The sequence below is a fragment of the Rhodococcus sp. 1R11 genome (assembly GCF_004563845.1).
Lineage (GTDB): Bacteria > Actinomycetota > Actinomycetes > Mycobacteriales > Mycobacteriaceae > Rhodococcoides.
Genome location: NZ_SPNG01000010.1, coordinates 1 through 56,411, shown reverse-complemented (window position 1 = coordinate 56,411; position 56,411 = coordinate 1). Strand labels below are relative to the sequence as shown.

Annotated in this window: 59 protein-coding genes, 1 tRNA gene and 1 pseudogene (1 of these 61 running past the window's edge); 40 read left to right on the top strand and 21 right to left on the bottom strand. The window is 64.3% G+C overall.

Annotated elements, in window-relative coordinates; all coding sequences use genetic code 11:
* On the top strand, positions 1-1,368 hold the 3' portion of the coding sequence (locus E4P29_RS17730) for a metallophosphoesterase (protein ID WP_135046512.1). Its footprint begins 351 nt before the window's first position; the window shows 1,368 of its 1,719 coding nt (coding positions 352-1,719); its start codon lies off the left edge, out of view; the stop codon is at positions 1,366-1,368.
* Between the two features lie 64 nt (positions 1,369-1,432).
* Here the strand turns inward: E4P29_RS17730 and corA are convergent, their stop codons facing one another.
* Positions 1,433-2,449, bottom strand: a complete 1,017-nt coding sequence (corA, locus tag E4P29_RS17725; RefSeq protein WP_135046511.1) for a magnesium/cobalt transporter CorA — start codon at positions 2,447-2,449, stop codon at positions 1,433-1,435.
* 79 nt (positions 2,450-2,528) lie between these two features.
* Here corA and E4P29_RS17720 point away from each other — a divergent pair, with 79 nt between their 5' ends.
* Positions 2,529-2,957 (top strand): VOC family protein, encoded by a 429-nt coding sequence (locus tag E4P29_RS17720; RefSeq protein ID WP_135046510.1) that lies wholly within the window; start codon positions 2,529-2,531, stop codon positions 2,955-2,957.
* Here E4P29_RS17720 and E4P29_RS17715 read toward each other — a convergent pair.
* Positions 2,954-3,235: a PASTA domain-containing protein gene (locus E4P29_RS17715; protein WP_167735524.1), complete on the bottom strand. Its 282-nt coding sequence runs from the start codon at positions 3,233-3,235 to the stop codon at positions 2,954-2,956. The genes E4P29_RS17720 and E4P29_RS17715 overlap by 4 nt on opposite strands.
* Before the next feature lie 115 nt (positions 3,236-3,350).
* Between E4P29_RS17715 and E4P29_RS17710 the strand changes: the two genes are divergently transcribed.
* The 7 genes from E4P29_RS17710 (at position 3,351) to E4P29_RS17675 (ending at position 10,519) form a co-directional block, all read left to right on the top strand.
* Positions 3,351-3,965: a trimeric intracellular cation channel family protein gene (locus E4P29_RS17710; RefSeq protein ID WP_135046508.1), complete on the top strand. Its 615-nt coding sequence runs from the start codon at positions 3,351-3,353 to the stop codon at positions 3,963-3,965.
* 76 nt (positions 3,966-4,041) lie between these two features.
* Positions 4,042-4,728, top strand: a complete 687-nt coding sequence (locus E4P29_RS17705; protein WP_027496041.1) for a response regulator transcription factor — start codon at positions 4,042-4,044, stop codon at positions 4,726-4,728.
* A 62-nt stretch (positions 4,729-4,790) separates the two neighbouring features.
* On the top strand, positions 4,791-6,185 hold the full coding sequence (locus E4P29_RS17700; protein WP_135046665.1) for a HAMP domain-containing sensor histidine kinase: 1,395 nt from the start codon (positions 4,791-4,793) through the stop codon (positions 6,183-6,185).
* 100 nt (positions 6,186-6,285) lie between these two features.
* Positions 6,286-7,806, top strand: coding sequence for a trypsin-like peptidase domain-containing protein (locus E4P29_RS17695; protein ID WP_135046507.1), 1,521 nt, complete (start codon positions 6,286-6,288; stop codon positions 7,804-7,806).
* A gap of 89 nt (positions 7,807-7,895) precedes the next feature.
* The gene (locus E4P29_RS17690) at positions 7,896-8,393 is read left to right on the top strand and encodes a MogA/MoaB family molybdenum cofactor biosynthesis protein (protein ID WP_197077495.1); all 498 of its coding nucleotides are present in this window, start codon (positions 7,896-7,898) and stop codon (positions 8,391-8,393) included.
* 764 nt (positions 8,394-9,157) lie between these two features.
* Entirely contained in the window at positions 9,158-9,949 is a 792-nt protein-coding gene (locus E4P29_RS17680; RefSeq protein WP_135046505.1) for an MspA family porin, read from the top strand.
* 120 nt (positions 9,950-10,069) lie between these two features.
* Positions 10,070-10,519 carry a hypothetical protein gene (locus E4P29_RS17675; protein WP_135046504.1) on the top strand — a complete coding sequence of 150 codons (450 nt, stop codon included), beginning with the start codon at positions 10,070-10,072 and terminating at the stop codon, positions 10,517-10,519.
* Positions 10,520-10,630: 111 nt separating this feature from the next.
* On the opposite strand, the gene mscL is transcribed toward E4P29_RS17675, so the two are convergent.
* The 4 genes from mscL to E4P29_RS17655 all read right to left on the bottom strand — a co-directional run bounded on the left by mscL (position 10,631) and on the right by E4P29_RS17655 (position 13,042).
* Positions 10,631-11,110: a large conductance mechanosensitive channel protein MscL gene (gene mscL, locus E4P29_RS17670; protein WP_135046503.1), complete on the bottom strand. Its 480-nt coding sequence runs from the start codon at positions 11,108-11,110 to the stop codon at positions 10,631-10,633.
* Positions 11,111-11,205: 95 nt separating this feature from the next.
* The gene (locus tag E4P29_RS17665; RefSeq protein ID WP_135046502.1) at positions 11,206-11,868 is read right to left on the bottom strand and encodes an RcpC/CpaB family pilus assembly protein; all 663 of its coding nucleotides are present in this window, start codon (positions 11,866-11,868) and stop codon (positions 11,206-11,208) included.
* A gap of 89 nt (positions 11,869-11,957) precedes the next feature.
* Positions 11,958-12,302 carry an FmdB family zinc ribbon protein gene (locus E4P29_RS17660; protein ID WP_094716708.1) on the bottom strand — a complete coding sequence of 115 codons (345 nt, stop codon included), beginning with the start codon at positions 12,300-12,302 and terminating at the stop codon, positions 11,958-11,960.
* 143 nt (positions 12,303-12,445) lie between these two features.
* The gene (locus E4P29_RS17655; protein WP_135046501.1) at positions 12,446-13,042 is read right to left on the bottom strand and encodes a 5-formyltetrahydrofolate cyclo-ligase; all 597 of its coding nucleotides are present in this window, start codon (positions 13,040-13,042) and stop codon (positions 12,446-12,448) included.
* A 106-nt stretch (positions 13,043-13,148) separates the two neighbouring features.
* Between E4P29_RS17655 and E4P29_RS17650 the strand changes: the two genes are divergently transcribed.
* The 14 genes from E4P29_RS17650 to E4P29_RS17585 all read left to right on the top strand — a co-directional run bounded on the left by E4P29_RS17650 (position 13,149) and on the right by E4P29_RS17585 (position 24,870).
* Positions 13,149-14,102, top strand: a complete 954-nt coding sequence (locus tag E4P29_RS17650; RefSeq protein WP_027496052.1) for a UTP--glucose-1-phosphate uridylyltransferase — start codon at positions 13,149-13,151, stop codon at positions 14,100-14,102.
* Between the two features lie 33 nt (positions 14,103-14,135).
* On the top strand, positions 14,136-15,395 hold the full coding sequence (gene glp / locus E4P29_RS17645; protein ID WP_027496053.1) for a gephyrin-like molybdotransferase Glp: 1,260 nt from the start codon (positions 14,136-14,138) through the stop codon (positions 15,393-15,395).
* 37 nt (positions 15,396-15,432) lie between these two features.
* The gene (locus tag E4P29_RS17640) at positions 15,433-16,080 is read left to right on the top strand and encodes a GNAT family protein (protein WP_032364078.1); all 648 of its coding nucleotides are present in this window, start codon (positions 15,433-15,435) and stop codon (positions 16,078-16,080) included.
* A gap of 149 nt (positions 16,081-16,229) precedes the next feature.
* On the top strand, positions 16,230-17,102 hold the full coding sequence (glpR, locus tag E4P29_RS17635; protein WP_135046500.1) for a gephyrin-like molybdotransferase receptor GlpR: 873 nt from the start codon (positions 16,230-16,232) through the stop codon (positions 17,100-17,102).
* A 56-nt stretch (positions 17,103-17,158) separates the two neighbouring features.
* Positions 17,159-17,231 (top strand) — tRNA-Ala (locus tag E4P29_RS17630).
* Positions 17,232-17,342: 111 nt separating this feature from the next.
* Positions 17,343-18,500 (top strand): hypothetical protein, encoded by a 1,158-nt coding sequence (locus E4P29_RS17625; protein ID WP_209205452.1) that lies wholly within the window; start codon positions 17,343-17,345, stop codon positions 18,498-18,500.
* Between the two features lie 210 nt (positions 18,501-18,710).
* Positions 18,711-19,553: a glycosyltransferase family 2 protein gene (locus E4P29_RS17620; protein WP_135046499.1), complete on the top strand. Its 843-nt coding sequence runs from the start codon at positions 18,711-18,713 to the stop codon at positions 19,551-19,553.
* Positions 19,550-20,170: a DapH/DapD/GlmU-related protein gene (locus E4P29_RS17615; RefSeq protein WP_245154387.1), complete on the top strand. Its 621-nt coding sequence runs from the start codon at positions 19,550-19,552 to the stop codon at positions 20,168-20,170. Before E4P29_RS17620 ends, E4P29_RS17615 begins: the two co-directional genes overlap by 4 nt.
* Positions 20,171-20,319: 149 nt before the next feature.
* The gene (locus tag E4P29_RS17610; RefSeq protein ID WP_348539773.1) at positions 20,320-21,231 is read left to right on the top strand and encodes a glycosyltransferase; all 912 of its coding nucleotides are present in this window, start codon (positions 20,320-20,322) and stop codon (positions 21,229-21,231) included.
* Positions 21,232-21,321: 90 nt separating this feature from the next.
* Positions 21,322-21,822 carry a hypothetical protein gene (locus E4P29_RS17605; RefSeq protein ID WP_135046497.1) on the top strand — a complete coding sequence of 167 codons (501 nt, stop codon included), beginning with the start codon at positions 21,322-21,324 and terminating at the stop codon, positions 21,820-21,822.
* A gap of 107 nt (positions 21,823-21,929) precedes the next feature.
* A complete protein-coding gene (locus E4P29_RS17600) occupies positions 21,930-22,382 on the top strand; it encodes a GyrI-like domain-containing protein (RefSeq protein WP_135046496.1) in 453 nt (150 codons plus the stop codon).
* Positions 22,383-22,393: 11 nt separating this feature from the next.
* Positions 22,394-22,816: an AraC family transcriptional regulator gene (locus E4P29_RS17595; protein WP_135046495.1), complete on the top strand. Its 423-nt coding sequence runs from the start codon at positions 22,394-22,396 to the stop codon at positions 22,814-22,816.
* Positions 22,817-23,004: 188 nt separating this feature from the next.
* Positions 23,005-23,679 carry a ScbR family autoregulator-binding transcription factor gene (locus E4P29_RS17590; RefSeq protein ID WP_209205450.1) on the top strand — a complete coding sequence of 225 codons (675 nt, stop codon included), beginning with the start codon at positions 23,005-23,007 and terminating at the stop codon, positions 23,677-23,679.
* Between the two features lie 288 nt (positions 23,680-23,967).
* A complete protein-coding gene (locus E4P29_RS17585; protein WP_135046494.1) occupies positions 23,968-24,870 on the top strand; it encodes an SDR family oxidoreductase in 903 nt (300 codons plus the stop codon).
* Here E4P29_RS17585 and soxR read toward each other — a convergent pair.
* The gene (gene soxR, locus E4P29_RS17580; protein WP_135046493.1) at positions 24,786-25,286 is read right to left on the bottom strand and encodes a redox-sensitive transcriptional activator SoxR; all 501 of its coding nucleotides are present in this window, start codon (positions 25,284-25,286) and stop codon (positions 24,786-24,788) included. The genes E4P29_RS17585 and soxR overlap by 85 nt on opposite strands.
* A gap of 64 nt (positions 25,287-25,350) precedes the next feature.
* Here soxR and E4P29_RS17575 point away from each other — a divergent pair, with 64 nt between their 5' ends.
* Entirely contained in the window at positions 25,351-26,589 is a 1,239-nt protein-coding gene (locus tag E4P29_RS17575) for an arginine deiminase (protein ID WP_135046492.1), read from the top strand.
* Between the two features lie 12 nt (positions 26,590-26,601).
* On the opposite strand, the gene arsC is transcribed toward E4P29_RS17575, so the two are convergent.
* Complete coding sequence (arsC, locus tag E4P29_RS17570) at positions 26,602-26,949, bottom strand: arsenate reductase (glutaredoxin) (RefSeq protein WP_135046491.1); 348 nt, start codon at positions 26,947-26,949, stop codon at positions 26,602-26,604.
* Between the two features lie 64 nt (positions 26,950-27,013).
* Here arsC and E4P29_RS17565 point away from each other — a divergent pair, with 64 nt between their 5' ends.
* From E4P29_RS17565 to E4P29_RS17555, 3 genes are all read left to right on the top strand, one after another.
* Positions 27,014-27,682, top strand: a complete 669-nt coding sequence (locus E4P29_RS17565; protein ID WP_135046490.1) for an SDR family oxidoreductase — start codon at positions 27,014-27,016, stop codon at positions 27,680-27,682.
* A gap of 7 nt (positions 27,683-27,689) precedes the next feature.
* Positions 27,690-28,058 (top strand): GntR family transcriptional regulator, encoded by a 369-nt coding sequence (locus E4P29_RS17560; RefSeq protein WP_135046489.1) that lies wholly within the window; start codon positions 27,690-27,692, stop codon positions 28,056-28,058.
* 69 nt (positions 28,059-28,127) lie between these two features.
* Positions 28,128-28,550 carry a DoxX family protein gene (locus E4P29_RS17555; RefSeq protein WP_135046488.1) on the top strand — a complete coding sequence of 141 codons (423 nt, stop codon included), beginning with the start codon at positions 28,128-28,130 and terminating at the stop codon, positions 28,548-28,550.
* 24 nt (positions 28,551-28,574) lie between these two features.
* Here E4P29_RS17555 and E4P29_RS17550 read toward each other — a convergent pair whose 3' ends face one another.
* Positions 28,575-30,086, bottom strand: coding sequence for a phospholipid carrier-dependent glycosyltransferase (locus E4P29_RS17550; RefSeq protein WP_135046662.1), 1,512 nt, complete (start codon positions 30,084-30,086; stop codon positions 28,575-28,577).
* A 107-nt stretch (positions 30,087-30,193) separates the two neighbouring features.
* Here E4P29_RS17550 and rsmI point away from each other — a divergent pair, with 107 nt between their 5' ends.
* Positions 30,194-31,018: a 16S rRNA (cytidine(1402)-2'-O)-methyltransferase gene (gene rsmI, locus E4P29_RS17545; RefSeq protein WP_245154386.1), complete on the top strand. Its 825-nt coding sequence runs from the start codon at positions 30,194-30,196 to the stop codon at positions 31,016-31,018.
* A gap of 3 nt (positions 31,019-31,021) precedes the next feature.
* Here rsmI and E4P29_RS17540 read toward each other — a convergent pair whose 3' ends face one another.
* Together E4P29_RS17540 and E4P29_RS17535 are read right to left on the bottom strand one after the other, a co-directional pair.
* Positions 31,022-31,450, bottom strand: a complete 429-nt coding sequence (locus E4P29_RS17540; protein WP_135046486.1) for an SRPBCC family protein — start codon at positions 31,448-31,450, stop codon at positions 31,022-31,024.
* 14 nt (positions 31,451-31,464) lie between these two features.
* The gene (locus E4P29_RS17535) at positions 31,465-32,469 is read right to left on the bottom strand and encodes an alpha/beta hydrolase (RefSeq protein ID WP_135046485.1); all 1,005 of its coding nucleotides are present in this window, start codon (positions 32,467-32,469) and stop codon (positions 31,465-31,467) included.
* Between the two features lie 186 nt (positions 32,470-32,655).
* On the opposite strand from E4P29_RS17535, the gene E4P29_RS17530 reads away from it, so the two are divergent.
* Positions 32,656-34,035 (top strand): wax ester/triacylglycerol synthase family O-acyltransferase, encoded by a 1,380-nt coding sequence (locus tag E4P29_RS17530; protein WP_135046484.1) that lies wholly within the window; start codon positions 32,656-32,658, stop codon positions 34,033-34,035.
* A gap of 62 nt (positions 34,036-34,097) precedes the next feature.
* Here the strand turns inward: E4P29_RS17530 and metG are convergent, their stop codons facing one another.
* Complete coding sequence (gene metG, locus E4P29_RS17525) at positions 34,098-35,648, bottom strand: methionine--tRNA ligase (RefSeq protein ID WP_135046483.1); 1,551 nt, start codon at positions 35,646-35,648, stop codon at positions 34,098-34,100.
* A gap of 21 nt (positions 35,649-35,669) precedes the next feature.
* Between metG and E4P29_RS17520 the strand changes: the two genes are divergently transcribed.
* The 3 genes from E4P29_RS17520 to rsmA all read left to right on the top strand — a co-directional run bounded on the left by E4P29_RS17520 (position 35,670) and on the right by rsmA (position 38,658).
* Positions 35,670-36,497, top strand: coding sequence for a TatD family hydrolase (locus E4P29_RS17520; RefSeq protein ID WP_135046482.1), 828 nt, complete (start codon positions 35,670-35,672; stop codon positions 36,495-36,497).
* 102 nt (positions 36,498-36,599) lie between these two features.
* Complete coding sequence (locus E4P29_RS17515; RefSeq protein ID WP_135046481.1) at positions 36,600-37,727, top strand: resuscitation-promoting factor; 1,128 nt, start codon at positions 36,600-36,602, stop codon at positions 37,725-37,727.
* Positions 37,728-37,782: 55 nt separating this feature from the next.
* Entirely contained in the window at positions 37,783-38,658 is an 876-nt protein-coding gene (rsmA, locus tag E4P29_RS17510; RefSeq protein WP_135046480.1) for a 16S rRNA (adenine(1518)-N(6)/adenine(1519)-N(6))-dimethyltransferase RsmA, read from the top strand.
* Positions 38,659-38,668: 10 nt separating this feature from the next.
* On the opposite strand, the gene E4P29_RS17505 is transcribed toward rsmA, so the two are convergent.
* Both E4P29_RS17505 and E4P29_RS17500 read right to left on the bottom strand, forming a co-directional pair.
* Complete coding sequence (locus tag E4P29_RS17505) at positions 38,669-39,484, bottom strand: DNA/RNA non-specific endonuclease (protein WP_135046479.1); 816 nt, start codon at positions 39,482-39,484, stop codon at positions 38,669-38,671.
* A 12-nt stretch (positions 39,485-39,496) separates the two neighbouring features.
* A complete protein-coding gene (locus tag E4P29_RS17500) occupies positions 39,497-40,486 on the bottom strand; it encodes a YafY family protein (RefSeq protein WP_135046478.1) in 990 nt (329 codons plus the stop codon).
* A gap of 204 nt (positions 40,487-40,690) precedes the next feature.
* Between E4P29_RS17500 and E4P29_RS17495 the strand changes: the two genes are divergently transcribed.
* From E4P29_RS17495 to E4P29_RS17480, 4 genes are all read left to right on the top strand, one after another.
* Positions 40,691-41,626 (top strand): 4-(cytidine 5'-diphospho)-2-C-methyl-D-erythritol kinase, encoded by a 936-nt coding sequence (locus tag E4P29_RS17495; RefSeq protein WP_135046477.1) that lies wholly within the window; start codon positions 40,691-40,693, stop codon positions 41,624-41,626.
* Complete coding sequence (locus E4P29_RS17490; protein ID WP_135046476.1) at positions 41,626-43,422, top strand: ABC-F family ATP-binding cassette domain-containing protein; 1,797 nt, start codon at positions 41,626-41,628, stop codon at positions 43,420-43,422. The genes E4P29_RS17495 and E4P29_RS17490 overlap by 1 nt, the downstream gene beginning before the upstream one ends.
* Positions 43,423-43,530: 108 nt before the next feature.
* On the top strand, positions 43,531-44,214 hold the full coding sequence (locus E4P29_RS17485; protein WP_032364166.1) for a DUF4166 domain-containing protein: 684 nt from the start codon (positions 43,531-43,533) through the stop codon (positions 44,212-44,214).
* 45 nt (positions 44,215-44,259) lie between these two features.
* A complete protein-coding gene (locus E4P29_RS17480) occupies positions 44,260-45,258 on the top strand; it encodes an enoyl-CoA hydratase/isomerase family protein (protein ID WP_135046475.1) in 999 nt (332 codons plus the stop codon).
* Positions 45,259-45,269: 11 nt separating this feature from the next.
* On the opposite strand, the gene E4P29_RS17475 is transcribed toward E4P29_RS17480, so the two are convergent.
* The 3 genes from E4P29_RS17475 to E4P29_RS17465 all read right to left on the bottom strand — a co-directional run bounded on the left by E4P29_RS17475 (position 45,270) and on the right by E4P29_RS17465 (position 48,374).
* Positions 45,270-45,881 carry a hypothetical protein gene (locus E4P29_RS17475; protein WP_135046474.1) on the bottom strand — a complete coding sequence of 204 codons (612 nt, stop codon included), beginning with the start codon at positions 45,879-45,881 and terminating at the stop codon, positions 45,270-45,272.
* 147 nt (positions 45,882-46,028) lie between these two features.
* Complete coding sequence (gene pnuC, locus E4P29_RS17470) at positions 46,029-46,682, bottom strand: nicotinamide riboside transporter PnuC (protein ID WP_135046473.1); 654 nt, start codon at positions 46,680-46,682, stop codon at positions 46,029-46,031.
* 9 nt (positions 46,683-46,691) lie between these two features.
* Positions 46,692-48,374, bottom strand: coding sequence for a peptide chain release factor 3 (locus E4P29_RS17465; protein WP_027496083.1), 1,683 nt, complete (start codon positions 48,372-48,374; stop codon positions 46,692-46,694).
* A gap of 129 nt (positions 48,375-48,503) precedes the next feature.
* Between E4P29_RS17465 and E4P29_RS17460 the strand changes: the two genes are divergently transcribed.
* Positions 48,504-50,138, top strand: coding sequence for a fatty acyl-AMP ligase (locus tag E4P29_RS17460; protein ID WP_135046472.1), 1,635 nt, complete (start codon positions 48,504-48,506; stop codon positions 50,136-50,138).
* Here E4P29_RS17460 and pth read toward each other — a convergent pair whose 3' ends face one another.
* From pth to E4P29_RS17445, 3 genes are all read right to left on the bottom strand, one after another.
* Complete coding sequence (gene pth / locus E4P29_RS17455) at positions 50,139-50,732, bottom strand: aminoacyl-tRNA hydrolase (protein ID WP_135046471.1); 594 nt, start codon at positions 50,730-50,732, stop codon at positions 50,139-50,141. It lies immediately after the preceding gene.
* 82 nt (positions 50,733-50,814) lie between these two features.
* A complete protein-coding gene (locus E4P29_RS17450; protein ID WP_135046470.1) occupies positions 50,815-51,477 on the bottom strand; it encodes a 50S ribosomal protein L25/general stress protein Ctc in 663 nt (220 codons plus the stop codon).
* A gap of 185 nt (positions 51,478-51,662) precedes the next feature.
* Positions 51,663-52,271, bottom strand: a complete 609-nt coding sequence (locus E4P29_RS17445) for a TetR/AcrR family transcriptional regulator (RefSeq protein ID WP_135046469.1) — start codon at positions 52,269-52,271, stop codon at positions 51,663-51,665.
* 74 nt (positions 52,272-52,345) lie between these two features.
* Between E4P29_RS17445 and E4P29_RS17440 the strand changes: the two are divergent.
* Positions 52,346-53,176: pseudogene (locus tag E4P29_RS17440) on the top strand (DMT family transporter); the annotation flags it as partial.
* A gap of 45 nt (positions 53,177-53,221) precedes the next feature.
* Here E4P29_RS17440 and E4P29_RS17435 read toward each other — a convergent pair.
* Positions 53,222-54,391 (bottom strand): aminotransferase class V-fold PLP-dependent enzyme, encoded by a 1,170-nt coding sequence (locus tag E4P29_RS17435; protein WP_135046468.1) that lies wholly within the window; start codon positions 54,389-54,391, stop codon positions 53,222-53,224.
* 142 nt (positions 54,392-54,533) lie between these two features.
* On the opposite strand from E4P29_RS17435, the gene egtA reads away from it, so the two are divergent.
* Entirely contained in the window at positions 54,534-55,775 is a 1,242-nt protein-coding gene (gene egtA, locus E4P29_RS17430) for an ergothioneine biosynthesis glutamate--cysteine ligase EgtA (protein WP_135046467.1), read from the top strand.
* Positions 55,772-56,411 (top strand): DinB family protein (locus tag E4P29_RS17425; RefSeq protein WP_245154385.1); only part of this gene is annotated, 640 nt, incomplete at its 3' end. The genes egtA and E4P29_RS17425, both read left to right, overlap by 4 nt.

The window sequence follows — 56,411 nt, the reverse complement described above, 5'->3', positions numbered from 1 at the left end:
GCGACGACCTCCGCCGAGGTGCGCAACCTCGTCAGCCAAGTTCCGCAGACCGATGGCGGCATCCTGTCGGCCGAGCAGTACTACGTGCATGTGCCCGTCGACAACCTGACGCCCAAGCTGCCGCATTACTACCGATGGCGTACCGCGGACGGTTTCGTCAGCGACATTCGCAGCGCATCTCCCGCGCTGCCGACCGGACGCATTGCCCCGTTCCGTTTCACCATGATGGGGGACCAAGGGGTCGACGAGACCCCCTCGCAGCCAGCGGGTCTGGTCGCCGGTGACTACGACGACCTGTATTACAAGGCCGACAACGAACCGTCGGTCAAGCACGCGCGCAACATCAATCGTCAGATCGAGGCGTCGCGTCCGGACTTCCACATTCTTGCCGGCGATATCGCCTACGCGGATCCGTCGGGTGCCGGTCTGCCACCGCAGTTCGCGGGCCACGGCAAGACGCCACCGAAGGGATTCGACAAGTTCAATCCCTTCGTCTGGGACGGCTATTTTCAGGCCATCGAGGCCAGCGCATCGACTGCACCGTGGTTGTTCGCCACCGGCAATCACGACATGGAGGCGCTGTACAGCCCCAACGGATACGGCGGCCACGCGGCACGTCTCGATCAACCCAGTACTGGACCGAAGGGGTGCCCATCGGCGTATTCGTTCGTGTACGGGAACACCGCGGTGCTCTCCCTCGACGCGAACGACGTCAGCTACGAGATCAAGGCCAACACCGGCTACAGCGGCGGAGCCCAGAACACCTGGGTGGAGCAGACTCTCGCCAAGTATCGGGCAGACCCGAACATCGACTTCATCGTCTGCTTCTTCCATCACTGCGCCTACTCGACCACGTCGACGCATGCGAGCGACGGCGGCGTACGTGACGCGTGGGTATCGCTGTTCGACAAGTACGAGGTCGACGTGGTGCTCCAGGCGCACAATCACGTGTTCGAGCGCACCGATCCGATCCGCTCCAACCGTGCGACGCGGGTCGCCGGCGACAACGCCACGGTTCGCGGAAAGACCGACGGCACCGTGTATTACACCGTCGGCGGAGGTGGCCGTCCGCGTTACACGTTCCAGGACGGCGAGGGCGTCAGCTACCGGGGCCACGAATTGCCGGACACGGCTGTTCCGAACAGCTACGTATGGGCACCCGACGGCACCAAGTCGGCCGAGTCCATCACGTGGTCGCGAGTGAGATTCCTGAACTACTCGTTCGTCAGAGTCGATGTGGTGCCGGGTATTCCGGGTATCAAGGCCAGCACGATGTCCATCGGAGCGATCGACGAATACGGCAACGAATTCGATCGCCTCACCTTCGAGCGCGACATCGCGGTGGGCCCGATCTTCGGTTCCTCCTGAGCGCCCACGTGAGTGGAACTTCGACCCCTGCTACGAACTTCCACTCACGTGCGGCGCAGCCGCTCTACAGCCACTTCTGACGTTTGAACACCACGTAGAGCGCGCTGGAGCAGATCACCATGGCGACCAGCGCCAGTGGATAACCCAAGTGCCACTTCAGTTCCGGCATGTCCTCGAAGTTCATGCCGTAAATCGCGGCGATGAGCGAGGGCGCGAAAAGTATTGCACCCCAGGATGAAATGCGCTTGACCTGTTCGTTCTGCTCCAGGCTTACCTGCGTCATGTTGCGCATCTCTTCGTTCTGCTGCTGCGCCACCATGGTGGAGTGCACTGTCATCGCGTTCTGCAGGTTGGATCGGAACGACTCGATGCGGTCGGAGATGCGGATTGCGTGGTCCAGCACGTCCCGAAGATTTCGCTGCAGTTCGACGTCGACGTGATACTTGTCGGACCCGCGCTTGAGGGACTCGATCATCTCCACCAGAGGCTTTGCCGCACGGTCGAATTCGGACACCTCGCGCAGTAGGGAGTAGATGCGCCTCGATACGCTGGGATCGCCGGTGAACAGCTGATCCTCGATTTCGTCGATGTCGTTCTGTAACCCTTTCACCACCGGGACGTACTCGTCGACCACCTGGTCGAGGATGCCGTACAGGATCGCTTCGGGTCCGAGTCCGAGCAATTCGGGAGATTCTTCGAGTCGCTGCCGAACCTTACCCAGCTCGGGCGATTCGGCGTGGCGAATGGTGACCACGAAATCTGCTCCGAGAAAAATGTGCAATTCGCCGAATTCGACCTTTTCGGTCTCGTCGATGTATCGGGCGGGTCGTAGTACGACGAAGAGTTGCTCGGCGTAGCGTTCGAGTTTCGGCCGCTGGTGTGCCGCAATGGCGTCTTCCACCGCCAATCGGTGCAGTCCGAATTCATCTGCTACAGCATTGATTTCGTTCAGCTCGGGCCGATACAGGCCGATCCACGCCATGCCGTGGCGGTCACGCATGCACTCGAACGTGATGTCGAGGCTCTCCGGATTCGCGGTCCGCTTTCCCTCGACGTAGACGGCATTGTCGACGATCGGCACTTCGGGTCACCTCGGTTCGAGAACTTTCGAATGTGCCGGACGGCACCCGATCGAGACTATCGCCTGAAACAATAGGGCGATGCAGCAGCAAGTTCATTTCACCACTCTGGCCACTGCGGATCTCGATGCCGCCCGGGCGTTCTACTGCGACGGGCTGGGGTGGACGCCGTTGCTCGACGTTCCCGGGGAGATTCTGTTCTTCCAGATCGGACCCGGTGCGGTGCTCGGTCTGTACGACGCCACCGCGTTCGACGGGGATCTGGGACGGCCGCCGCGCGAGCACGACCTCGGCTCGGTCACGTTGGCGCACAACGTCGACGACGCGGCGGCCGTCGACGCGATGTTCGCAGCCACCCTCGCGGCGGGCGCGACACCGGTGAAAACCCCTCAGCGGACGTCATTCGGTGGCTATCACGCCCACATCGCCGACCCCAACGGAGTCATCTGGGAAATCTGCCACAACCCCGGTTGGAGCGTCGACGACGACGGGACGGTTCGGCTGACTTAGCCGGCACCGACTATCAAGAGAATGGCTGCATTCTCGCTCACCTTGTCGCCGGCTTGGAAGTTGGTTCCGACCACCGTCGCGTCGGGACGGTCGTAGTCGCTGCTCACGTCGGAGAAGCCTGCATCCGATAGTGCCTGCACCGCGTCCGATTCGGTCATTCCGGCCACTGCGGGCAGCGGCGCGCGGTCGGGCGCTGCGTCGGCGATGGCACCGCCGCCGAGGGTCAGTGCTCCTGCCACAGCGAGGGTGGCGATCGTCTTCTTGAATCCAATGCCCATGTCTTCGTCCTTACTCGTCGGCGCTCTCTGACAAACGCAACCGTGCTCCCGGAGGCTGTGACAGCGTTTCGATGTTGCTGTGAAGCAGCTGTCAGTCGCGTGACATGCTCGTTCGGTGCTTCTCGACCTCCTCGGATACATCGGTATCGCAGTCTTCGCGGCGTCGGGTGCACTGGTCGGGGTATATCGACGACTCGATCTGTTCGGAGTCTGCGTCGTCGGAATCACGACGGGCATCGGAGGCGGCATCGTTCGCGATGTGCTGCTCGGTATCCATCCACCGACGTCGCTGGACACCTGGCCGAACGTCACCGTCGGGTTCTTCGCCTCGCTGGTGGTGTTCGTCGCGCATCGGCAGATGGGCAAGGTGCGCCGAGGTGTGCTCGTGCTCGACGCATTCGGGATGGGCCTGTTCGCGTCCACCGGCGCGACGATCGCCCTCGGTGTCGGCGGTAGTGCCCTGTCGGGAGCGCTCATCGGGACGACGACGGCGGTGGCCGGTGGCGTCATCCGCGACGTCCTCGTCAACGACGTGCCCCTGCTGCTGCACCGCGACCTGTACGCCCTCCCTGCGCTGCTCGGTGCGACGGCCGTCGTGGTGGCCGAGGCGCTCGCTCTGCCGGAGAACGTCGGGTTGGTCGCGGGGACGGTACTGGCGACCGGCCTGAGATTGCTGGCCCTGTGGCGTAAATGGAATCTGCCGCAGGCTCGGAACCTACCCACGCTGTGAGCTCCGACTGCCTGAGCGCGTACCGACCGACCACCCCTCTCAGCCGTGTCTCAGTCGACCAGGACAAACTGTACGGATGCGGATACTGGTGGTCGACGACGATCGAGCGGTGCGCGAATCGCTGCGCAGGTCGCTCACGTTCAACGGGTACACCGTGGACCTGGCGGTCGACGGCCTCGATGCCCTGGAACAGGTAGCTGCGGCGCGCCCCGATGCGTTGGTGCTCGACGTGATGATGCCGCGTCTCGACGGCCTCGAGGTGTGTCGGCGATTGCGCAGCGTGGGCGACGACCTACCGATCCTGGTGCTGACCGCGCGTGATTCGGTATCCGAGCGCGTAGCCGGTCTCGACGCCGGTGCCGACGACTACCTGCCCAAGCCGTTCGCGCTCGAAGAGCTCCTGGCTCGACTGCGTGCGCTGTTGCGGCGCACCGCCATGGAAGCCGGCATCGACTCGGAGACCATGACGTTCGCGGACCTGTCGTTGGACCCGGTCACCCGTGAAGTGTCTCGCGGCGAGCGTTCGATCAGTCTCACCAGGACCGAGTTCTCGTTGCTCGAGATGCTCATGACCAATCCGCGCCGGGTGCTCACCAGAAGCCGCATTCTCGAAGAGGTCTGGGGTTACGACTTCCCGACCTCCGGCAACGCGCTCGAGGTGTACGTCGGGTATCTGCGCCGCAAGACCGAGGCCGAAGGGGAGTCGCGGCTGATCCATACCGTTCGCGGTGTCGGATACGTCCTGCGCGAGACGCCCCCGTGATAGGCAGTTCGTTCGGGCGCAAGACGCCCGACGGCGGCGCACTCCCACCTCCTCCGGCACCGATGCGGCCACCGACGCCGTTGACGAGATCGGTGTCGTTGCGGTGGCGGGTGACGCTGTTGGCTGCGTCCGTCGTGGCTATCGCGGTGGCCGTCATGGCCATTGCGGCCTACACCGTGGTCTCGCGCGCGTTGTATGGCGACGTGGATACGCAGTTGCGTTCTCGTGCATCGGCATTGGCGGAATCGGACCTGGTGTCCTACGATCCACGGTTCGTGGCCGGTGCCACGTTGTACAGCACCGACGTGAGTGTCGCATTGATCTACCCCGACATGACCAGCTACAACCCGCCCGGACCCAAGGTGCCCGTCGGCGATTCGGAACTCGCTGTGGTGCGCGGAGATCAGGCCTCGTCGCTGCGCACACTCGACGATCAGCGAGTGCTCGCGCTGCGCACGAAGGACGGCAGCACCCTCATCGTGGCGCAGCGATTGCTGCCCACCGGGGAAGTGCTGGATCGTTTGGCATGGGTTCTGTTGATCGTCGGCGCGTGCGGTGTGGTGCTGGCAGCGGGTGCTGGCATGGCCGTGGGGCGCACCGGTTTACGGCCTATCGCACGATTGACTGCGGCCGCAGAGCGGGTGGCGCGTACCGACGATCTGACGCCGATTCCGGTGACCGGCGACGACGAATTGGCGCGATTGACCGAGAGTTTCAACACGATGCTCCGCGCACTGGCCGAATCTCGCGGCAGACAGAGCAGATTGGTCGCCGACGCCGGGCACGAACTTCGAACGCCGTTGACGTCCCTGCGTACCAACATGGAACTGCTGATCGCGGCCGGGCGTCCAGGTGCGCCGTCCATCCCCGACGAGGACATGGCCGAACTGCGGACCGACGTGGTCGCTCAGATTCAGGAATTGTCCACGCTGGTCGGTGATCTGGTGGACCTTGCACGCGAGGATGCACCCGAGACGGTGTTCGAGCGGGTCGACCTGGCCGATGCCGTCGAACGTAGTCTCGAACGAGCTCGCCGTCGCCGCAACGAGATCGACTTCGATGCCACGCTCATGCCGTGGTTCGTCTACGGAGATCAGGCAGGCCTGTCGAGGGCAGTGCTCAATGTGCTCGACAACGCGGCCAAATGGAGCCCCAGCGGCGGAGAAGTACGAATTGCCATGCGGCAGATCGGTGACGGCCTGCTCGAGCTGACAGTGGACGACGCGGGCCCTGGCATTCCGGAGGAAGACCGCGAACTCGTCTTCGAGCGCTTCTATCGCTCGACGGCATCGCGTTCCATGCCCGGATCCGGTCTGGGACTTGCCATCGTGAGGCAGGTGGTCGTCAAACACGGCGGCACGATTGCCGTCGAGGTGTCCGAGCGAGGTGGAGCGCTCATTCGAATCGTGTTGCCCGGTGAGGGTGCCGCGGACCACGAGACACTCTCGGCAAACTGATAGGCGAGTCTCAGCGCGCTCTCAGTACCGCCCTGCACAGTGAGTAGCAAGAAGGCGGGCGACCTCGAAGCCGAGGTCTCTATCGAAGGAAGCAACAGCGATGAGCGACGACCGTAACGAACCAGAACAGCCCGGACGGGATGCCGGTGCACAGCATCATCCTGCGGACCGGGCTTCACACGGCGGCGAGCACGATCCCTCGACCCAGAACCAGCCCACCCAGCAGCAGCCTGCTCAGAATCCCACCCAGCAGAATCCGACGCAGCAGTTCCCGCCCCAGCAGGCGCATCCCCAACAGGGCTACCCGCAGCAGTACGCCGGCTACGGGCAGAACCAGTACCAGCCCGGCTACGGCCCCTACGGTCAGCATGGCGACCCGCAGGCCGGTCAGCACAACCCGGGCCAGCATGCGCAGCCCCAACAGGTTGCGCCGCAACCGCATTCGGCATCCGGCACCGTCAAGTCCCGGCCGGGTCGGTCTGCTCTGGTGGCCGGAGCGATTGCTCTCGTTCTCGTGGGCGGCGGAATCGGCGGTGCTGTCGGTGCCATCGCGACCAACAACGCCAACGGCAACAACGCCGGTGTCACCAATTCGCTGAACTCACCGATCACCGCCGCTCAGCCGGCCGCCAACTTCCCCGACGGGTCCGTACAGGCTGTCGCGAACAAGGTGTTGCCGAGTGTCGTGCAGATTCAGGTGAAGGGCTCGCAGCAGGAAGGTGAGGGCTCCGGCGTCATCCTCAGCAGTGACGGCCTGATCCTGACGAACAACCACGTGGCCACCGGCGCAGGGGCCAACGGCAAGCTGACCGTCGCGTTCGCCGACGGGTCGGTGGCCGACGCGACCATCGTCGGTGCCGACTCCGTCTCGGACATGGCCGTCATCAAAGCCGAAGGAAAGACGAATTTGACGCCGATCGAGTTGGGCAGTTCGTCCAACCTCGAGGTCGGGCAGCAGGTCGTCGCCATCGGCTCGCCTCTGGGCCTGGCCGGCACCGTCACCACCGGTATCGTTTCCTCGCTCAACCGCCCGGTATCGACCTCCGGTGAGTCCGGCAACCAGAACTCGGTGATCGACGCCATTCAGACCGACGCGGCCATCAACCCCGGTAACTCCGGCGGCGCTCTCGTCAACACCGATGGGCAACTGATCGGCATCAACACCGCCATCGCGACACTCGGCGGCAGTGAGGGCTCCGGCGCTCAGAGCGGATCGATCGGTCTCGGATTCGCGATCCCGGTCGATCAGGCCAAGCGGATCGCCGACGAGCTGACCACCACCGGCAAAGCCACTCAAGCGATGATCGGTGTGCAGGTGCCGTCCAAGGACGATGCCAACGGCGCAACCGTCGTCGAGGTCACCGAGGGTGGCCCGGCTGCGGCGGCAGGTATTCCGAAGGGCGCGGTCATCACCAAGGTCGACGATCGGATCGTCGCCAGCGGTGACGCGTTGATCGCCGCAGTGCGTTCGCACGCACCCGGCGATTCGGTGAAGATCACCTACACGGACGGTGGCAGCGAGAAGACCGTCGACGTGACGCTGGGCACGGCCGAGCCGGCTGCGGCACCCACCGCGCAGGTTCCTTCACTGCAGATCCCGTCGTTCCCGGGCGGTCGCTGATGCTCAGGGAAGCCGGCAGGCACGGAACCATTGCAACTATTTACGCACAGCGTGAGCCGGGTACGGGCCTTACTACTACGGTGAGCGGTATGGAACTCGACGCACCTTTGGCCGGCCGCGCGTTGGTCGTCATCGTGGACGACCGGACAGCTCACAGCAACGAGAAGGATTCGACGGGTCCGCTGGTGACCGAACTGTTGACCGAGGCCGGTTTCTTGGTCGACGGTGTGGTGGCAGTGACGGCCGACGAAGTGGACGTGCGGAATGCGCTGAACACCGCGGTGATCGGCGGCGTCGATCTGGTGGTGTCCGTCGGCGGCACGGGTGTCTCGCCTCGCGACGTGACTCCCGACGTCACGGCCGAGGTGCTCGATCGCGAGATACCGGGAATCAGTGAGGCGCTGCGCTCTTCCGGTTTGGCAGCCGGATCGTTGGACGCAGGGCTTTCGCGGGGGCTGGTCGGAGTGTCGGGCAGCACCCTGGTGGTCAACCTTGCGTCGTCGCGTGCGGCCATCCGTGACGGTATGGCGACGTTGACGCCGCTGGCGAGTCAGGTCATTGCCGAGCTGTCGGGATTGGACGCGTAGACACTGCGATGAACGACGAGCCGATCGAGAATCGACCGGACGACGAAGCGAGCCGGGCCCGAGCAGAACGGGCCCGGCTCGCTCGCATCTTCGGAGACGTGCTGCCGGAGACCACGGGAGACGACCGGGCCGACGGGTCCGATGGCGATTCTTTGTCGGTCGATTGGTTGAAGCAGCAGCGACCACCCCATTACTTTTAGTGTGATCCACAACACATTTTGATGGCCGGAATGACAGGTCTGTTAGTTAGTCGTTTACCTGTCGTTAGCGACCTACCCGGCGGTAGTGCCGGGCGAAGCTGCCGAAAACGGACACCACAGGCGGGGTGTGGAACGGTCCAATCGCGCAATCCGGACAGGACTCCCGCTGCGTCTTCCCATATCAGGGTCGTTTTACTCCTCATCGGCACCTGTAACGGTTTCGACTTCTCGGGAGATGCTGTGACGCAGGTTATCGCTAACACGGGTGTGAAAGATGTTCACGCCGACGAAACACATCACGAGATGGCAACGTTTGGGCGTCGATCGTAGGGATTGTCACGGTCAGGCATCTCCTCTAATGTTCCCCTCAGCTTCCAAGGGATCAGGGCGTGGGACCAACCGGTGCCGCGCCCTTCATCTCGGAACAGATCGATCGAGGATGTGGCCTTCAGGCTCCATCCGGCTCGGGCTCGCACACACTGACGCGTGCGATTCAGTTCGAGGGTGAAAGCCACAAGCTTCCCCGTGCGACACCGCGCTGGGACTGAACATGATGAGGAATAAATGACGGAGATCCAGAAGTCGCGGCGCAGCCGGGGACTCAAGTCCATGAGCGTCGCAGTTGCTGCCAGCGCTTCGGTAGTCGGCCTGGTGCTCGGTACCGGAACCGCTTCTGCCGCTGTCGACAGCGCGAAGTCCATCGTCGACGCCGATGGCAACACCGTGACGTTGACGCTGTCCGACTCCTTCGTCAGCGGCGTTGCGCCTCTCGACGGAAACCCGCTCACCCGTGAGTGGTTCTACGACGGCCGCGCAACCTTCGACGTTCAGGGACCCACGGCTGACGACTTCGAGGGCACCCTCACCGCCGGCCTGCAGATCGGCTACCCGCTGAGCCTCGACGGCGGCGTGTCGGTCGAGTGGGCTTCGCCTTCGGCCAAGCTCGGCATCGGCAGTGGCAACAGCTCGAAGACGGGTATCGAAGGAACCATCGGCGACATCGCTGACATCGGTGCCGGCGATCTCCTTGACCTCCCGATCAGCACCGAGGCCACCTCCAACAGCAACCTCGACATCGGCGTTCAGCTGATCCCGCAGGCAACTGCGACCATCGATCTCGCTCCCGGCGGCGGCGTCGTTCAGTCCGAGAGTGCAATCGCCACCTTCAACGAAGAGGCGAACATCTCCAAGACCGAGGGTGACGCTGCAGGCGCTCAGGGCTCCATCCAGCTCGCCGGCGTCCACGGCACCGCTACGGGCATCCTGGGCAACGTCACGGTCCGTCCGTACGTCACCCTGCTCAGCGCAAAGGGTGACTCGATCACCACGTACGGCCCGGCAACTCGCCTCAACTGATCTCGATCGGTTGATTCTGGTTTCCTAGTTCTTCCGGTTCAGGCCCGCACGGATTCTCCGTGCGGGCCTGAACTATGTTCGGCTCGAACGCAGTTCGACATGTAGAGAGGCGCAGAAGCAGTGACTTACCCGAAAGCCCGTTTCACAGTGTTCGCCGCCGGAGCCGTCGTTGCTCTCGGGTTGCTCACCGGTTGCAGTGGTGGTGACGACTCGGCAGCCACCGGTCAGAACACCGACGTGTGCAACTCTTTCGCCGCCGACCACAATGCGTTCGTCGGTCTGGTGAAGGCGGGCCCGGGGTCGGCAGCCAACATCGAGCAGTGGACTGCGGACAAGCAGGCGGCCGTCGACAAGGTGAAGTCACTGTCCGGCACCGCGTCCGGTGATGTGGCCAGTGCTATTACGACTTTCGCGGACGCCATTCCGGCGGACACGCTCGAACTGTCGGAGCCCGACAGCGAGTCGGGCAAGGCGTTCGTCTCCAACAGCGCAGCAGTGAAGTCCTCTTGTGAGGCGGATGGCACCTCGATCACGCTCGACGAGCTACCGCTGACCACGTTCACCAACTGATCGCCTGACGGGCCCTCCCGGCCTGTGTCGCACGCCCCACAACGAATGAATGCGCCATTCACGCCGTCAGACAGCGTGAATGGCGCATTCATTCGTCGAAGCAGACCGGTGTCAGTCCTTCGAGTGCTTGCCGAGGTCGGGGGAGGAGGAATCGATAGCTTCGCCGCTGCCGCCGGTGGTGTCGGCCGCCGTCGAAAGCTTCTGTCCTGCAGCGGTTCCCCCTGCGAGGATGTCGCGGATCTGCACCAGCACGTCGACGTCGCTCAGTTCCTTCTCCGGCTGGCTGACGAAGCGCTTCTTCGCGGTGTTCACCGGCAGGATCAGGACGAAGTACACGACCGCGGCGATGATGATGAAGTTGATGATCGCCGTGATGACCGCGCCGATATTGATGAACGTGGCGTCGTTACTACTGAGGATCTTGATTCCCCACCCCAGTTCGTTGCTACCACCGACAGCGGCGACCAACGGGTTGATGATGTTCGTGGTGAACGCCGTGACGATCGCAGTGAATGCTGCGCCGACGACGACAGCGACCGCGAGGTCGACCACGTTGCCTCGCAACAGAAAGTCCTTGAATCCCTTCAGCATGAGCCGCTCTCCGATCTCTTGGTATGTTTCGGTCTCGCTAGACGTTAACCCAGATCGATCGACTTCGGACCCCGTGAATCGCCCGGGCACCCGCCTCAATGCAATGTCACCGTCAAAGCGCTCACCAGCGACGCGGCCGCCACCGTCGTCGCATCCTCGGTCCTTAGGGCGAGCAACACCACCCGATCTCGTTGCCGACCCCCGCCGGCCTCGGCGGAGACGAGCACCACCATCGCCCCCGATGCCAGTATCCGAGCAGCAGGTGGGGCGTCGGGATTCTCCTGAGTTTCGACGGTCAGGACGTCCACCCGATCGCCTTCTCTGAGTAGGTCGGTCACGCCCGCATCGGCGAGATGCACCGGTACGACGCGTGCCTCGGCCCCCAGCGCCGCGCTGGCTGTCCGCGAGCCCAACAGCCGGACGTCGGTGAGCAATTCGCCTGCTCGAACCGGTCCGGTCAGTGTCCGTCCGTCCACGTCGGCGGAATCGAGCACTGCGCCGTTGGGCACCGTGGCCGAATCCCATTCGGCGACGGCAACATCGGCCGGCGTCAGTATCGTTCCCGGCGTCAGGTCGCGGCCGGCCGTGACGACGCGGACGCGATCGTCGCCTGCGGCGTCGTCGACGAACAGCAGGACTGCGACGGCCACCAGAATGCCCGCGGCGATGCGTCGAACTTTCACCGATCCCACCCACGCGGGACGCTGAGCGAAGCGGTCGAGCAGCGTCGAGTCCAGTCGGTTCTTGCGGGCAGCCATGACCGGAACGGTAGCGGTCTCAACTGGCCTGAAGAGACCGAAAAGGCCAGCCTGTGGATAACAGACCGGCCTGTGGATGGATCCAAAAACTACTGGCTGGCAGCAGCTTTCGTGGTGGAGGATGATGAGGAGCTGCTCGACGAGGACGAATCCGACGACTTCTTCTCGACCGGCTTCGAGTCGCTCTTGGTCTCCGACTTCGTGGCCGCGGCGTCGGACTTCTTCTCGCTCGCGCCTTCGCTGGCGGTGCCGGAGTTGCCCCGACTGTCGGTGCGGTAGAAGCCGCTGCCCTTGAAGACGATGCCGACCGAATTGAACAACTTGCGAAGCTTGCCGGAGCAGGCCGGGCATACCGTCAACGTGTCGTCGGTGAAGGACTGGACGATGTCGAAGCGGTTGTCGCACTCGGTGCAGGCGTATGAGTAGGTGGGCATCGTGTTTCCTCCGCGCTGGTCACCGAGGAGGTTCGCGCTCTGCTGGCCGAGGCCGAACACCGCCGGTGTCTTGTCTGTTCGTCGAAACTGGGGAGAGCATTAGCACTCTACAGTCAGGAGTGCCAACGAATCGAATCGTAGCGTTATTCCGTACCCAAGCGTACGAGCCCGCCGTCGGGAGTCAGCGCGTGCGTCACGCGGCGGTCGTGCGGTTCGGCCGGTAGCCGGGAGAACAGCTCCTCGTCGCGCACGATGGCGACCAGCATGGCCTCGGGACTGCACAGGTCGAGAGTCCGGTCGTAGAACCCGGCTCCACGGCCCAGCCGGACACCGCGGCGATCGACGGCCAGCGCAGGTAGCAGCACCATCGAGCATTGCCCGACGGCGTCGGGCTCGAGTAGTGGACCCGACGGCTCGAGCAGCCCGTACGGTGCCCGCACCAACGCATCGCGACCCTCGTGACGCGCCCACTTCAGCGGCCCCGGCTCATGGGCACTCGGTAGCAGAACCGTGGCTCCGGCCGCGGCCATCGCGTCGAGCATCTCGATCGACCCCGGCTCCCGGCCGATCGGGACGTACGCCGCCACGACCGAGTGTTCGGCCGCCAATTCGCCGACGGCATGGCAGAGTGCGGAGGACTCCATCGCGCGTTGCGCATCGTCGAGCAGTCGGCGTTCGGCGAGGACATGCTCCCGCCACAGATCCTTCGGCGTGTTCTCCGAAAATTCGGGAACGCTCACAACGGTTCACTCTCCCTCTCGTGCTGTCGTTCAACGATATGCACTCGGGGGTCGAACGGGGCACACGCCGAGCCAATCTCCAGAAACCACGGATAGGGTGAGCACCATGACAGAAGCCGCTTCAGCGACGACCGCCGCCACGCCTGTGCACTTCCGCACGGCCATCGTCCCCGCCGCAGGCATGGGTACCCGGTTCCTGCCGGCCACGAAAACTGTTCCGAAGGAACTACTTCCGGTTGTCGACACTCCCGGTATCGAACTCGTCGCCGGAGAAGCGGCAGATTCCGGTGCACAACGGTTGGTCATCGTCACCTCTCCCGGCAAGGACGGCGTCGTCGCCCACTTCGTCGAGGACCTCGTTCTGGAAAAGAAGCTCGAAGCGAGCGGAAAGCTCGAAATGCTCGAGAAGGTGCGCGTCGCCCCCAAGCTTCTGGACGTGCAGTCGGTCATTCAGCACGAGCCGCTCGGACTCGGCCACGCCGTCGCCTGTGCCGAGGAAGCACTCGACGACGACGAGGATTCGGTCGCAGTGTTGCTGCCCGACGATCTGGTAATGCCGCGTGGTGTGCTCGACGTCATGGCCCGGGTGCGCGCCAAGCGCGGCGGCTCGGTGCTGTGCGCCATCGAGGTTCCCGACGACAAGGTCTCGTCCTACGGCGTTTTTTCCGTCGAAATCGTGCCCGATGCCGTCAACCCGAACGTCCTCAAAGTGACCGGCATGGTCGAAAAGCCCAAGAAGGAAGAGGCGCCGTCCAACTTGGCTGCCGCGGGCCGGTATCTGCTCGACCGCGCGATATTCGACGCGTTGCGACGCATCGAGCCCGGTGCCGGCGGCGAGTTGCAGCTGACCGACGCCATCGCGCTTCTGATCGAGGAGGGCCATCCCGTTCACGTGGTGGTGCATCGTGGATCGAGACACGACCTCGGAAATCCCGGGGGATACCTACGCGCTGCGGTTGACTTTGCTTTGCAGCGCGACGACTACGGTCCCGCGCTGCGTGAATGGCTGAACGAACGCTTGAGCGACAGCTGGGCACCGGAACTGACGACGTACGAATAGCATCGCGGGTCGATGCCATAGAGGAAGGGCCAGATGCGCTCGGTCGAAGATCAACAGACCAGGGTGACCGCAGCGGCGGTGGCTCCACGGCCTGTTCGGGTCGCCATCTCGGAAGCGCAGGGTCTGCTCTGTGCCGAGGAAGTGGTCACCGAGCGTCCCCTTCCCGGCTTCGACCAGGCCGCGATCGACGGTTATGCCGTACGCAGTGTCGACGTCGCCTCCGCAGGTACCGACCTGCGTAACGAGGAGGACGAACGCATCGACCTGACGCTTCCCGTCGTCGGCGAGGTCTCCGCGGGTTCGCGTCAGCCCATCCGGCTGCAGCCGCGTCAGGCCGTGCGGGTCGATACCGGCGCGCCGCTGCCCACGTTGGCCGACGCTGTCCTGCCGCTGGATCGCACCGACAACGGCCGCGCCCGGGTCAAGGTGTTCCGTCCGGTCCGCTCGGGCGACTACGTGCGCAAGATCGGCGACGACGTCCAACCCGGCGACGTCGCCGTGCGTGCGGGAACGATCATCGGTGCCGCGCAGGTCGGCTTGTTGGCCGCCGTCGGACGCGACAAGGTGCTGGTGCATCCGCGTCCGCGATTGTCCGTCATCTCGGTGGGCGGGGAGTTGGTCGATACCGATCGGACTCCCGGGCCCGGCCAGGTGTACGACGTCAACTCCTATGCCCTCGCCGCGGCGGCACGCGACGCCGGAGCCGACGTCAACCGCGTCGGCATCGTGAGCACCGACCCCAAGCGACTGCGTGAAGTGGTCGAAGGCCAGTTGATCCGCTCCGAGATCGTCGTCATCGCAGGAGCGGTCGGCGGCGGCGCGTCCGATGGAGTCCGTGAGGCGCTGGGCGAACTCGGCGACATGGAAGTCGAGCGGGTAGCCATGCACCCCGGATCGGTGCAGGGATTCGGTCAGCTCGGACGCGACGAGGTGCCCACGTTCCTGTTGCCTGCCAACCCCGTCAGCGCGCTCGTGGTGTTCGAGGTGATGGTCCGCCCGCTCATTCGCATTGCACTCGGCCGTCGCCAGCCGCTGCGCCGGACCGTCACCGCGCGGACCGTCGCACCCATCACGTCGATCGAGGACCGCAAGGGATTCCTACGAGGACAGCTGATGCGCGACGAGGGCACCGGCGAATATCTCGTCCAGGCTCTCGGCGGTGCACCTGGCTCGTCGTCACACCTGCTCGCGACGCTCGCGGAGGCGAACTGCCTGGTCGTGATCGACCCCGACGTCACCGAGATCCGCACCGGAGAAGAAGTGAAGGTCTCGTTCCTCGCTCAGCGCGGCTGACGCACGCGCTCACACGCGCAGCGCATACGATCGACGGATGCCGCGAACGTGGTCGAGCCACCCGGGTTGGCCGGCGAAATTGGGTCCAGTGCGAGTGGCCGGGGGAACGGTGACGGTTCGGCCCGTCCGCATGCGCGACGCAGCCTCTTGGAGTCGAATCCGAACCCAGGACCGCGCCCACCTCGAGCCGTGGGAGCCGAGTGGTGAGGGCAGTTGGAATTCCCGACACCACATTTCCTCGTGGCCGACGCTGTGCTCGGGACTGAAGTCCGAGGCGCGCAAGGGACACATGCTGCCGATGGTGATCGAGGTCGACGGTGAATTCTGTGGGCAGATCACCACCGGAAACATCGTGCGCGGCGCACTCCGGTCGGCATGGATCGGTTACTGGGTGTCCAAGGAAGTCAACGGCAAAGGCGTCGCCACCGCGGCGCTGGCGCTCGGACTCGATCATTGCTTCGGACCGGTCGGGTTGCACCGCGTCGAGGCGACGGTGCGTCCGGAGAACCTCGCCAGCCAGGCCGTGCTGCGGAACGTCGGTTTCCGCGAAGAGGGTCTGCTCTACAAGTACCTCGACGTCGATGGCGAGTGGCGCGACCACAAGCTGGTCGCGATCACCTCGGGAGAGGTACAGGGTTCGGTCGTCGATCGATTGGTTCGCGCGGGCAGGGCTGCCTGGGCGTAGTGCTCACTCCACGGTTTCCGGTGGCAGATGTTGTCAAAGTGACAGGAGTGTAATTCGAGTCGGCGCGTCTGCGGGGTTCTCGCACCTGCTCCACATAACCTGAGGGCGTCTCGACTGTCGCCGTCGCCTGAGGGAGGAGAACATCGCCGATGCCGAACTCGATCATCTGGATCGGTCTAGTGGCCGTCTGGCTCTTCGTTCTTCTTCCCATGCTGATGACCAAGCGTCCGCAGATCATGCAGACCACGGACGCAGCACTCGCCACGCGCGTGTTGCATCGGGGTGGCACCAAGCGCAAGCAGCGCGGCCCCGCGACCGGCCACCGCAGTGATCCCGACTGGCGACCGGAGGACGACCTGCGGGTCTCCGCGCCCGCCAGCGAGATCTTCGGCCCGAAATTCGCGTCGATTCGTCCGGACTCACCCGATCTACCCGGTACCGCGGAGGACCCCATGGACACTCACGCAGAAGAAGAAAACGACCTCGAACGCGACGAACCGGTCCACGACGCACCTCGCGCGAGCTCACCCGCACACGAGCCGGGAGTCGTCGACGACGACTTCGTGCCTCGCCGACGCGGCCGCGGCGGATTCGATCCCGAGGCCGACGCCATCGCCCGGGCCGCTCGATACGCCTTCCGTCAGCGCGCGGTTCTCGGCCTGGTGTTCGCCGCCATCACGACCGCGGCACTGGCGTTCATCATCTCCCCGACGGTGTGGTGGCTGTGCGGACTATCCGTCGCAGTCCTCGTCGGATACCTGTACTACCTGCGCAGGCAGGTGCAGATCGAAGAAGAGATTCGTCGACGACGACTCACCCGTATGGGTCGCTCGCGCCTCGGTGTGGAATCGGAGACCGACGAAGAGCTCGAACTCGTGCCGCAGCGTCTGCGTCGACCCGGAGCCGTGGTGCTCGAGATCGACGACGAGGACCCGGAGTTCGAGCATCTCGATCATTACGAGCAGCCGTTCCAGGCACGCCGTGACGACGACGGGGATTTCCGTCGGGCGCAGGGCGCGTAACAGCGGTCCCGAGGGGCTTTGCTAGAGTTGCCCAGCCGGTCGAGACGACGGCAAACGGGGCTGTGGCGCAGTTGGTAGCGCGTCTCGTTCGCATCGAGAAGGTCAGGGGTTCGATTCCCCTCAGCTCCACCCCGAAACGAAGCCGCCACTCACCTCGAGTGGCGGCTTTCGTTGTGATCGAAGGAAATACAGCGCTCGGAGCGGCGTTACGTCGCCACCGCTTGTGTCACACTTCATCCGGTGAGCAGCCAGATGACCGTGCATGTCGAGGACACCGACGCTCATCTGATTGCGGCCAGGATAGTGATGCCCCTCGGCGCAGCGGCGCTGGCGACCACCGCGTCGAATTACGAGTTGGACCATTCGGCGACGCCGTGGCTTCCTCCGATGCTGGTAGCCGGAATGCGAAAGAACTGGAGTATCGCCTTCGACAGCCCGGTGGATTCGACGGCACTTCGAGGTGCTTCCGCGGCGCAGAAGGTGTTTCTCGATTGGCATCCCAGACGGTTCCATGAGATCTCGGTATCTGCAAAACCTTTCGACGCGATGTCCGACGGCCGAGGGGTGGGTTGCTTCTTCAGCGGAGGCGTGGACAGTTTCTATTCGGCGATCACCCAATCCGATCGCATCACCCATTTGATTTTCGTTCACGGTTTCGACATCTCGGCACGGAACGAGGATTTGGCGGGTCGAGCACTGGCCAGTGCCCGGGTTGCGGCCGCGGAACTCGGCAAGCCGCTGATCGAGGTCAAGACCACGTTGAGGTCGGCGTTCGGTGATCGGCTGTTGCTCGACTGGGGATACGACTTTCACGGGGCGGCATTGGCTCACGTCGCGCTGGCATTGTCTCGACACCTGAGGACCGTCTTGATTCCGTCTTCGAACAGCCGCTGGGATCAAGTGATCTGGGGGTCGCATCCCGATCTGGACCCGCTGTGGTCGAGTGGCAGCGTCACAGTCGAGCACGACGCTCTGGATGAGGACCGGCTCGGCAAGCTTCGACGGCTGGGCACGGACGAGACGGCGATGAAGCATCTGCGGGTGTGCTGGGAGAACCGCGACGGCCGGTTCAATTGCGGCGTCTGCGTCAAGTGCATCAGGACGAAAATCGGGTTGGCGGCCGCAAGTGCGGAGAGTGTGGCCCTGCCCGGGCCCATCGATCTGGATGCAGTCAGCTCCTTGTTGTTGACGAACCGGGACTGCCATCACCTGCGAAACGGGCTGGCTGCCATGGCGGACGCAGGCGTGACCGACGAGGGTGTGGTCGCGGCAGTAGATGTGGCGATACGCCGAAGACACTGGAGACAGGCCAGGTCATACCTGCGACGCGTGCGATCGGTGACGATCGACTTCATGCAAATCCGACGGAGATTGCAAGTCGGCGATACTGTTCGATAAAAATTACCCAGCTAAACGACTTGTACGCATAACTCCTCGAAAATGGCCAGTAGGTATGTTTCGGTTGGTATTGAGCGTCGTAATGCAGTTTTCAGGGCTGTGAGCTGGGTCTATTCGTCCTGCGGGCTTTAGTGTTCGCCGACTTCATGTCGTATCTTTATACGAGTGTCTGCGCGTTCGGTAGGTGTCGAATTCAATCAGGGGATCGAAATGAACACTCTCAGTGTGGTAATTCCGGTGCTCGACGAGGTCGACCACATCGGCGAATGCTTGAATTTACTGCTCGATCAGGGTGACGATATAGACCGCATCGTCGTGGTGGACAACGGGTCGACCGACGGGACACTCGAGTTGGTCGAGACCCTGTGCGAGGTCAACGACAAGGTGCAGTTGGTGCACGAGCCGAATCGCGGCGTCGTTCATGCGCGGAACACCGGCTTCGATCTGGTGAAGTCGTCCATCATCGGCCGTATCGACGCCGATACTCGCGTCCAGCCGGGATGGGCGCGCTCGATCGTCGAATTCTTCGGAGAGCACGTCACGGTTGCCGCCGCGGGCGGACGGACGTACCTGTACGAGTCGCCGTGGGCGCCGCTGTTGGCGTGGCAGCATGCACGCGCGGAGCAGCGTGACCCGTCGGTGCGCAGTGCTCTGGCGGTATCAGGCAACAATTTTGCAATTCGCACATCTGCCTGGCACGACGTTCGCGACGTCGTGAGCGACAAGACCTGCGTGCATGAGGACATCGATCTGTGCTTGTCGCTGGTCGGCAAGAAGTTGCCGGTTGCCCAGAACGGCCGTATGAAGGCCGCGGTCTCCGGTCGGCGATCGGCTACGTCTCCGGTGAAGTACGTGAACTATGCGATCGCGGGCTACCGTTCCTACAAGGAACACGGGCTCGCATCGGCCAAGCTGGCTCGAATCGTTGCGATGGACTGGCTCCTGCACACGCTGCGATGGCCGATCTCGAGAATGTTCTCGGCGGTACCCTCGCGCGCGCTGCCCGTCGACGACCGTGCGCTGTCCGACGAACGGATGCGAGAGGCAGCGTGAACCTGCGCTCCCTGATCCCGGCCTGGGCGAGCGACGCGTCGAACGTGGGGTGGGCCCTCTTTCAGATGCGTCAGGCAACCCTCGTAGCGTTGGCCAACCTCCCGGTCGTACCTGCGGTACTGCGGGCGACCTTGCTACGGCCGGCGGGAGTCCGGACCGACGGGCCGTGCCTGATCTACGGCGGCGGGATGATCCAGGGTCGCGGAGCGGTTCGGATGGGTACCGGGGTATTCGTGAACTTCGGGTGCCACTTCGACACGGTTGCCGACATCGTGATCGGTGATGATGTGTTCCTGGCGGACCACGTTCGGATCATCACCAGCACCCATGACATCGGGCCCTCGTGGCGTCGGGCAGGCCTGTTGCGGGGCGAGTCGGTCACCATCGGGCGAGGCACGTGGATCGGGTCCGGTGTAGTCATCATGCCCGGGGTCCGCATCGGTGAGGGATGCATCATCGGGGCGAATTCGTTGGTGACAAAAGATTGCGAACCGGACGCGGTGTACGTCGGCAGCCCTGCCGCCCGTCGCCGGGATTTGAACGATCGACCCGACGCGCGAGTGGTAGCGGGCGCTACGCCGAATTCCGAGAGCAATACTCTGTCGAACGATCGATAAAGGATCCGTCGATATCGAGGAAAGACTTTTATCGACGCGAAATTCGGCGTCTTAATTTGCCGAAGTATTGATGTAGCATCATCAGCGTCAGAGGCTCGACGCCCTTTGCATTCGCTTCGGAAATTGTCGAGCTACGCATTGCCAAAAAGGTGTCAGGGGTTGGCGTTGTGAACACTCTTTCTGTTGTTGTGCCCGCATTCGATGAACAGGCGCATTTGGGTAGTTGCCTGGATGCTTTATTGGCGCAACGTGAACACATTCACGAAATAATCGTGGTGGACAACAATTCCACCGACGATACCGCCGGCGTAGTGGCGAGCTACCGCAGACGGTTTCCGGAGATCGTTCTGGTCCGGGAGTCGAAGCGAGGCGTCGTTCATGCGCGCAACGCCGGTTTCGATCGTGCCGAAGGATCCATCATCGGACGCATCGATGCGGACACTCGAGTCGCTCCGGACTGGGCCGAGTCGGTTCTGGACTTCTTCGACCGCAGACTGGACTATGCGGCGGTGACCGGGCCCATCTACCTGTACGACTCCCCGTGGGCTGCACCGTACCGTGCCTACGTGAACTACTCCACGAAGCGCAAACCCGACGAGTTGCGGGTATCTGCAGCATCGGGCAACAACTTCGCGATTCGCCGCTCCGCCTGGGAAGCCGCCCGCGACCGCGTGAGCCTGCGTACAGACCTGCACGAGGACATCGATCTCTCGCTGTGCCTGTACCGAGTCGGTCTCCAGATTGCTCTGATCAAAACGATGTGCGTCGAGGTGTCCGGTCGGCGACTGCTGACTCCGCCCCTCGAATACCGTCATTACGTGCTGAGTTCATACCGAACGTGGGCTCATCATGATTTGGCGAACAAAGCGCTGGGTCGACTGTTGATCGCAGACATGATTCTGCATACCGTGCATTGGCCGTTGACTCGAATATTGTCCGGATGCGAGTCGCGAATTCTGCCGGTATCGCAATCGAACGAGGTCGTGACATCGGAACAGTATTTGTCACCCGTTCGCGATGCCGAATATGCCACTACGGCGTCTGATCGAAAACAGGGCTGACCCGAGCGGTACGCGACAATTGTCCGATCGGTCGAGCCGATACATTCGCTGTATCTGCTGCCCCCGGAACCGGCCCCACGGTTCCGATACATGGCCCGCGTGATCGCCGACGCGGCGTATCCGGCCATGATCGCGAGCGCACTGCACTCTGCGTCCTTCGCCAGCGTCGCGTGCAGTGGGGTGTGCAGTGGGGCGACGAGCGCACACGTCGTGTCCACGCCGCAGAGCACGTTCACGCCACTGCCTCATCGTGTCCCGGTTCAGATCGATGCACTGTGGCCTCGTACGACGCTGGTGACCCTCTCGATCGGCGGCAACGACCTGAACTGGGCGCCGTTGATCGGGCCGTGCCTGCAACTTGTGCCGCAGGAAGATCCTCGGTGCCGAAACAACCCCGTGGTCCTGCAGGAGATCGATCAGAGGCTCGGGCAGCTGGGGCCGGCGTTGGACGGCGTACTCGACGCGATTACGCAGCGTTCACCACGCGCCGTCGTCGCGCTGGTAGGCCACGAGGCATGCGCACCGATTGCAGAGCGCTGGTTCACCGGCTCGACGACGTTCGGTGCGACACCCGGTGACACATCCTGTTGAACAAACGATCAACTACGTACCGGTCGGCCCGGTAGATTGATGGGTTATATCGTGAACCGACGGTCCGAGCCCTGGATCTGCCCCTGCAACTTCCGTACGGAGTGTGAATGTCGTTCGAGATCGTCGACCTCCCCGAAACGTGGGTCGCCGGTCTCCCCGTTCGCAGTCCCAAACGAGCGCTCGGGCGGTTGAACGATCCTGCCCTCAACCAGGCGTGGTCAGCGGTACTGAATCAGGATACTGCCGGACCGCTTGCGTCCATCTACACGGACTTCGCCCCCGGAATTGGATCGTACAATACACAGATAGTCGGTTACCGGTGCTCGTCGCTCGGGCAGGTGACGCGTGGGCATTTGATCGCAAAAGTGCCTTCTGCAAAATATGCCCGATTCTCAGCGGTCGGTTATTTTCCCGACGTTCTCACTCGATTGTGGAATCAGATCGATCACGCCGAGGAGAACGGGGACATAGTGCGATCGTTCACCGGTGATTACGAGTGTTACCCGCACGCGTACAAAGTCGACCTGTATTTGGCTATCACGCAGCCCGGCGGTTCGTGATGAGCTTTCGGGTGACCGCGCGCAGCGCCGAATTGTTCGGCGGTTTGGTGGCGCCGCGGGTGGTGCCCGGTGCCGAGGCCAGTTGTAGCGAATGGATGCGATTTCTGCGAGATCGTGTGCGCGAGAAGAACATCGATGCCACTCAGGTGACAACCGTGTACGTCCCCGATGCGCACGGCACTGTCAATGCGCTCGTCGGTGTTGCACTCGATTCGCCGAGCGACGTCGCGGTGGGAGATGTGTTCGCGTACATACCAACCGGTGTGTTTGCAGTGTTCGTACCCAGTGGTGCTCTCGCGGATCCGATCGAAGACGTCTGGGCGCAGGTCGACGAGTGCGTTCGATCAGGAGCGCTATTCCGTGCTTACGCCGAGGAAGTAGAAGTCGTTACGAATGCTGGAGAAGTGGAACTTTTCGTTTCGATCGTTTTGTAAACGAGGCCTTCTTCATGTAATTGTCACTTTAGAATCACAAAATCGCCGACGAACCGGTTACTATTGGCGAGCGCTGACAAGCCCGTAAAGGGAACGTGAATTCGAGTTCGTGGGTTCAGCACCCGGGAGCCAGCGTGAACGAAGGTGTCGATGTCATCGCAGGATCGACTGAGCAGGGGTGTAGCAACATGGTGAGACAACTCAGGGCCGAAGCCACTCGGGCGGCGGCGCTGCGCGCCGCAGCGGACCTCTTCCTCGAGGTGGGGCATGCCAATGCCACGCTGAGCCAGGTGTCGGCGCAGTCCGGCGTGACCAAGGGCGCGCTGTACTTCCACTTCGCGTCGAAGGAAGAACTCGCCCGCGCCATCGTCGACGAAGGCCACGAGCGCGTGTCCACGGCCTGCGCAGGCCTGGTGGACAGCCGCAGTCCGGCGCTCGAGTCCGTCATCGGAATCTCGTACTCGGTTCTCGAACTCGCAGCGTCCGATCCGCTCGTTCGTGTCATGTACCGGTTGCAGATGGAGATCGACGGGTCCGATACCGCTCGCGGAAGCGTGTTCGGCACGTGGGGCAACATCTTCGAGCACCTATTCGAACGGGCCATCGAGCACGGCGACGTCGCCCACCACCTGGACGCCGGAAACGCGGCGCTGCTGGTGTGCGAAATGCTGGCCGGAGTACTGATGGTGTCCGAGGCGCAGTCGCGTCTGGGGGATGCGCCGTCGCGTATGGAGAAGGTGTGGAACACCGTGCTGCCATCGTTGGTGCCCGCCGACAAGCTGGCCTACTTCCGTGAATTCGCAGCTCGCAGCCTCTCGAGCTTCGTGCGCGAGAACATCGACTCGAGCTCGGTCACCGTCTGACTTTCCTTCTCGCCCGGGGTGCTTGCTGCACGCCGGCGTGAGGCGCACACTGTGTGACATGGAACACAGGATGTCGGACACTGAGCTACGGAAAGCAATCGGCACCTTGCAGCACCGCGCGGACGATGCGCGGAAACGAGGTGCCGACGACGAAGCGACGCGTATCGAAAGCACCGTCGCCGATTACCGAGACGAGATGTCTCAAAGATTGTGACGGCCCTGTCGGTCGTCACCGCGTAGGGTCGGAATCGACCTGACACGTGGCAACCGGTGGGGGAACAAGCTTCGATGGCTACATACGATCTGCGCGGCAAGAAGACGTTGATCACGGGAGCGGGCAGCGGAATCGGCCGGGCGACGGCCATCGCGGCTGCGGCCGTGGGAGCAGAACTGTTCCTCACGGATATCAATGCCTCCGGGCTTGCCCTGACCGTGGACCTGGTCGGGCGTGCGGGCGGAACGGTGAGTCACTCCTTACCGTTCGACGTCTCCGACTTCGACGCGGTGACCGCCTTCGCAGATGATATTCACGCCGAGTTCGGCAGCCTGGACGTCGTGATGAACGTCGCGGGCATCTCGGCGTGGGGCACTGTGGAGAATCTGGAACATCGGCATTGGAAGTCGATGGTCGACGTCAACCTCATGGGTCCCATCCACGTCATCGAGAAATTCCTGCCGCCGATGATCGAGGCGGGCCGCGGTGGGCATCTGGTCAACGTCTCGTCCGCGGCGGGATTGATCCCTCTGCCGTGGCACGCTGCGTACAGCGCCAGCAAGTACGGCCTTCGTGGCGTGTCCGAAGTTCTTCGATACGACCTCAAGCGCCACGGAATCGGCGTCAGCCTCGTCGTGCCCGGTGGCGTCAAGACCGGTCTGGTGCAGACACTGCAGATAGCCGGCATCGATCGAGACGATCCTCGCGTGCAGAAGCTGCAGCACCGGTTCGAGAAGCGTGCCGTGGAACCGTCAGTGGTGGCCGATGCGATTCTCGCCGGCATTGCCAAGCGTAAGTACCTCGTCTACTCCTCCAACGACATTCGCTTCGGTTACTGGATTTCGCGAAAGTTTGCGCCACCGTACGAGTTCGTACTGCAACGAGCGAACGATCAGTTCTCCAAGCTGCTCGAGCCGCGTCGCGCCGACGGGGCGTCGAAGTCGACGTCCAGTGTGCGAGCGCCGGGGCCGGAGTAGGAGAGCCGGTCGTGCGGGTTGGCCAGAGCGCAGCCTGCCAACGACAGACAACCACAGCCGATGCACCCGGTCAGATCGTCCCGTAGGCGAACCAGCTGCTCGATGCGCGAGTCCAGTTCGCGATGCCACCGCGTCGACAGCCGTGCCCAATCCTCGCGAGTGGGCGTTCGCTCGTCCGGAAGTTCGCTCAACGCCTGGCGGATGGTCGCGAGAGGGATTCCCACCTTTTGCGAGATACGAATGAACGCCACTCGGCGAAGAGTCTCGCGATGGAACCTGCGCTGGTTGCCCGATGTTCGTCGACTGCTGATCAAGCCTTGCTTCTCGTAGAAATGCAACGCGGACACAGCGACGCCGCTGCGCTCCGACAGCTGGCCGGGGGTCAATTCGCGGACGTTCCACTCGGGCATCGGCACGACCTCGACCTTACTTCAGGTCCGGACACCAGCGCTGAACGGCGAATGGGTTTACCGTTCGTTCATGAGCGTCGACTCCGCTGCGGGCCCGTTGGGAGCCAATTCCGAGGTAGGTGTGCTGCGCACCGTGATGCTGCATCGCCCCGGCGATGAGCTCCGGCGCCTGACTCCGAGAAACAACGACCAGCTGCTGTTCGACGGATTGCCGTGGGTGGACCGGGCTCAGGACGAGCACGATGCCTTCGCGGAGCTGCTTCGTAGCCGCGGCGTGACGGTGCTGCTGCTCGGCGAACTCCTGACCGAAGCAATGACGGTCAGCGGTGCTGCTCGGATGCAGGGTATCTCCGCTGCCGTCGACGCCCGGCGGCTGGGACGGGCGCTCGCCGAGGATCTCGCCCAGTATCTGCGCGGTGTCCCGGCAGCCGAACTGGCCCAGATCCTGATGGCGGGCATGACATTCGACGAGTTGCTCGAAGCCGAGTCCGGTGAGGTCGAGCCCAGCGGTGCGTCGCTGGTTCGCCGCATGCATCACGGGGGTGACTTCGTCATCGATCCGCTGCCCAATCTGCTGTTCACCCGTGACTCGTCGTTCTGGATCGACAACCGAGTGGCGATCACCTCACTGGCCTTGCCGGCCCGAGTGCGGGAGACGTCGCTCACTGATCTGATCTACGCATTCCATCCCATGTTCAAAGGCGTCCGACGTGCGTACGAATCCCGTACCGCTCCGGTCGAAGGCGGGGACGTGTTGCTGCTCGGTCCTGGAGTGGTAGCGGTGGGCGTGGGGGAGCGCACCACCCCTGCGGGCGCAGAAGCGTTGGCGCGCAGCCTCTTCGAGGACGATTTGGCGCACAGCGTGCTGGTGGTGCCGATCGCGCAGGAGCGCGCGTCGATGCATCTCGATACCGTCTGCACGATGGTCGACACCGACGCGGTGGTGATGTATCCGGCGATTCAAGACACGTTGTCCGCGTTCACCATTCACCGCGAGGACACCGGTGTCAGTATTCGCGGTGCCGACCCTTTCCTCGAAGCCGCCGCCGATGCGATGGGAATCGGCAAACTTCGATTGATCGATACCGGACTCGATCATGTGACCGCCGAACGGGAGCAATGGGACGACGGCAACAACACCCTCGCTATCTCGCCGGGTGTGGTCGTCGCCTACGAGCGCAATGTCGAGACCAATGCGCGGCTCGAGGCGTCGGGCATCGAGGTGTTGCGAATCTCCGGATCCGAGTTGGGCTCGGGCCGGGGCGGCCCTCGGTGTATGTCGTGCCCGGTCTCGCGCGAAAGGCTGTGACGGACAGGTGTTCTAGAGGACGGAGAGGACCTTGTCGGCAGGCCGAGCCAATACGGTCCCCTTGTCGGTGACCACGATCGGGCGTTCGATCAGAATGGGGTGCGCCGCCATCGCGGCGATCAGGGTCTCGTCGTCGGCCTTCGCCAGTTCGAGTTCCTTGTAGATGCTCTCGCGGGTGCGAACAGCCTGACGCGGTTCGAGTCCGGCGTCGGCGAGCAGCGCGCGGAGTTCGACTTCGGTCGGCGGCGTCTCGAGGTACTTGACGACCTGGGGGACGATGCCCGCATCCTCGATCATTTTCAGAACGGTGCGGGATGTGCCGCAGCGTGGGTTGTGATAGATGGTCGCGGCCCGGGTCATGTTTGCAATCCTGTCACGCGGGTAGCCAACGCGACAGATCAACGCCAGGAACGGGAGTAGTCGCATGACCGACAAGCGCATTGTCATTGCAGGTGGGCACGGCCAGATCGCCCAACATCTCACGCAGGTTCTCACAGCGCACGGTGACCGCGCTGTGTCGCTCATTCGCAACAGTGACCACGTCGATGCCGTCACGGCCCTCGGTGCGCTGCCGCAGGTCATCGATCTGGAGTCCGCGTCCGTCGACGAGCTGGCCGAGGTTCTCGCCGGTGCCGACGCAGTGGTGTTCGCGGCCGGTGCAGGTCCCAACAGCGGCCCCGAGCGCAAGGACACCGTCGACCGGGCCGGTGCGGTGTTGTTGGCCGATGCCGCCGAGAAGGCCGGTGTTCGCCGCTACGTCCTCATCAGTTCCTTCGGGGCCGGTGAGCCGGTCGCCGATGACCTCGACGAGGGATGGAAGGCATACATCCGCGCCAAAACGGCTGCAGAAGAAGATGTTTCGTCCCGTACCGGCTTGGACTGGACCATCCTTCGTCCCGGCAAGCTGACCGATGATGATGCAACGGACTCGGTATCGCTCACCGAGCCTCCACTCGATCCAGGCGAGGTCACCCGTGCCGACGTGGCAGCGGTCGTCGCCCGCCTGATCGACACCGGGAGCGCCATCGGTAAGACGCTGATGCTCACTTCCGGATCGGTGTCCATCGCCGACGCCGTCGACGCAGTCCGATGAGGCGATCGTGCGCGTAAGCATCGATCCGTCGAACACGACCCCGGTGTTCGAGCAACTACGGATGCAAATTCTGGGACTGGTGCGGTCCGGGGATCTGATCGCCGGAACGAAGATCCCGACGGTTCGTGGGCTCGCCGAAGAGCTGAAGATCGCGCCGAACACGGTGGCGAAGACGTATCGGGAGCTCGAGCAGCAGGGAATCATCGAGACTCGGGGCCGGTCTGGATCGTTCGTGGCTTCCGGCGGCGATCCGTCACGAGATATTGCAGCCAGGGCCGCAACGGAATTCGTACGAGCCGTCAGATCCATCGGTCTCGACGACGACCAGGCACGAACGTTTCTCGAAGCTGCTCTGAAAGGGGCAGACGGCCGGTAAGTTGACGCTTCAACCTCCTTCTGTCAGGGTGGTGCTGCCCATTCAGCCGCGCCAGAAGGATGCCTATCAATGAATTCCACACTCGTCCGTGACGCCGTCGCCCTCGTAGCCCGCATCGGCCTGGGAGTCGTCTTCATCGCCCACGGGTGGCAGAAGCTCAACACTTACGGCCTCGACGGCACCGCAGCCAGCTTCGAGGCGATGAACATTCCGGTACCCACGGCGTCTGCCTACTTCGCAACGTTCGTCGAGCTCATCGGCGGCGGCGCACTGGTGCTCGGCATCTTCACCCCGATCGCCGGGCTGCTGCTGTTCGTCGACATGTTGGGGGCTGCATTCCTCGTCCACTTCGAGAATGGGGTGTTCGCCACCGACAACGGCTACGAACTCGTCGTCGGCCTCGGTGTCGGCGCACTTTTGCTCGCGGCGTTCGGTGCCGGTCGCATCAGCATCGACGGAATCACCAAGGGCAAGACCGCAATTCTGCAGTAGTCCGTACCGAGCAGGATCGGGCTGTCAGCGCCAGCTCGGTAACCACAGTTCTTGCTGCCACATCTGCGGAGTGATCGGCATCGCGGTGAGGATCGGCCACAGCCATACGAAGTTGGCGATCACCACCGCGATGTACAGGCACACCAGAAGCAGTCCGGTGCCGCGTCTCTCGGCTGAGGCACTCGCCTTTCCGATGATGTCCCCCAGGACGAGGGCGAAGCCCATCACCATGAACGGCGCGAGCGCCACCGCATAGAAGTAGTACATCTGCCGGTCGAGGGTCGCGAACCAAGGCAACAGTGCGGCACCGTAACCGACGAGAACTGTGGTGTAACGCCAATCTCGTCGTACGAGAACGGACCACAGCGTCCAGGCGAGCATCGGCAAGGCCAACCACCACATCGCGGGCGTACCGATCAGCATGATCGCTTTCACGCACGACGACGCCGAACACCCCGACACGTTCTCGCCGTCGGCGAAGTAATACAGCATCGGACGCAGGCCCATCGGCCACGTCCACGGCTTGGATTCCCACGGGTGCCGATTACCTGCCGAATTGGTCAGTCCTTCATGGAAATCGAGGACGCTGCCGCTGTAGAACCACAGAGACCGTAGGGCACCGGGGACGAAGGAGAACGGTCCGCCGACCCCGATGCCGTTGCCCACCTCGTGTCGGTCGACACCGGTCTCGGAGGTGAACCACGCCCAATACGTCATCAGGTACACGGCGATCGGAACGACCACCAGCGCATACAGCGCAGGCCCGATGTCGCGAACCGCCGTTCCCCGCCACGGTCGGCGAACCCCGTACGAGCGACGAGCAGCCAGATCGAACGCCACGCTCAACAATCCGAAGAACGCGATGAAATAGAGGCCGGACCACTTGGTGCCGCATGCCAGACCCAGCATGATGCCGGCCCCGAAACGCCACCACCGCACTCCCATTCGAGGGCCGAGATCGCTGACGTCCATGCGGCCCTCGGCTCGCACCGTCCACAGTCGCTTTCGCACGTCGTCGCGGTCGACGACCAGGCAACCCAGAGCAGCGGTGACGAACAGGGCCAGAAAGATGTCCAGCATGCCGATGCGGCTGCTGACGAAGGTGACGCCGTCGACGGTGAGCAGGATGCCTGCGATCGCCCCGATGAGCGTCGAGTGGGCGAGGCGTCGAACGATCCGAATCACCAGCAGTACCAACAGCGTTCCGGCGACGGCGGACGAAAAACGCCATCCCCAACCGTTGTAGCCGAACAACGCCTCGCCGACGGCGATCAGCTGCTTGCCGACCGGCGGGTGCACCACCAGTCCGTAGGCCGGGTTGTCCTCGAGCCCGCCGCCGGTGAGCACCTGATAGCCCTGCGGTGCGTAGTGCTTCTCGTCGAACACCGGCGTTCCGGCGTCGGTGGGGTACCGCAACATCGTGAAGCGCGTGATCGCGCAGATGGCGGTGACGACGAGGGTGACGATCCATCCGCGTCGTACATCGGTGTCGTGGAACCAGTCGCGCGCGGCAACGGTGGGCCCGGGACTGACCATCGACCGGTCGCCGGAGCGCTCAGAGGTCAACAAGGTCACGTACCGATCGTAGGCGGTGTTCCGGAGCGGGCGGCAGGCCGCTGCACCGCATGGGAGACACTGGAGACATGCTCATCCTTGCTGCCACCCCGATGGGCGACGTCGGAGATGCCTCGCAGCGCCTGCGCGATGCCCTCGGCAGTGCCGATATCGTGGCCGCCGAAGACACCCGACGCACCAAACAACTGGCATCCTCGCTCGGCGTGGCGATCGGGGGCAGGGTCGTCAGTTTCTACGACCAGGTCGAAACGGCGCGGCTACCCGCACTGGTCGAGGCCGTCGCCGAGGGAAAGACCGTGCTGCTGGTGACCGACGCAGGCATGCCGTCGGTGAGCGATCCGGGCTATCGCTTGGTCGCAGCCTGCGTCGAGGCCGACCTGCCGGTGACCTGCCTGCCCGGACCGTCCGCCGTCACGACCGCTCTGGCGCTGTCGGGGCTGCCGGTGGAGCGCTTCTGCTTCGACGGCTTCGCCCCGCGCAAGCAGGGACAGCGGCGCACGTATTTCCAGTCGGTGCTCGCCGAACCACGTGCCATCGTGTTCTTCGAGGCCCCACATCGGCTCGTCGCGTGTCTCGAAGACGCCGTCCACGTTCTCGGCCCCGACCGCCGCGCTGCGGTGTGCCGGGAGCTCACCAAGACCTACGAGGAGGTACGCCGCGGCGGCCTGGGGGAGCTGCTCGACTGGGCACGTGACGGAGTACGCGGTGAGATCACCGTCGTGCTCGAAGGAGCGGTCGCCGTCGCCGAGGAACCCGAGGATCTCGTCGCCGAGGTGGAATCGCTCGTGGCGTCGGGCATGCGGTTGAAGGACGCTTGCGCTCAGGTGGCCGTCGGAGGCGTGTCCAAACGCGAGGTGTACGAGGCCGTTCTAGCCGCCCGCAAGGATCAGTGACGCTCAGCCCACCACGTGCTGGCGTAGCCCTTCGGTCGCTGCTTCGAGAATGGTCTTGGTGCCCTTCTTGACGAGGAAGCCGGGCAGGGGAGCCTTCGGGTCGACGGTCAGCTCGAACTCGACGTGCGTTCCGTTACCCTTGGGCGTCAACGTGTATCGGCCTTCCTGAGCCTTCTGCTGGGTGCTCTCCACCAAGCTCCAGGACACCTCGTTCTCGCTCCAGGTGTATTCGACCAACTGCTCGTCGTTGATACCGATGATCGAGACCTTCATCTTGACGTGGTTCGGCCGACCGTCGTCGAAGCGGTCGACGACCTCGCACTTCTTGTGCACGGGAGACCACGAGGGGATGCCTTCGACATCGGCGAGTACGTCGAGAATTGTCGCTGCGTCCGCCTCGATGTCGACGGACTTGTTCACTGTGACTGCCATGGGGAGAAGGTATCTCAGCTTTCTGTACGGGGGCTGACGTTGTGGGCGAACTCGCCGATGGCGCGTAGTGCGCGCCGGGCTTCGGGGACGAAATCGGCTGCCTGGAACACGTGCACCTGATCCTCGAAGACTTGAAGTTCGCAGTCGACTCCGGCGACGGCGAGGCGCTGCGCCATGAGTTCGGCGTCGGCATAGACCATTTCGGTCGATCCGACCTGGATCAGCACGGGCGGCAGGCCGGCGAGATCACCGTCGACCGGTGAGACCCGCGGCCCGCGTTCACCTTCGATGACGATGCGTGCGTCCACACGATCGGCGAGTGCGGTCAGCGCAGGAACGGCAGTGGACGGGAACACCGAACACTTGTCGGCGTTCTCGTGGGTGAGTTTGCCGGTGGGATCCATGTCGGTCAGGGGCGACATCGTGAAGATCCCGGCCGGTGCGGGCAGGCCTACGGTACGCAGAGCCAAGGTGACCATGAAAGCGAGATATCCGCCCGCCGAATCCCCACCCAGGAGGATCTGGTCCGGGCGGTAGCCCGAATCGAGGAGGAAGCGGTAGGCGTCGACCCCGTCCTCGACGGCGTGTGAGATCGGGTTACGCGGCATCATGCGGTAATTCACCGAAAGTACTGCGCCGTCGACGCTCTTGGAGATGCGTGACGTCATCCGCCGATGAGTCCGCAATCCGCAGCAGACGAAGGCACCGCCGTGCATGTACAGAACGACACGATCGGTTCCGCTGCCCTCGGCCCGAATCCATTCGGCCTCGCACTCGGAGAGCATGACGCGACTGCGGTTGGTGCCGCTGATCTGGGGGACGAGCAGACCCGCGTAATCGACCAAACCCATCGGCCACGGCAGCGACGGTGCCTGCGCCCAGACTGTCAGGAACGGGCGCACGGTGAACTGCAGGTACTTGGACAGGATCTGTGACTGCAGACTTGCGCCGCGGATGTCGCGGCGGCGCGCGGTGGCTGTCGCGTCGGACGTTTTCACTACGGTGAGCGCCGGATTCATAGCCGTCGCCTCCATCCCCGTTGGCTGTGCAGGGCGCGTGTGCGCCGTGCGTCGGATCCCCGTTCTGTTTGGAACCCCTGGTAACGGACAATAGCGGGTGGGATTCCGTGAGCGCACGTAAGGTCGTGTTCTGAGTCACATTCGGTGCCGTACCGTGACATAAAACAAATGGAAAAAGGACAGCTCATGGCACTCATGCCCATCACCGAATCGATGTTTCTGATCGCCGAATCACGGGAGCACCCGATGCACGTGGGCGGACTGGAGTTGTTCGTACCGCCCGGCGATCCGCACGAGTTCGCACAGGAAGTGCATCGGACGTTCACCAGCGGCGAGGTGCACGAGCTGTTCCGCAAGCGGCCGGCCCGCCCGGTGCAGATCATGGGGACTCTCGCGTGGGCTTTCGATCAGGACGTCGACTTCGAGTACCACGTCAGGCGCGCTGTATTGCCCTCGCCGGGACGCATCCGCGAGCTGTTCCAGTTTCTCTCGCTCAATCACAGTGCCCCGCTCGATCGCTACCGGCCGATGTGGGAACTGCACATCATCGAGGGTCTCGCCGACGGCCGAATTGCGTTGTACACCAAGGTGCATCACTCGCTGGTCGACGGCGTCAGCGCGCTGAAGCTCATGCAGCGCACACTCTCGACGGACCCCGAGGATCGCAGCGGAGTGGCCACCTGGGACCCGTCGTTGTTCGGTCGCGGCAGAAAGAAGGTCGACAAGGCCGAGCCCGGGCGGCTGGCGCAGCTGGGCAGCGGCCTGTCCATGGGGCGCAAGATTGCCGGCGACCTGGTGGACTTCGCCCCTGCCTCCGCGCGAATAGGTTTGCGCGCGTTGAAGAAAGAAGGCGCGCAGCTACCGCTGCGGGCACCGCGGACGATGTTCAACGTGCCCATCGGCGGCGCTCGACGCTTCGCGGCGGAGAGCTGGTCGATCGAGCGCATTCGCAAGGTCGGTACCGCTCTCGATGCGACGCTCAACGACATGGTGCTCGCGATGTGCGCCGGTGCGTTGCGTGCCTACCTCATCGATCAGAACGCGCTCCCCGAGGAGCCGCTGATCGCCATGGTGCCGGTCTCGCTGCGCAAGGAGGGCGACGACAAGGACTCCGGGAACTCCGTGACGACCATCCTGTGCAACCTGGGGACCGACGAATCCGATCCGCTGCTTCGCCTCGAACGCATCAAGGAGTCCACAGTCCGAGGTAAGCAGATGATGGGTGAGCTCAACACCCTCGAAGCGCTTGCCGTCGGTGCAATCACCATGGCCCCGTTGCTGTTCGGGCCGGTGCCGGGATTCGTCGACTACACTCCGCCGCCGTTCAACGTGATCATCTCCAACGTGCCCGGTTCCAAGGAAGACCTCTACTGGAACGGCGCGAAACTCGACGGCATCTACCCGGCGTCCATCGTGTGCGACGGACAAGCGCTGAACATCACCGTCGCCAGCAACGGCGATTCGCTGAACTTCGGGCTCATCGGGTGCCGCCGCAGTGTGCCGCACCTGCAGCGGATGCTCACGCATCTGGAGAACACGTTGGAGGAGCTCGAAAAGACGCTGTAGAGCGGCTTCGCCGCATGTGAGTGGAACCTCGTAGTGGGCTACGAAGTTCCGCTCACATGGGCTTACTTCTCTTCGTACTTGGGGAACACCGGCGTCGGGGCCGGGAGAGCGGTGCCGGGCACCGAACGTGTTGCGATGTCGGCGAATTCGCGATCCGAAGCCCCGAGCAGGTCGAGGATGCGCGACGCGGAATCGGGCATGACGGGCTGAGCCAGGATGCTCACGATGCGCAACACCTCGATCGTCACGTACAGCACGGTGGCCATGCGATCGGGGTCGGTCTTGCGCAGCACCCATGGCTGCTGCAGCGAGAAGTAGCGGTTGGTCTCGCCGAGTACCGACCAGATCGCTTCGAGCGCGGAATGGATTGCCTGCACGTCGAATTCGCGGCGGCAGATCTCCAGCAGCGCGTCCGCGCGGGCCAGCATCGCCTCGTCCTCGGCGGTGAACTCACCCGGTGTCGGAAGCTGCCCTTCGAGGTTCTTCGCCACCATCGTCAGCGAACGCTGCGCGAGGTTGCCCAGTTCGTTGGACAGATCGGCGTTGACGCGTGCGACGATCGCCTCGTGGCTGTAGCTGCCGTCCTGCCCGAACGAGACCTCGCGGAGGAAGAAGAAGCGCACCGGATCCAGGCCGTAGTTCTCCACCAACGAGTCGGGAGTCAACACGTTGCCCAGAGACTTGGACATCTTCTCGCCCTTGACATTCAAGAACCCATGCACGAACACCCGCTTGGGTAGCTCGATGCCTGCGGACATCAGGAACGCCGGCCAGTAGACGGTGTGGAATCTCGTGATGTCCTTGCCGATGACGTGTAGATCGGCGGGCCAGAACTTCCGATACGCCTCCGAGTCGGTCTCGGGGAAACCCGCACCGGTGAGGTAGTTGGTCAACGCGTCGACCCACACGTACATCACGTGCGCGGGATCGCCGGGTACCGGCACACCCCAATCGAATGTGGTCCGGGAGATCGACAGGTCGCGCAGACCGCCCTTGACGAAGTTCACGATCTCGTTGCGGCGCGTGTTCGGTGCAATGAAATCGGGCGACGCGTCGTACATCTCGAGCAGTTTGTCCTGGTACTGCGAGAGTCGGAAGAAGTACGACGACTCCTCGGTCCATTCGACGGGCGTGTTCGTCTCGGTCGCGACGCGGGAGCCGTCCTCGTTCACGGTGGTCTCGGCCTCGGTGTAGAACGCCTCGTCGCGGATCGAGTACCAGCCGGAGTACGAGTCGAGATAGATGTCGCCGTTCGCTTCCATCCGCCGCCACAGTTCCTGGCTCGCGGCATGGTGGTCGGCATCGGTGGTGCGGATGAAGCGGCCGTAGGAGCTCTGCAGCAGATCGTGAGCCGCCTGGAAGGCGTCGGAATTGCGCGCCGCGAGCTCGCGGACGTCGATGCCCTCGTTCTGCGCGGTCTGCTGCATCTTGAGGCCGTGCTCGTCGGTTCCCGTCAGAAAACGCACGTCGTAGCCGTCGAGGCGCTTGAAGCGCGCGATCGTGTCGGTGGCGATGTATTCGTACGCGTGCCCGATGTGGGGTGCTCCGTTGGGGTACGCGATTGCCGTGGTGACGTAGAAGGGTGGCCGTGAGGCATCAGCTGGCGCAGTCATGGTGCGCCTACTCTATCCAGCGTGAGTAGAGAACGTCCCGCGCCACCGCTGCCCGATGCCGTCGGCACCCTCGTCGACGCCCACACCCACCTCGATGCCTGCGGAGCGACCGATGCCGCGAGCGTGGCCGCGATCGTCGATCGCGCCGAGTCGGTGGGGGTCACCCGGGTGGTCACGATCGCCGACGACCTCGACGCCGCGCGCTTCGCCGTCGATGCTGCGTCCTGGGATCCGCGGGTGTGGGCTGCGGTGGCCATCCACCCCACCCGGGCGAACGTGCTCGACGACGCAGCGAAGGCCGAGATCGAACGACTCGCGGCCGATCCGCGTGTCGTCGCCATCGGCGAAACGGGTCTGGACTACTACTGGCCCGGCAAGCTCGAGGACTGTGCGACGGTCGCCGAGCAGCACGAGGGATTTCGCTGGCACATCGATCTCGCCAAGCGCCTCGGGAAGCCGCTGATGATCCACAACCGTGAGGCCGACGAGGATCTGCTCGCGGTCCTGGTTGCCGAGGGTGCTCCGGAGACGGTGATCTTCCACTGCTTCTCCGGCGGGCCCGAGACCGCCAAGGCCTGCGTCGACGCCGGTTACGTTCTCAGCTTCTCGGGGACGGTCAGCTTCAAGAACGCGCATGCGCTGCGTGAGGCCGCGGTGTTGGTGCCCGACGAGCTGGTGCTGGTGGAAACGGATGCTCCGTTTCTCACGCCGCATCCGTTTCGCGGTGCGCCCAACGAGCCTTATTGCCTGCCGTACACCGCCCGCGCGTTGGCCGAGGTTCGTGGTCAGGACCCGGCCGAACTGGCGGCGCATGCCACGGCGAATGCTGAGCGGGTGTACGGGCTCTAGCTCCTTGGGTTGCGGCGCAGGTGCTAATTCGTTACCGTACCGTGACCGAACTCGGGCGTTTCGACCCCGACGTCACGCTTGCAACCGCCAGGAATACGAAACTTGTCGACTATCAGACGCCTCAACTCCGCACGTTCGACCACGCTCTACCTGGTCATCGCGGCCCTGTTGATGACGCTGGTCGCCGGTGGCGTGATGGCGGTGAGCCGTCACAAAACCGTGACCATCGACGTCGACGGCGACATGATTTCGCTGAGCACGATGAAGACCGACGTCAACAGCGCTCTCGTCGATGCCGGCTACACGCCGTCCGACAAGGATCTGGTCGTTCCCGCGCCCGACTCCGGGCTGAGCGACGGCGACACCGTCGTGCTGCGCCGCGCTCGTGAGATCACTCTGAACGTCGACGGCAAGCCGGAGGAGATCTGGACCACTGCGCTGACCGTCGAGGAAGCCTTGCAGCAGACGGGCCTCGCCGAGGACGTCCACGTGTCGGCGTCTCGCTCCGAGCGGTTGCCCCTCGACGGCACCGAACTGGACGTGGCTCTGCCCAAGCAGGTAACGCTGGTCGACGGAGGCAGTCCGGCGACGCCGGTGACGCTCGCCGCTCCGACCGTGCGCGAGTTCCTCGACGCAGCAGGCAAGCCGTTGGAAGAGGCGGACACCGTGTCTCCGGATCCTGATGCCGCCGTCACCGACGGTGCCGAGATCGTCGTCACGCGCGACCGGACCGTCACCAAGACCGAGACCACCGACACCGATGCCCCGGAACAGCGCATCGAGGATCCGACGATGAACATGAGCAAGACCGTCGTCGAGAACCCCGGCGCTCCCGGCGTCTCCGACATCACCTGGAAGATCAACATGGTCAACGGGGTCGAGGCCGGACGCGAGAAGGTCCACGAAGTGATCAAGGTGCCGGCGCAGCCGAAGACCGTTCGCGTCGGAGCCAAGCCCGGCACCGAGGTGCCACCGGTACAGGACGGCGCGATCTGGGATGCTCTCGCTCAATGCGAGGCAACCGGGAACTGGGCCATCAACACCGGCAACGGTTTCTACGGCGGCGTGCAGTTCGACCAGAACACCTGGGAACGCCAGGGCGGCCTCAAATACGCACCGCGCGCAGACCTCGCCACCCGCGAAGAGCAGATCGCCATCGCATCGGTGACGCAGAAGTCGCAGGGCTGGGGCGCATGGCCCGCCTGCACCTCGCGTCTGGGTTATCGCTGATCGACTCTCTGGGTCATTCCGCAGGCTCCACTCCCGCCCACGTAGAGTTTCCGCCGTGTCCGAACATGTGAGGGGAGCTGCGGCTCTGCTCGGTCCAGCCGAAGTCCGCTCTCTCGCCGCCGAGCTCGATGTACGGCCCACCAAACAACTCGGCCAGAACTTCGTGCACGACGCCAACACTGTGCGACGCATCGTCGCCTCCGCCGGAGTCGGACCTCAGGACACCGTCCTCGAAGTCGGTCCCGGCCTCGGATCGTTGACTCTCGCCTTGCTCGATGTGGCCGACGCGGTTGTCGCGGTCGAGATCGACCCCAAGCTCGCCACCCGGTTGCCCATCACGGTGGCCGACCGCGCCCCCACCCTCGCCGAACGGTTGACGGTCATCGAAGCCGACGCGTTGCGCGTACGGGCCGAGGACATTCCGGGACAACCGACGGCATTGGTGGCGAACCTGCCGTACAACGTCGCGGTTCCTGTGCTCATTCACCTGTTCTCGGAGCTACCCAGCCTGCGAGTCGCCGTGGTGATGGTCCAGGCCGAGGTCGCCGATCGCCTCGCCGCGGTACCGGGAAGCAAGATCTACGGCATTCCCAGCGTCAAGGCCCGATTCTTCGGTGACGTCAAACGGGCCGGGGCAGTAGGTCGTTCGGTGTTCTGGCCGGTTCCCAAAGTGGAATCGGGGCTGGTACGCATCGATCGATACGCCGAGCCGCCGTGGCCGACCGATACTGCACACCGCAAGTCGGTATTCGCCGTCATCGACGCCGCATTCGCTCAGCGCCGCAAGACTTTACGTGCTGCCCTCGCGGGGTGGGCCGGTTCACCCGTCGCCGCCGAGCGCAGACTCCGTGAGGCCGGAATCGATCCCACGGCCCGCGGCGAAACGATCGATGCTGCAGCGTTCGTTCGCCTGGCGGCTACCGAGGCCTGACGTCTCGTTCTTACAGGTGAATGTCCGACAGCCGCGTCAGTTCGGTCCATTTCGACGCCTCGGCGCGTGCCGCCGCGACAGGTGCGTACCGGTCGGCCTCGGTGAGACCTCCCAGCTCCAAGCCGGTCGCCGACGCGATGTCGGACACCGGAACCTGATACGTGCGGTACGGGCCGAGCGGTGGGGGATCGGTCTCGACCCGAAGCGGCTTGTCGAGAATCGGGTCGAGTGACGGCGACTGATCGAGCACGTACCCGGTGCATGCCGGTGCCGAATCCTGGGACCATGCGGCGATCTTGAAGAAGCGACGCGGTATGACAATGCCTCGGTAGATCGGATCGTCGTCGGCAAAGATGCAGCCACTGAACACCGAGAGTCGTTGCCCGTACTGCTCGGCATGGCCCAGTACGTAATCCTCGAGCCCCAGCCACAGAGTTTTCGACTGGTTCAGCGTGGCCGTCTGCGGAGCGCACACCGTGTAGTGGAAGGTATCCGCGTTGGCACGCGTCGCGACCGACAGCTCGCCCCACACCGGATCTCGTCGACGAACGAGATGCCCACGGTCGAGGTCGTTGTTCGAGTACAACTCGTTGCCCGCCTGCTGCGACGCCGGAAGTCGCTCGTCCAGACGCCAATCATCGCCTCGTTCTACATCTGCGAGGCTCGAGCCGTCGATGTTCACGCCGGTGACCGCGGCGAGGCGTCGGACGGGGTCCATGGATACCGAGAAGTGTGTGTACGGAAGAACCACCAGGCCTGCTCGACCCGGCAGCGGAACGTCGATGTCGGCCAGGAAGGTCGGGTCGAAACCGAGTGGGGTCGTCATGGACCCATTGACTCACGCGTCGGTTACCGGAGGGTGAACCGCGGCAAGGTATCGCCGTTCGAGGGCCGCGTGACGCTCGGCGACCACGCGGCACTCGTCGTTCAGTTCCGGCGGATCGAGCACGGTGAAGTCGGTGTCGAATGCCGCCAGCCAGCGGGCGATCGACGGCAGGGAGTCGCCCGAGAGCACCAGCGCGCACGAGGTGTCGTCGATGGATTCGATTGTGCCCCATTGCTCGTCGACCATCGGGGCGATCGTCTCGATCGGTGCATGCAAACGAATACGTGCCTGAACCTGGGTGAACGCGCGGTCGATTCCCTGCGAGACAAAAGCCGCCGCGCCGCCCGCAGGCAACTCCCGCGGGGTGAACCGCGGGCCCGTGGGAATCTTCGGGGTGAGCCGATCCACCCGATACGATCGCCAATCCTGGCGCAGCACATCCCAACCCAGCAGATACCACCGCGCTCCCGCCCGAACCAAGCTGTAGGGCTCCACTTCGCGACGAGACTCCGAACCGTCGTGCTTGCGGTAGTCGAATCGCAGTCGCTCGTGCCCATGGCACACCGCAGCCACCGTCGACAGCACCGCCGCATCCACCGCAGACCGCGGAGTGTGCTCCACCACGTCGATCCGGAGGGCGTCGAGCCGATGCCGGATACGCGATGGCATCACCTGCCGCAGCTTCGTCAACGCACGCAACGACGCCTCGCCGATCCCCGCCACCGACCCACCGGCCGCCGACTGCAGGCCGAACGCCACCGCCAACGCCTCGTCGTCGTCGAGCAACAACGGCGGCATCTCGGCACCCGGCCCCAATTGATAGCCGCCGCCGACGCCCGGCGTCGCATTGACCGGATAGCCGATCTCGCGCAGCTTGTCGACATCGCGCCGCAGCGTACGAGGCGTCACGTCGAGCCGTTCCGCAAGCTCTGCACCCGCCCAATCGCGCCGGGTCTGCAGTAGCGACAGCAGCCGCAACAGCCGGGCCGAGGTTTCCTTCATGTCCACACAATGCCACCGAATGCGGACACCTTCGGTCCTCTTTGTGCTCTTCTTGCCGCCACCGAAGTCCACTCAACGTGACATTGACCCCCGAAAAGTCCACTAAACGTCACATTGACTCCCCATCGGCGCACGGTCGCGTACCCCGAGCTGGACCGCCTGATGGTGAACCCGGCCCCTGTTTCTCCACTACTGTGGTTAAACGTGCTATCTGTCGTTCCCACGCCCGTTGTCGTTCGGGCCCCGTCGAAGGTGAATCTGCATCTTTCGGTCGGTGACCTGCGTCCCGACGGCTTTCACGAGTTGACGACGGTGTTCCAAGCGCTGTCTCTCTCCGACGAGTTGTCGGTCGTTCCGGCGAAGGCGTTGTCGGTTCGGGTGCGCGGCGACGACGCGAAGGTCGTTCCGACGGATTCGCGGAACCTGGTCTGGAAGGCCGCGGAGTTGTTGGGCCGTCGGGTCGGGCGCGAGCCGTCGGTGGAGATCACCATCGACAAGGGCATTCCGGTGGCCGGCGGCATGGCGGGCGGTAGTGCCGATGCTGCCGCTACGTTGGTGGCGCTCAACGCGATGTGGCATCTCGAACTCTCGCGTGACGAGCTCGACGAGGTGGCGGCCGAACTCGGTAGCGATGTGCCGTTCTCGTTGCACGGCGGTACTGCCGTCGGGACCGGCCGCGGCGAGAAGTTGCTCCCGGTGCTCTCGCGCAACAGCTTTCATTGGGTTCTGGCATTGGCCAAGGGTGGTCTGCAGACGCCTGCCGTGTACGGCGAGCTCGATCAGTTGCGGGCCAAGGGCGACCCGCCCAGGCTCGGCGGAACCGAGGATCTGATGCATGCCCTGGCGTCGGGTGATGCGCGTGCCCTCGCGCCGCTGTTGGGGAACGATCTGCAGGCCGCTGCGGTGTCGCTGATGCCGCAATTGCGTCGCACGCTGAGAGCGGGCGTCACCGCGGGAGCGTTGGCGGGCATCGTGTCCGGCTCGGGCCCTACGTGCGCGTTCCTGTGCGCCGATGCCGATGCGGCGGTGTCGGTGAGCGCTGAATTGTCCGGTGCAGGCGTGTGCCGCACCGTCCGTGTTGCGAGTGGACCGGTTCCCGGTGCTCGTGTGGTCACTAGTGAATCGAATGGTTTTTCCTGATGGTCAATCTCGTCAATCTCGAAAACGTCAGCAAGTCCTTCGGCGTCAAGCCATTGCTCGACGGCGTCTCCCTCGGTGTGCAGGAGGGCGAACGCATCGGCATGGTCGGCCTCAACGGCGGCGGCAAGACCACCACCCTCGAGGTTCTCGCCGGCATCGAACCCCCCGATTCGGGACGCGTCAGTCGCGTCAACGGCCTGCGGATGGCCGTCGTCACGCAGCGCGGCGTGTTGCCGCCCGGGTCGACGGTCGGTCAGGTGGTACTCGATCCGCTCGGGATGGCCGAGCACGAGTGGGCCGGCGACTCCCGGGTGCGAAACATCCTGACGGGTATCGGTATTGCCGATCTGGGTCCGGCCGGTAGCTCCGGACTCGACGCGCCGATCGACAATCTTTCCGGTGGCGAGCGTCGACGAGTCGCGTTGGCAGCGGCCCTGGTTCAGGATCTGGATCTGTTGGTGCTCGATGAGCCCACCAACCACCTCGACGTCGAGGGCGTGCAGTGGCTGGCGGCGCATCTGGTGAGCCGTCGGAGCGCGTTGGTGGTCGTCACGCACGATCGCTGGTTCCTCGATACCGTCGCCAACCGCACGTGGGAAGTGGTCGGCGGCGGTGTCGAGGCCTACGAGGGTGGCTACAACGACTGGGTGTTCGCTCGCGCCGAGCGCTCCCGTCAGGCCGACGCATCGGAGGAGCGGCGCCGCAACCTCGCCCGCAAGGAGTTGGCGTGGCTGCGCCGCGGTGCCCCGGCCCGCACGTCCAAGCCGAAGTACCGCATCGAGGCGGCCGAGGCTCTGATCGCCGACGTCCCCGCCCCACGTGACTCCGTCGCGTTGTCCTCGTTCGCTCAGCGCCGTCTCGGCAAAGTCGTCATCGAACTCGAGGACGCGCGTCTGGAGACTCCCGACGGCCGCGAATTGGTCAAGGACTTCACGTGGCGTCTGGCTCCAGGTGAGCGCGTCGGTCTCGTCGGCGTCAACGGTTCGGGTAAGACGACGATGCTCCGCACGCTCGCCGGTGAACTACAGCCTGCTGCTGGTAAGCGCATCCAAGGCCAGACCGTCAAGATCGGTTGGCTGAAGCAGGAATTGGACGACCTGCCCAAGAAGCTGCGAGTTCTCGATGCGGTCAAGGAAGTGGCCGAGCGGATCACGTTGGGCGACAGAGAAATCTCTGCGGGGCAGCTGGCGGAGCGGCTCGGCTTCACCCCTGCGCGTCAGCGCACCCCCGTCGGAGATCTCTCCGGCGGTGAGCGTCGTCGGCTGCAGCTCACTCGTGTGTTGATGGCCGAGCCGAACGTGCTGCTACTCGACGAGCCGACCAACGACCTGGACATCGACACCCTCCAGCAGCTCGAGGACATCCTCGACGGCTGGGCGGGCACTCTGGTCGTCATCAGCCACGACCGGTACCTGATCGAGCGCATATGTGATTCGACGTGGGCATTGTTCGGCGACGGCAAGCTCACCAATCTGCCCGGCGGCATCGAGGAGTACCTCCGTAGGCGGGCCATTCTCGCTGCTGACGCGACGCCGGACTCGCTGACCACCGGCTCGGTACCGCGCAAGGCCACCCGTGACGCCGCGTCCGAGCGCGCTGCTCGCAAGGAGCTCAGCAAGCTCGAGAAGCTCGTCATTCGCCTGTCCAAGCGAGAGACCGAACTGCACGCCGAACTCGCCGACGCGTCCACCGAGCAGGGCAAGCTCGTTGCTCTCGACACCGAGCTCAAGCAGGTCCTGGCGGACAAGGACGTCGCCGAGGAACGTTGGATGGAATTGGCCGCCGAACTGGAATGAGCGGCCCCGCCGCCATGTGGGTGGCTGAGTAGAGCCTGCGCCATGTGAGTGGTAACTCGTAACCTGCTACGAAGTTTCGTGCACATGCGCGCAGCGCATACTGTGGTCATGGCATCGGTCGTCGCAGAAGTGATGGGTTCGGATTTCGCTCGTCTGCATCCCAAGGTCCAATGGCGTTTCGGTTTGCAGTCTTCGGATCATCGGGCTCAGTTCGGGGTCGGTGTGATGGAGGAGATGACTCATTCTCGTCTCGTTCCGCCGCCGCTGCTGTGGGCCGGTCGCAAGCGTGGCCTGTTTCCTGCGGGGGTGGGTAAGGATGTGCCCTTCACCATCGCCAACTACGCGTACGTCGACGAATTAGGCCGCGAGACAATGTCTTTCGTGCGTCGATTCGCGTTCGCCGCGCGTCCGCAGGGGATGAATTCGGTGATGGTGTCGTCCGCCGAATCCGACGCGTATGCGCTGGACTATCTGGGATTTTCCTCGGACATGGTGGTGCACACCACGTGTGCGGTCGACTCCGACGGAGGGTTGGTGCTCGAGAGCGAGGTGCCGCGGTTTCTGCTCGGTCCCATTGCGCCGAAGTTGCCGAAGGTGGCCTCCGCGGTCACGATCGGCCGCGAATGGTGGGACGCGGCAGAGGAACGGCACCGCATCGAGATCGAAGTCAAGAGCCCGGTGCTCGGCCAGTTGTTTCTGTATCGCGGGTGGTTCACCGCCGAGGAGCGCGAGTGCCGTCCCGCCGACATACCGTCCGACGCGCGGCCACGCTCGATCGAATCACGCGAATAGCGCTACTGTTACGCGTCGATCGAAGCAGGTGAAAGGGAGTCCGCATTGGCCGTAGTCGAAGCCGAGGTAGTCGGTGGTGTCGGGCATATCGTCCTGAACCGGCCGGAGGCCCTGAACTCGTTGAACGAGGCCATGATCCACGGCATTCGTGCGGCACTCGATGCGTGGCGGGACGACGACACCGTCGGTTCGGTTCTGGTGACGAGCAGTTCACCGCGCGCGTTCTGCGCCGGCGGAGACATCAAGGCCATCAGGCAGGCCGTGATCGACGGCGACCGAGAAGCCGGGCCGCGCTACTTCTCTGCCGAGTACGACCTCGACGAGATCATTGCGACGTACCCCAAGCCGTATGTGGCGGTCATCGAGGCCGCGGCGTTCGGGGGAGGGCTGGGAATCTCGGTTCACGGCAGCGTGCGGATCGTGACCGAGAAGGCTGTCATGGCGATGCCGGAGACCGCGATCGGCTTCGTTCCCGATGTGGGTTCGAGCTATTTCCTGTCGCGGTTGCCCGATCGCATCGGCCGCTACTTGGCACTGACGGGTACCCGAATCACCGGATCCGACGCTGTGACACTGGGATTGGCGACACACTTCTGCCCCAGCGAATCCGTCCAGGCGCTGAAGGACGACATTCTCGGCGGCACCGATCTCGGTGAAGCGTTGGAGCGATACACGGCCCCGCCGCCGACGACGGAGCTGTCGTTCGACGCGAAGGCGGTGGCCACGGTGTTCGAGAAGACGTCGCTCGTCGACATCATCGACGCATTGGAGTGCGACACCGCATGGTCTCGCACCACGAAGACTCAGTTGGCAACGCTGTCGCCGACGTCCTTGATGGCCACCGATGCCCTGATCGAGCGGGCTGCGAACAGTTCGTTGCGGGAGTGCCTCGATCGCGAGTTGCGGCTGGCGACATGGATCATCACCGAACCGGACTTCGCGGAGGGTGTGCGCGCAGTGTTGGTCGACAAGGACCGCGCGCCGCAGTGGAAGCCTCTGGTGCTCGAGATGGTGCGACCAGAGGCCTTCCAGCAGCTGCTGTGACCGTCAGCGGGTCAGCGGTAACCCTTGGCGGGGTTCTGCAGATCCAGCACGATCGTCTGGCCGTTGGAACGCACGTGGATCTCCGGGTTCTGCAGACCACCGGAGACGAGGTATTCGCCGAGGAGCTGAAGCAGCTCGTCGGGGCCGACGGAGGTGTCCGGAGTGCGGATGTCGCCGGTACGGCTGCCGAGTTCGTTCTGGGTCAGCCGACCCGCGATACGCACCGACGCGACGCCCATGGCGGTACGACGGTCGGGTGCTTGGCCGCGGCCGAGCGACGGCGACGTGCTGGCGCTGGAGGCGTGAGCGGTGGAACGGCCGTTGGTAGGCAGGCCGTGTTCTGAGATCTGATCGCTGGTGGTCACTTCAACCTCGTTCGATTCCGTGGCGGGCTTCTCTGATGCTGCGGGCTGTGGAGCGGATACCGTGTCGGTGGGCGTGACCACTGCCGCCGGAAAATCGGTGGTGGTTTCGGCCGCCTTCTCGGCGGGTGCAGCTACCGAACTGTCGGTGCGGGCACCGTTGGACGGAGTGGAATCGGACTTCGGCGGCGTCGCCAAACGATGTGCGGGAGCGCCACCGACCTTGATCCCGGCCAATGGGTAGTTCGTTCCCTTAGTCATGTCGTTTTCCACTTCATCGTGATTCTCGGGTGGTTCCGCGCCGAGACGCCATGATCGGAGAACTCACATGACGCCCAACTCGGCGTCGAGCACGCCAAAACGTACTCGAAGTTTGTTCGGACCGCCTGAGAGTAGCATCACGATTGTTTAGATCGCCATTTTTTGGTCCAAAGGCTTGTTCTGGATCCTGAACCACACCACGAAACCCCAGGTCACGAACGCGGCGTATACCAAGTAAAGGACAGCGGACGGGTAGAAACCGGCGATCACCAGCAGCGGGACGCCCACGACGTCCACCGCGATCCAGATGAGCCAGAATTCGGTGAGCCCGCGGGCCATGCCGAACGTCGCCAGCATCGAGCCGGTGAAGATCCACGCATCGGCCCACTTGCCGAACGAGCCCAGGTACCCGAACAGCTGCGCGAACACCACCGTTCCGACGACTGCAACGGCGATCATCACGAGCCGCTCGCGGGCAGTGCCCCAGCGCGGAACGACCGCGGCCCCCGAGCTCTTGGAACCGCGCATCCACCGGGCCAGCCCGTAGGCGCTGACGGCGATGAACATCAGCTGCCGTCCGGCCTGTCCGTACAGATCCAGTGCCTGCGGAGTGTGGAACACCCCGCCCATGAAGACGGTGAACAGCAGCGCATTTCCGATGATCCCCACCGGCCACGCCCACACGACTCGACGCATCCCGCCGACCGCGGAGAGCAGTCCGAAGCCGTTCCCGATCACCTCGCGCCACAGCACCGGGTGGCCCAGCACACTGAATTCGGCGTCGAGCAGATCTGTCAGCACCGCGAAAAGCTACTGATCGCCTGCAGCGACGAGGGGCTCGAGGGTGAGCTCGGGCATCTCCTTCTGGATGTACTGCAGTCGCCATTTGTCGCTGACGAGAGCCAGCAGGGCGCCGTCGGTCCGGGTGAAGATCTCGACGCCGCGCTGGCGGCCCAATTCGACGGCCGACGCCGCGTCGGTGCGACGAGCGAGTGAGTAACCCAACGGTTCCATCCGAGCGTCGACGCCGAATTCGGTCTTCATTCGTGCGGTGACCACCTCGAACTGCATCGGGCCGACGGCCGCGAGAACCGGGGAGGCATCGCCGCGAATGTCGTTGCGTAGCACCTGAACCACGCCTTCGGAGTCAAGTTGCTCGACGGCTCGGCGGAACTTCTTGTACTTGTCGGCGCTGTCGACGCGCAATGCCGAGAAGTGCTCGGGTGCGAACGATGGGATCGGTGGGAACTCGACCTTCTTGTCGGTGTAGAGCGTGTGGCCGGGCGCGAGCGCGGTGGCGTTGACCAGACCGACGATGTCGCCGGGGTAAGCGTTCTCGACCGTCGTCCGGTCCCGCCCGAAGACGGTGAGCGCGTACTTGGTGGTGAACGGCTTCTTGGTCTGTGCGTGCGTGACGACCATGCCGCGCTCGAACACGCCCGAGACCACGCGCATGAAGGCCAGGCGGTCCCGGTGTGCGGTGTCCATGCCGGCCTGCACCTTGAACACGACGGCGCTGAAGGGATCGGTCACCGCGCGCACCCCGTCGGAGACATCGGCACGGGGGCCGGGTGCGGGGGCCAGCGCCACCAGGGTGTCGAGGATCTGGCGCACGCCGAAGTTCAGCATCGCCGAGCCGAAGATCACCGGCGACGTCTGGCCGGCGAGGAACATCTCCTGGTCGTGTTGCTGGCCGCTCGAGATCAGCAAATCGCTCTCCTCGACGGCGGTGTCCCAGTCGACGCCCTCGCGCTGCGCGGCGGCCTCGGCCGTCATGAATTCCTCGGGCGCGATCGTGGCACCACCCGCGGTTCGGGTGAAGCGGATGTAACTGCCGTCCTGCACATCGAGCAGGCCACGGAAGTCACCCGCGATGCCGACGGGCCAGTACAGCGGCGTCGGCGTCAGGCCGATACGTGACTCGATCTCGTCGAGCAGTTCGAGCGGGGACTGACCCGGGCGGTCCCACTTGTTGATGACGGTGATGACCGGGATCCCGAACTGGCGGCACACCTGGAACAGCTTGAGGGTCTGCGGCTCGAGGCCCTTCGCGGCGTCGATGAGCATGACGGCCGCGTCGACCGCCGTCAGGACGCGGTAGGTGTCCTCGGAGAAATCGGCGTGCCCGGGGGTATCGACGAGGTTGATCACGTTGGTGACCTCGGCGTCGGGGGAGGTCTGGTAATTGAACTGCAGCGCAGTCGAACTCACCGAAATGCCGCGCGCCTTCTCCATCTCCATCCAGTCCGAGACCGTGGAGCGGCGGCCGGCCTTGCCGTGAATGGCGCCGGCCTCGGAGATGACGCGGGCGTGCAGGGCGAGGGCCTCGGTGAGCGTCGACTTACCGGCATCGGGGTGTGAGATCACCGCGAATGTTCGACGCCTCGCGACCTCGAAATCGAGTTCCCTGGCCGAGTGTCGAGCGGGGCCGGAGTTCGGTCCTGACCCGTCGAGTGCTGCATCGACGTCGGGGGAACTGGGCGGGGTACTCACGAAGGCCTCTATCTCGTAGTCACGGCAACGGCAAAGGTCAAGGATACGCGGCCGGTAACGGTCACCGGTCATCGCGGGATTGCTTAGGGTGAGGGACGCGGAAGGACCGTCGAACGAGGAGATGACGCGTTGAGCAAGTTCACCGACGAGATGTTCGAGACCGCAAGCAGCAGCAAGCGTGGTTTGGTCACCGGGGAGCCCGAGGCGGCGTTGCGCCAGTCGTGGGGTGAGATCCACGAGCAGGCGCGGCGGATGGCGGGCGCGCTGGCCGACGCAGGGGTCGAACACGGCGACGCGATCGGTATTCTCGCCGGCCAGCCCGTCGACATCGCACCTGCCTGCCAGGCCACGTGGATGCGCGGAGCGTCGGTGACGATGTTGCATCAGCCCACCCCGCGGACCGATCTGGCCGTCTGGGGCGAGGACACCGAAACCGTCGTCCGGATGATCGATGCGAAGGCGGTGATTCTGGGAGCCCCGTTCGACATCGCCGCACCGGTGCTCGTCGAGCGCGGCATCACCGTGCTGAAGATCGACGACATGAAGTCCGGTCGCGACATCGATCCGGTGCCGACGGCCGAGACCGACATCGCGCTGCAGCAGCTCACGTCCGGCTCCACCGGGTCGCCCAAGGCCGTGCGCATCACGCACGAGAACTTCTACGTCAATGCGTACGCGATGATCGATCGCATCGAGTTCGACGTGAATTCCGACGTCATGGTCAGTTGGTTGCCGCTCTTCCACGACATGGGCATGGTGGGCTTCCTGTCGGTGCCGATGCAGGTGGGTGCCGAGGTCGTGAGCATCACGCCGTTGGACTTCCTGCGCTCGCCGCTGTTGTGGGCCAAGCTCATCGACAAGTATCGCGGAACAGTCACTGCTGCACCCAATTTCGCGTACTCGCTACTGGCGCGTCGGCTGCGTCAGGCGGAGGACGATCTGGATCTGGATCTGTCCACGCTGCGTTACGCGTGGAACGGTGCCGAACCCGTCGACCCCGACACGATGATCGCGCTGGCCGAAGCGGGCGCGCCGTACAAGCTCGATCCGGCGGCCCTCGCGCCGGTCTACGGAATGGCGGAAACGACTCTCGCCGTGTCGATTCCGGACCCCGGCCAGGGGCAGGTGATAGACGTGGTCGACGCGGATCTACTCGAAACGCTCGGCCGCGCAGTCCCGTCCACCCGCGGCAACACCCGATCCCTGGCCACTCTCGGAAAGTTCGTTCCCGGTCTCGAAGGCCGCGTCGTGGACAAAGAAGGTCAGGTGCTCACCGCGCGCGGTGTCGGCATCATCGAGGTCCGTGGCAAGGCCGTCACTCCCGGATACATCACCGTCGAGGGCCCGGTGTCCACACAGGACGCCGACGGCTGGCTCGATACCGGCGACGTCGGCTACATCACCGAGGACGAACTGGTGGTCGTCTGCGGCCGGGTCAAGGACGTCATCATCATGGGCGGCCGCAACATCTATCCCACCGATATCGAACGAGCGGCGGGCACCGTCGCGGGAGTCCGGCCCGGTAACGCGGTCGCGATTCGTCTCGACGCCGGCGACAAGCGCGAAAGTTTCGCTGTTGCAGTCGAAACGAACGCCATCGACAACCCCGACGAGGTCAAGCGCATCGAGCGCGAAGTGGTCCACGCGGTGCATTCGGAGGTAGGAGTGCGCCCCCGCACGGTGGCAGTTCTGGGGCCGGGCAGCATTCCGAAGACGTCGAGCGGCAAACTGCGACGGGCCAATTCGATCTCGCTGCTGAACTGATCAGCGCGGGTGCACCTGGTTCTGGGCAGCCTCGAGACCGGTCTTCAGCAGTAGCTCGGCGGCGTCGGCGGCTTCTTCGATCACGACGCCGAGGTCCTTGCGTTCGGGGGTCGAGAAGGGCTTGAGCACGAACGACGCCGGATCCATCCGTCCCGGTGGGCGTCCCACGCCCACACGGACCCGGAGGTAGTCCTTGGTGCCGAGGTGCTGAGATATCGAGCGCAGACCGTTGTGCCCGCCCTCACCGCCGCCGAGCTTGAGTCGCAGTGCGCCGAAGTCGATGTCCAGTTCGTCGTGCACCACCACGATGTTCGCGGGGTCGACGGAGAAGAAGCGAGCCAACGCCGCCACCGGCTGGCCCGAAAGGTTCATGAACGTTCGCGGCTTCGCGACGACGACCGAACGGCCGTCGAGCCGGGCCTGCACGATGTCGGAATTGGACTTCTTGTGCGAGGAGAACGACGAGCCGACGCGTCCGGCAAGTGCATCGGCAACCATGAAGCCCACGTTGTGCCGAGTCTTGTCGTACTGCGGACCGGGGTTGCCGAGCCCGACTATCAGGGCGGGACCGTTTTCGGTGCTCACGGGCGTCATTCTTCCATCGATGGTTCGAAACGAACGGCGCGCCGTCTCCCGAAGGAGAACAGCGCGCCGCTCGAGATGCAGGGGGAGAAGATCAGCTCTCGTCGGAGCTGTCGTCGCCCTCGGAAGCTGCCTCTTCCTGAGTCTCGGCCTCGCCGGTCTCGGAGATCGGCTCGGTGCCTTCGCCGTCGGCCTCGAGGTCTTCCTCGGACGGTGCCTCGACGACGTTGACCAGGAGGGTCTCGCCGTCGGAGATGAGGGTGACGTCGGACGGCAGATCCAGGTCGGCTGCGGTGATCTGCGTGCCGATCTGAGCACCCTCGACGGAGACGACGAAGTTCTCCGGGATCTCGAGCGCGTCGGCCTCGATCTCGACGGAGGTCGAGTCGGTGGTGACGAGGGTGCCCGGTGCGGCGTCGCCCTCGACGATGACGTTGACCTCGACGGTGACGCGCTCGCCCTTGTTCAGGACGAGGAGGTCGGCGTGCTCGATGCTGCGACGGATCGGGTGCACGACGATCGACTTGGTCAGTGCCAGCTGCGACTTGCCGGCGATGTCGAGGGTGAGCACAGCGTTGGTGCCGTCGTTACGCAGCACGGCGGCGAATGCGCGGGCATCGAGTGCCAGGTGCTGGGGGTCGGTTGCGTGTCCGTACAGAACGGCGGGAACGAGGCCGTCGCGACGAGCGCGGCGTGCGGCACCCTTGCCGAATTCGGTGCGGACCTGTGCGGTGAGGTTGTTTACCTTCGATGCCATGGTGCTACATGCTCCTGATAACTGTGATCTGTGGTTCGTGCGGCGTACTTCGTCGGGCGGTCAAACTCGTCGGGGCGGACACGAACGAGCGCGGCCAACGGGGCCGAGCCGCGTCGATAACGGTGGATCCTGATGAGCCGGATCTACCCTCGCCGAGACAACCTGGAAGACAATACACGACCAGGTCACGTGCGCGGAAGTTCGACCCCTGCTACGAACTTCCGCTCACGTGCGAGCGCAGCGAGCAACTCGGCGGCCACCGACCGGGCGACGGCGATCGCGTCGTCCCGGCCGCCTGCGGTTCCCATGACCACCGCACCTTCGTGCAGCAGTGACAATCGAGTCCCGAGTTCTTCGGATTCGGGGTATCCGGCTTCGGCGGCCAAGCGTGCGAACAGCGATCGTGTCCACGCCTTTTCCGACTCTATGATGGCCAGCACCGGGCTGTCGGTGCCGCCGAACTCGGCGAACGCGTTGACGAATCCGCAGCCGCGATGGTTGTCGCGCATCCACAGGTCGAGTGCGTCGTAGACCCCGAGTACCCGCTGCTCACCCTGGTCGAGGGAATCGACGTACTGCGTCACGTGCGCGCACCACAGGTCGTATCGACGCTTCAGGTAACGCTGCACCAGGCCGTCCTTGGAGCCGAAGCGGTCGTACAGGGTCTTCTTGGTGGTGCCGGCTTCCTCGGCGATCAGGTCGACGCCGACGGCGCGGATTCCGCGGTCGTAGAAGAGCTCGCTCGCGACGGCGAGGATTCGTTCCGCTGCCGGGGTCAGTGGCTTGTCGTGCATGGTGACCTTTCGAAAGCGCTGGTCAGAATGGGGTGCACTGCGAGTATACAGACCTGTATGTTTACATCGCCTTCATGACATCACGCATCGACGTTCTCGCCGGTACAGCTCTGGTGATTCTGTGGAGTTCGGGCTTCATCGGAGCAGAACTCGGCACCGCCGAAGCTCCGGCCCACACGCTGCTGGCCTGGAGATATCTGGTAGCAGTCGTGCTCCTCATCGCCTGGTGCCGATGGCGACGACTCACCCCGACGTGGCACGCACTGCGCATCCACGCGGTCCTCGGCCTCTTCTGCCAGTTCCTCTACCTCGGTGCCACCATCACCGGCATCGGCATGGGAGTCCCTCCGGGCGTCGCCGCCCTGATCGCTGCATTGCAGCCGCTGGTGGTCGCGCTGGCATCGAGCAGGATTTTCGGCGAACGCGTCGGATCGAGAGGAATCCTCGGCCTCGTCGTCGGCATCGCCGGAGTGACGCTCGTTGTCGTCGGGGACCTGTCCGGTGCCGATCTCGCCTGGCCGGTCTATCTCCTTCCCGCCGCGGGCATGCTGGCGCTGTCGGCCGGGACGATCGGGCAGCGGCTACTGGATCCGAAAGAACCCATCGCGCTGGCCATGGCGATCCAATGTGGCATCAGCGCAGTCGGATTCATGACGTTGAGTGCACTTGCCGGTGACGCGGTACCGCCGATGACGACGGGTTTCTGGGCTGCGGTGGCGTGGACGGTGGTGCTGTCGACCTTCGGCGCATACGGCGCGTACCTGTTCGTCGTGCGCCGCAGTGGTCCGACTCGTGCCAGCGTGCTGCTCTACCTGACACCGCCGACGACGATGCTCTGGGCTTTCCTGATGTTCGGCGACGCGGTCACGTGGTTCGGTATCGCGGGCCTCGCAGTCTCGGGGATCGGGGTCGCCGCCTACCTCAGCGCACATCCGGACCGCAGGGCCCGCTCACGCACCGGCGAGCGCAGCGAGCATCGTGTCCAGCTCGGTGAAGGTGACGAAGTAGTGCGGAGATGCACGGACGACGGCGTCGAGTCCCCGGCCCGTCATGTCCAGTCGCGTGGAGCCGCGATGGCTCACCGTGACCGTCACGTTTCGGTCGGCAAGTCGATCGCGGACGGCCACCGGCTCCTCGCCGTCCACGGTGAACGAGACGATGCCGCTCTTGCGGTCACCGAGATCGTGGACGGTGACCCCAGGAATGCGTCGCATTCCGGCACGTAGGTAGTCGGCGCGCTCGGCGATGGCGTCGGCGACGTCGTCGACGCCCAGTTCGAGTAGATAGTCGACGGCCGCGCCGAGTGCGAGCCGAGCTGCGACGTCGCATTCCCAGAACTCGAAACGTGTTGCGTCGTCGGCCATTCGGTAGGTGGACGAGTCCTCCCACTGCGCGCTGTGCAGATCGAGAGCCGGTGGATGCAAGCTCGCGGCCAATTCCGGTCGCAGGTACAGGAACCCGGTACCTCGGGGCCCCCGTAGCCACTTGCGTCCGGTGGCCGACAGGGCGTCGACGCCGAGTTCGTCCACGTTCACCCGCAACTGGCCGATCGACTGACAGGCGTCGAGCAGGACGAGGGCACCGTGCCGATGGGCGAGATCGGCCACTGCGCGGGCCGGGTTGATCAAGCCTCCGTTGGTGGGCGCGTGCACGACCGACACCACCTTGACCCGGTCGTCGAGCATCTGCTCGAGTGCGTCGACGTCGATGCACCCCGATGCGTCGCTCGGAATCACCTCGACGGTGGCCCCGGAGACCTCGGCACGGTGCAGCGCGGAAATGGCGTTACTGGCGTATTCGGCCTCGCACAGCAGGATTCGATCCCCGGCCGACAACGGCACCGAGTAGAAGAAGTCGGACCAGGCACGAGTGGCGGAATCGCTCAGAGCGATGGTCGACGCCGGTGCCCCGATCAGGATTCCGATCGATGTCTTGACCGCCGCGAGATCGTCGACGCGTTCGCTCGCGGCCCGGTACCCGCCGATCTCCGCCTCGCGGCGCAGATGGGCGATCGCGGTGTCGACGACGACGGTGGGCGGCAGCGAGGAGCCGGCGCTGTCGAGAAATACCCGGCCCGACGCACCAGGGGTTTCGCGGCGAATGCGGTCGTGATCGAGCATCGATAGTCCTTCCGGTAGCGAACTCTCGGGCATCAGGGTTCCACAATCGGTAGCCTCGATACGACGCGGGATCTCGGCGTTTTCGATCCTGGCAGCTGGGTACATTGCGTAGTCGGATCGCGGTGAGTGGGAAGAAGGAAATGTGTCCTCCAACGAGAAGTCCCTCGAGCTGAGCACACGCCCAGCCATCGAGGCATATGTGTCGAAGGTGTGTTTCAAGCTGGGGCCACCGTCGCTCATCGGTGCCGAACTCGAATGGCTCACCGCCCTCGACGACGGTTCGCGGCCCTCCCTGTCAGCTCTGGCCGCTGCGCTCGGTGATCACTCCCCGCGCAGTATCGCTCCCGAATCACCCGCCCTGACGCTGCCGGGCGGAAGTATCGTCACCGTCGAACCGGGCGGCCAAGTCGAATTGTCCAGTTCGCCTTCTATTTCCGTTTCCCAGCTCGAACCGCTGCTCGACGCCGATGCCCGTCTGTTGCACGACATGCTCGGTCGCGACGGCATCTCCATCAACGCGGTTCCCGCCGACGCCGTGCGAGATCCCGAACGACTTCTGGTCCTGCCGCGGTACTGCGCGATGGAGAACCGTTTCACCACCATCGGTCCCTTCGGCAAGCTGATGATGTGCAACACCGCCGCTACCCAGGTCAGTGTCGACGCCGGACGTGATCGGGCCGAGGTCACGGCGCGGTGGCAGATGCTGCACGCCGTCGGCCCGGCTTTCGTCGCCGCGTTCGCGCGGTCTCCCGAGCTCGCCGGTGCACCGGCGGGTGCGTGGGCATCGCAGCGAATGCGGACCTGGCTGGAACTCGATTCCAGCCGGACGACGGTGCCGAACACGGGCGATCCGATCGCCGATTACGCGCGGTGGGCCCTCGACGTTCCGCTCCTTTGCATCAGGGGAACCACCCAGAACTGGGAAGCGCCGTCCGGCATCACGTTTGCGCAGTGGCTCGACGATCCGGGCGTTGTCGGTCGCCCGGCAACCTTCGGCGACCTCGATTACCACCTGACGACGCTGTTCCCGCATGTCCGAGCCTGCGGGCACCTCGAAATCCGTTACCTCGACGGGCAACCCGACGGGCAGTGGGTGATACCGGCCGCCGCGTTCGAGGCGCTGTTGTCGACACCCGAGCTGGTGGCTCGCGCCACCGAGATCGGCGCAGGCACGGCCGGTCGGTGGCTCGATGCTGCCCGCGCAGGTCTGGCCGATGGCGAGCTGCGCAGGGCCGCAAGCGAAGTGCTCGATCTCGCATCGTCCGCGGTAGGAGAGTTCTCCCAGCAGTTGCGTGCGGCATCTCGGAGATGTCGCGCAGGTATTTCGCCCCACGAATTCGATGCGGTCTCGCCCACATCGCAGAGCCGAAAGGAATCGGTGTGAGCGCCGAAGAACTCAGGACCAGGATCGAGACCGTGCTGACTCGGAGCCGGTCCCGCAGCGCCGCGCTCACCGAGTGCCTGGACGAAACCGAACTGATGGCTCAACATTCGCCGCTGATGAGTCCGCTGATCTGGGATCTGGCACACATCGGCAGTCAGGAAGAACTCTGGCTCGTGCGCGATGTCGGTGGCCGCGACCCGGTGCGGCCGGACATCGACGAGTTGTACGACGCGTTCAAGCATTCGCGTTCGTCGCGAACGTCCCTGCCGCTCCTGACGCCCGAGGAAGCGCGTGCCTACGTGCAGACCGTTCGAGACAAGGCCTGGGACGTGTTGGAGCACAGCACGTTCGAGGGCCGGCCGGTCGAGAAGCATGGGTTCGCGTTCGGAATGATCGCCCAACACGAGCAGCAGCACGACGAAACCATGCTGGCAACCCACCAGTTGCGTTCCGGTCCTGCTGTTCTCACCGCTCCCGCACCGCCGACGTCCACGACGCCGGTCGCAGGGGAAGCCATCGTTGCGGGCGAGCCGTTCACGATGGGAACCTCCCTGGACCCGTGGGCGCTGGACAACGAGCGGCCCGCACACCCTGTGCACGTGCCGACCTTCGCCATCGACCGCGCCCCGATCACCA

Bases quoted from the DNA above. Each gene is read 5' to 3' on its own strand.
- E4P29_RS17485 (WP_032364166.1), top strand. From the start codon at position 43,531: ATGGCATCGGTCGTCGCAGAAGTGATGGGTTCGGATTTCGCTCGTCTG.
- E4P29_RS17665 (WP_135046502.1), bottom strand. From the start codon at position 11,868: ATGGCTGCCCGCAAGAACCGACTGGACTCGACGCTGCTCGACCGCTTC.
- E4P29_RS17700 (WP_135046665.1), top strand. From the start codon at position 4,791: ATGCGGCCACCGACGCCGTTGACGAGATCGGTGTCGTTGCGGTGGCGG.
- metG (WP_135046483.1), bottom strand. From the start codon at position 35,648: ATGACTGCGCCAGCTGATGCCTCACGGCCACCCTTCTACGTCACCACG.
- mscL (WP_135046503.1), bottom strand. From the start codon at position 11,110: ATGCTGAAGGGATTCAAGGACTTTCTGTTGCGAGGCAACGTGGTCGAC.
- E4P29_RS17715 (WP_167735524.1), bottom strand. From the start codon at position 3,235: ATGGGCATTGGATTCAAGAAGACGATCGCCACCCTCGCTGTGGCAGGA.
- rsmI (WP_245154386.1), top strand. From the start codon at position 30,194: ATGCTCATCCTTGCTGCCACCCCGATGGGCGACGTCGGAGATGCCTCG.
- E4P29_RS17540 (WP_135046486.1), bottom strand. From the start codon at position 31,450: ATGGCAGTCACAGTGAACAAGTCCGTCGACATCGAGGCGGACGCAGCG.
- E4P29_RS17705 (WP_027496041.1), top strand. From the start codon at position 4,042: ATGCGGATACTGGTGGTCGACGACGATCGAGCGGTGCGCGAATCGCTG.
- E4P29_RS17640 (WP_032364078.1), top strand. From the start codon at position 15,433: ATGCCGCGAACGTGGTCGAGCCACCCGGGTTGGCCGGCGAAATTGGGT.
- E4P29_RS17620 (WP_135046499.1), top strand. From the start codon at position 18,711: ATGAACACTCTCAGTGTGGTAATTCCGGTGCTCGACGAGGTCGACCAC.
- E4P29_RS17475 (WP_135046474.1), bottom strand. From the start codon at position 45,881: ATGACTAAGGGAACGAACTACCCATTGGCCGGGATCAAGGTCGGTGGC.
- E4P29_RS17505 (WP_135046479.1), bottom strand. From the start codon at position 39,484: ATGACGACCCCACTCGGTTTCGACCCGACCTTCCTGGCCGACATCGAC.
- E4P29_RS17435 (WP_135046468.1), bottom strand. From the start codon at position 54,391: ATGCTCGATCACGACCGCATTCGCCGCGAAACCCCTGGTGCGTCGGGC.
- E4P29_RS17590 (WP_209205450.1), top strand. From the start codon at position 23,005: ATGGTGAGACAACTCAGGGCCGAAGCCACTCGGGCGGCGGCGCTGCGC.
- pth (WP_135046471.1), bottom strand. From the start codon at position 50,732: ATGACGCCCGTGAGCACCGAAAACGGTCCCGCCCTGATAGTCGGGCTC.
- E4P29_RS17500 (WP_135046478.1), bottom strand. From the start codon at position 40,486: ATGAAGGAAACCTCGGCCCGGCTGTTGCGGCTGCTGTCGCTACTGCAG.
- E4P29_RS17680 (WP_135046505.1), top strand. From the start codon at position 9,158: ATGACGGAGATCCAGAAGTCGCGGCGCAGCCGGGGACTCAAGTCCATG.
- E4P29_RS17720 (WP_135046510.1), top strand. From the start codon at position 2,529: ATGCAGCAGCAAGTTCATTTCACCACTCTGGCCACTGCGGATCTCGAT.
- E4P29_RS17690 (WP_197077495.1), top strand. From the start codon at position 7,896: ATGGAACTCGACGCACCTTTGGCCGGCCGCGCGTTGGTCGTCATCGTG.
- E4P29_RS17530 (WP_135046484.1), top strand. From the start codon at position 32,656: ATGGCACTCATGCCCATCACCGAATCGATGTTTCTGATCGCCGAATCA.
- E4P29_RS17565 (WP_135046490.1), top strand. From the start codon at position 27,014: ATGACCGACAAGCGCATTGTCATTGCAGGTGGGCACGGCCAGATCGCC.
- E4P29_RS17575 (WP_135046492.1), top strand. From the start codon at position 25,351: ATGAGCGTCGACTCCGCTGCGGGCCCGTTGGGAGCCAATTCCGAGGTA.
- E4P29_RS17605 (WP_135046497.1), top strand. From the start codon at position 21,322: ATGGCCCGCGTGATCGCCGACGCGGCGTATCCGGCCATGATCGCGAGC.
- glp (WP_027496053.1), top strand. From the start codon at position 14,136: ATGCGCTCGGTCGAAGATCAACAGACCAGGGTGACCGCAGCGGCGGTG.
- E4P29_RS17555 (WP_135046488.1), top strand. From the start codon at position 28,128: ATGAATTCCACACTCGTCCGTGACGCCGTCGCCCTCGTAGCCCGCATC.
- E4P29_RS17535 (WP_135046485.1), bottom strand. From the start codon at position 32,469: ATGAATCCGGCGCTCACCGTAGTGAAAACGTCCGACGCGACAGCCACC.
- arsC (WP_135046491.1), bottom strand. From the start codon at position 26,949: ATGACCCGGGCCGCGACCATCTATCACAACCCACGCTGCGGCACATCC.
- E4P29_RS17600 (WP_135046496.1), top strand. From the start codon at position 21,930: ATGTCGTTCGAGATCGTCGACCTCCCCGAAACGTGGGTCGCCGGTCTC.
- E4P29_RS17450 (WP_135046470.1), bottom strand. From the start codon at position 51,477: ATGGCATCGAAGGTAAACAACCTCACCGCACAGGTCCGCACCGAATTC.
- E4P29_RS17650 (WP_027496052.1), top strand. From the start codon at position 13,149: ATGACAGAAGCCGCTTCAGCGACGACCGCCGCCACGCCTGTGCACTTC.
- glpR (WP_135046500.1), top strand. From the start codon at position 16,230: ATGCCGAACTCGATCATCTGGATCGGTCTAGTGGCCGTCTGGCTCTTC.
- E4P29_RS17585 (WP_135046494.1), top strand. From the start codon at position 23,968: ATGGCTACATACGATCTGCGCGGCAAGAAGACGTTGATCACGGGAGCG.
- E4P29_RS17695 (WP_135046507.1), top strand. From the start codon at position 6,286: ATGAGCGACGACCGTAACGAACCAGAACAGCCCGGACGGGATGCCGGT.
- E4P29_RS17445 (WP_135046469.1), bottom strand. From the start codon at position 52,271: ATGCACGACAAGCCACTGACCCCGGCAGCGGAACGAATCCTCGCCGTC.
- E4P29_RS17490 (WP_135046476.1), top strand. From the start codon at position 41,626: ATGGTCAATCTCGTCAATCTCGAAAACGTCAGCAAGTCCTTCGGCGTC.
- E4P29_RS17550 (WP_135046662.1), bottom strand. From the start codon at position 30,086: ATGGTCAGTCCCGGGCCCACCGTTGCCGCGCGCGACTGGTTCCACGAC.
- E4P29_RS17660 (WP_094716708.1), bottom strand. From the start codon at position 12,302: ATGCCCACCTACTCATACGCCTGCACCGAGTGCGACAACCGCTTCGAC.